The organism is Advenella sp. FME57 (genome assembly GCF_014897675.1).
GTDB lineage: Bacteria > Pseudomonadota > Gammaproteobacteria > Burkholderiales > Burkholderiaceae_B > Advenella.
In genome coordinates, this window is record NZ_JABUXU010000005.1 from 113,990 (window position 1) to 171,660 (window position 57,671).

General features: G+C 55.3%; 43 protein-coding genes (1 of these 43 cut by a window edge). 26 read left to right on the forward strand and 17 right to left on the reverse strand.

All coding sequences use genetic code 11. The annotated features are described in order from the left end of the window. Positions 1 to 30 precede the first annotated feature (30 nt). Both INT32_RS07765 and INT32_RS07770 read left to right on the forward strand, forming a co-directional pair. The gene (locus INT32_RS07765; RefSeq protein WP_370540196.1) at positions 31 to 996 is read left to right on the forward strand and encodes an ABC transporter ATP-binding protein; all 966 of its coding nucleotides are present in this window, start codon (positions 31 to 33) and stop codon (positions 994 to 996) included. Then, positions 993 to 1,754, forward strand: coding sequence for an ABC transporter permease (locus INT32_RS07770; protein WP_193088162.1), 762 nt, complete (start codon positions 993 to 995; stop codon positions 1,752 to 1,754). Before INT32_RS07765 ends, INT32_RS07770 begins: the two co-directional genes overlap by 4 nt. A 232-nt stretch (positions 1,755 to 1,986) precedes the next feature. Here the strand turns inward: INT32_RS07770 and INT32_RS07775 are convergent, their stop codons facing one another. Next, positions 1,987 to 2,916, reverse strand: coding sequence for a UDP-2,3-diacylglucosamine diphosphatase (locus INT32_RS07775; RefSeq protein ID WP_193088281.1), 930 nt, complete (start codon positions 2,914 to 2,916; stop codon positions 1,987 to 1,989). 167 nt (positions 2,917 to 3,083) lie between these two features. Here INT32_RS07775 and INT32_RS07780 point away from each other — a divergent pair, with 167 nt between their 5' ends. Next, positions 3,084 to 3,695 carry a LysE/ArgO family amino acid transporter gene (locus tag INT32_RS07780; protein ID WP_193088163.1) on the forward strand — a complete coding sequence of 204 codons (612 nt, stop codon included), beginning with the start codon at positions 3,084 to 3,086 and terminating at the stop codon, positions 3,693 to 3,695. Positions 3,696 to 3,899: 204 nt separating this feature from the next. Here the strand turns inward: INT32_RS07780 and INT32_RS07785 are convergent, their stop codons facing one another. From INT32_RS07785 to INT32_RS07800, 4 genes are all read right to left on the reverse strand, one after another. Beyond that, positions 3,900 to 5,249: a glycine betaine/L-proline ABC transporter ATP-binding protein gene (locus INT32_RS07785; RefSeq protein WP_193088164.1), complete on the reverse strand. Its 1,350-nt coding sequence runs from the start codon at positions 5,247 to 5,249 to the stop codon at positions 3,900 to 3,902. Continuing rightward, on the reverse strand, positions 5,246 to 6,103 hold the full coding sequence (locus INT32_RS07790; protein WP_193088165.1) for a proline/glycine betaine ABC transporter permease: 858 nt from the start codon (positions 6,101 to 6,103) through the stop codon (positions 5,246 to 5,248). Before INT32_RS07790 ends, INT32_RS07785 begins: the two co-directional genes overlap by 4 nt. Positions 6,104 to 6,213: 110 nt before the next feature. After that, positions 6,214 to 7,230 (reverse strand): ABC transporter substrate-binding protein, encoded by a 1,017-nt coding sequence (locus INT32_RS07795; RefSeq protein WP_193088166.1) that lies wholly within the window; start codon positions 7,228 to 7,230, stop codon positions 6,214 to 6,216. 93 nt (positions 7,231 to 7,323) lie between these two features. Continuing rightward, positions 7,324 to 8,328: an ABC transporter substrate-binding protein gene (locus INT32_RS07800; RefSeq protein ID WP_193088167.1), complete on the reverse strand. Its 1,005-nt coding sequence runs from the start codon at positions 8,326 to 8,328 to the stop codon at positions 7,324 to 7,326. Between the two features lie 389 nt (positions 8,329 to 8,717). Here INT32_RS07800 and INT32_RS07805 point away from each other — a divergent pair, with 389 nt between their 5' ends. The 4 genes from INT32_RS07805 to INT32_RS07820 all read left to right on the forward strand — a co-directional run bounded on the left by INT32_RS07805 (position 8,718) and on the right by INT32_RS07820 (position 12,750). Further along, complete coding sequence (locus INT32_RS07805; protein WP_193088168.1) at positions 8,718 to 9,146, forward strand: cupin domain-containing protein; 429 nt, start codon at positions 8,718 to 8,720, stop codon at positions 9,144 to 9,146. Positions 9,147 to 9,237: 91 nt separating this feature from the next. Further along, a complete protein-coding gene (locus tag INT32_RS07810; RefSeq protein WP_193088169.1) occupies positions 9,238 to 10,200 on the forward strand; it encodes a tripartite tricarboxylate transporter substrate binding protein in 963 nt (320 codons plus the stop codon). Between the two features lie 2 nt (positions 10,201 to 10,202). Further along, entirely contained in the window at positions 10,203 to 11,426 is a 1,224-nt protein-coding gene (locus INT32_RS07815) for a CaiB/BaiF CoA-transferase family protein (protein ID WP_193088170.1), read from the forward strand. A 157-nt stretch (positions 11,427 to 11,583) separates the two neighbouring features. After that, positions 11,584 to 12,750 (forward strand): acyl-CoA dehydrogenase family protein, encoded by a 1,167-nt coding sequence (locus tag INT32_RS07820; RefSeq protein ID WP_193088171.1) that lies wholly within the window; start codon positions 11,584 to 11,586, stop codon positions 12,748 to 12,750. 101 nt (positions 12,751 to 12,851) lie between these two features. Here the strand turns inward: INT32_RS07820 and INT32_RS07825 are convergent, their stop codons facing one another. After that, a complete protein-coding gene (locus INT32_RS07825) occupies positions 12,852 to 13,616 on the reverse strand; it encodes an IclR family transcriptional regulator (protein WP_193088172.1) in 765 nt (254 codons plus the stop codon). A 184-nt stretch (positions 13,617 to 13,800) separates the two neighbouring features. On the opposite strand from INT32_RS07825, the gene INT32_RS07830 reads away from it, so the two are divergent. The 3 genes from INT32_RS07830 to INT32_RS07840 all read left to right on the forward strand — a co-directional run bounded on the left by INT32_RS07830 (position 13,801) and on the right by INT32_RS07840 (position 17,523). Next, a complete protein-coding gene (locus INT32_RS07830; protein WP_193088173.1) occupies positions 13,801 to 16,302 on the forward strand; it encodes a penicillin acylase family protein in 2,502 nt (833 codons plus the stop codon). Between the two features lie 186 nt (positions 16,303 to 16,488). Then, the gene (locus tag INT32_RS07835) at positions 16,489 to 17,253 is read left to right on the forward strand and encodes a metallophosphoesterase (RefSeq protein WP_193088174.1); all 765 of its coding nucleotides are present in this window, start codon (positions 16,489 to 16,491) and stop codon (positions 17,251 to 17,253) included. A 57-nt stretch (positions 17,254 to 17,310) separates the two neighbouring features. Next, positions 17,311 to 17,523: a cation transporter gene (locus INT32_RS07840; protein ID WP_193088175.1), complete on the forward strand. Its 213-nt coding sequence runs from the start codon at positions 17,311 to 17,313 to the stop codon at positions 17,521 to 17,523. A gap of 150 nt (positions 17,524 to 17,673) precedes the next feature. Here the strand turns inward: INT32_RS07840 and INT32_RS07845 are convergent, their stop codons facing one another. Beyond that, complete coding sequence (locus INT32_RS07845; protein WP_226816717.1) at positions 17,674 to 17,988, reverse strand: glycine zipper 2TM domain-containing protein; 315 nt, start codon at positions 17,986 to 17,988, stop codon at positions 17,674 to 17,676. A gap of 262 nt (positions 17,989 to 18,250) precedes the next feature. Here INT32_RS07845 and INT32_RS07850 point away from each other — a divergent pair, with 262 nt between their 5' ends. After that, positions 18,251 to 18,961: a glutathione S-transferase family protein gene (locus tag INT32_RS07850; protein ID WP_193088176.1), complete on the forward strand. Its 711-nt coding sequence runs from the start codon at positions 18,251 to 18,253 to the stop codon at positions 18,959 to 18,961. Positions 18,962 to 19,127: 166 nt separating this feature from the next. On the opposite strand, the gene INT32_RS07855 is transcribed toward INT32_RS07850, so the two are convergent. From INT32_RS07855 to INT32_RS07880, 6 genes are all read right to left on the reverse strand, one after another. Beyond that, positions 19,128 to 19,616: a GNAT family N-acetyltransferase gene (locus INT32_RS07855; protein ID WP_193088177.1), complete on the reverse strand. Its 489-nt coding sequence runs from the start codon at positions 19,614 to 19,616 to the stop codon at positions 19,128 to 19,130. Positions 19,617 to 19,634: 18 nt separating this feature from the next. After that, a complete protein-coding gene (locus tag INT32_RS07860) occupies positions 19,635 to 21,218 on the reverse strand; it encodes a peptide ABC transporter substrate-binding protein (protein WP_193088178.1) in 1,584 nt (527 codons plus the stop codon). 103 nt (positions 21,219 to 21,321) lie between these two features. Then, a complete protein-coding gene (locus INT32_RS07865; protein WP_304519041.1) occupies positions 21,322 to 22,389 on the reverse strand; it encodes an ABC transporter ATP-binding protein in 1,068 nt (355 codons plus the stop codon). Further along, positions 22,386 to 23,339 (reverse strand): ABC transporter permease, encoded by a 954-nt coding sequence (locus tag INT32_RS07870; RefSeq protein WP_193088179.1) that lies wholly within the window; start codon positions 23,337 to 23,339, stop codon positions 22,386 to 22,388. Before INT32_RS07870 ends, INT32_RS07865 begins: the two co-directional genes overlap by 4 nt. Then, the gene (locus tag INT32_RS07875; protein ID WP_193088180.1) at positions 23,336 to 24,268 is read right to left on the reverse strand and encodes an ABC transporter permease; all 933 of its coding nucleotides are present in this window, start codon (positions 24,266 to 24,268) and stop codon (positions 23,336 to 23,338) included. Before INT32_RS07875 ends, INT32_RS07870 begins: the two co-directional genes overlap by 4 nt. Further along, complete coding sequence (locus INT32_RS07880) at positions 24,265 to 25,281, reverse strand: ABC transporter ATP-binding protein (protein WP_193088181.1); 1,017 nt, start codon at positions 25,279 to 25,281, stop codon at positions 24,265 to 24,267. Before INT32_RS07880 ends, INT32_RS07875 begins: the two co-directional genes overlap by 4 nt. A gap of 159 nt (positions 25,282 to 25,440) precedes the next feature. On the opposite strand from INT32_RS07880, the gene INT32_RS07885 reads away from it, so the two are divergent. The 3 genes from INT32_RS07885 to INT32_RS07895 all read left to right on the forward strand — a co-directional run bounded on the left by INT32_RS07885 (position 25,441) and on the right by INT32_RS07895 (position 31,058). After that, positions 25,441 to 26,220, forward strand: a complete 780-nt coding sequence (locus INT32_RS07885) for a TlpA disulfide reductase family protein (RefSeq protein ID WP_193088182.1) — start codon at positions 25,441 to 25,443, stop codon at positions 26,218 to 26,220. 1,161 nt (positions 26,221 to 27,381) lie between these two features. Beyond that, the gene (locus tag INT32_RS07890; protein WP_193088183.1) at positions 27,382 to 27,648 is read left to right on the forward strand and encodes a hypothetical protein; all 267 of its coding nucleotides are present in this window, start codon (positions 27,382 to 27,384) and stop codon (positions 27,646 to 27,648) included. Between the two features lie 113 nt (positions 27,649 to 27,761). After that, positions 27,762 to 31,058 (forward strand): autotransporter domain-containing protein, encoded by a 3,297-nt coding sequence (locus INT32_RS07895; RefSeq protein ID WP_226816720.1) that lies wholly within the window; start codon positions 27,762 to 27,764, stop codon positions 31,056 to 31,058. Positions 31,059 to 31,363: 305 nt separating this feature from the next. On the opposite strand, the gene INT32_RS07900 is transcribed toward INT32_RS07895, so the two are convergent. Then, complete coding sequence (locus INT32_RS07900; protein WP_193088184.1) at positions 31,364 to 32,620, reverse strand: MFS transporter; 1,257 nt, start codon at positions 32,618 to 32,620, stop codon at positions 31,364 to 31,366. 167 nt (positions 32,621 to 32,787) lie between these two features. Here INT32_RS07900 and INT32_RS07905 point away from each other — a divergent pair, with 167 nt between their 5' ends. Next, on the forward strand, positions 32,788 to 33,561 hold the full coding sequence (locus INT32_RS07905) for a ferredoxin--NADP reductase (RefSeq protein WP_193088185.1): 774 nt from the start codon (positions 32,788 to 32,790) through the stop codon (positions 33,559 to 33,561). 194 nt (positions 33,562 to 33,755) lie between these two features. Here the strand turns inward: INT32_RS07905 and INT32_RS07910 are convergent, their stop codons facing one another. Further along, positions 33,756 to 35,606, reverse strand: a complete 1,851-nt coding sequence (locus INT32_RS07910; protein ID WP_193088186.1) for a UvrD-helicase domain-containing protein — start codon at positions 35,604 to 35,606, stop codon at positions 33,756 to 33,758. A 180-nt stretch (positions 35,607 to 35,786) separates the two neighbouring features. Here INT32_RS07910 and INT32_RS07915 point away from each other — a divergent pair, with 180 nt between their 5' ends. The 11 genes from INT32_RS07915 to INT32_RS07965 all read left to right on the forward strand — a co-directional run bounded on the left by INT32_RS07915 (position 35,787) and on the right by INT32_RS07965 (position 56,196). Then, positions 35,787 to 37,961, forward strand: coding sequence for a malate synthase G (locus INT32_RS07915; protein WP_193088187.1), 2,175 nt, complete (start codon positions 35,787 to 35,789; stop codon positions 37,959 to 37,961). Between the two features lie 217 nt (positions 37,962 to 38,178). Beyond that, entirely contained in the window at positions 38,179 to 38,430 is a 252-nt protein-coding gene (yefM, locus tag INT32_RS07920) for a YoeB-YefM toxin-antitoxin system antitoxin YefM (protein WP_128393681.1), read from the forward strand. Further along, on the forward strand, positions 38,427 to 38,681 hold the full coding sequence (locus INT32_RS07925) for a Txe/YoeB family addiction module toxin (RefSeq protein WP_128393682.1): 255 nt from the start codon (positions 38,427 to 38,429) through the stop codon (positions 38,679 to 38,681). The genes yefM and INT32_RS07925 overlap by 4 nt, the downstream gene beginning before the upstream one ends. Positions 38,682 to 39,091: 410 nt before the next feature. Next, positions 39,092 to 41,446: a type VI secretion system Vgr family protein gene (locus INT32_RS07930; RefSeq protein ID WP_193088188.1), complete on the forward strand. Its 2,355-nt coding sequence runs from the start codon at positions 39,092 to 39,094 to the stop codon at positions 41,444 to 41,446. Positions 41,447 to 41,470: 24 nt separating this feature from the next. Next, on the forward strand, positions 41,471 to 41,863 hold the full coding sequence (locus INT32_RS07935; protein ID WP_014749107.1) for a DUF4150 domain-containing protein: 393 nt from the start codon (positions 41,471 to 41,473) through the stop codon (positions 41,861 to 41,863). 16 nt (positions 41,864 to 41,879) lie between these two features. After that, positions 41,880 to 44,246 carry a type VI secretion system Vgr family protein gene (locus tag INT32_RS07940; RefSeq protein WP_193088189.1) on the forward strand — a complete coding sequence of 789 codons (2,367 nt, stop codon included), beginning with the start codon at positions 41,880 to 41,882 and terminating at the stop codon, positions 44,244 to 44,246. Between the two features lie 22 nt (positions 44,247 to 44,268). Then, complete coding sequence (locus INT32_RS07945; protein WP_193088190.1) at positions 44,269 to 46,887, forward strand: DUF2169 domain-containing protein; 2,619 nt, start codon at positions 44,269 to 44,271, stop codon at positions 46,885 to 46,887. Next, positions 46,884 to 47,957 (forward strand): pentapeptide repeat-containing protein, encoded by a 1,074-nt coding sequence (locus tag INT32_RS07950; RefSeq protein ID WP_193088191.1) that lies wholly within the window; start codon positions 46,884 to 46,886, stop codon positions 47,955 to 47,957. Before INT32_RS07945 ends, INT32_RS07950 begins: the two co-directional genes overlap by 4 nt. A 36-nt stretch (positions 47,958 to 47,993) precedes the next feature. After that, positions 47,994 to 54,110, forward strand: coding sequence for a type VI secretion system tip protein TssI/VgrG (tssI, locus tag INT32_RS07955; RefSeq protein WP_193088192.1), 6,117 nt, complete (start codon positions 47,994 to 47,996; stop codon positions 54,108 to 54,110). A 175-nt stretch (positions 54,111 to 54,285) separates the two neighbouring features. Next, entirely contained in the window at positions 54,286 to 54,603 is a 318-nt protein-coding gene (locus INT32_RS07960; RefSeq protein WP_193088193.1) for a hypothetical protein, read from the forward strand. A gap of 741 nt (positions 54,604 to 55,344) precedes the next feature. Next, the gene (locus INT32_RS07965) at positions 55,345 to 56,196 is read left to right on the forward strand and encodes a sulfurtransferase (RefSeq protein ID WP_193088194.1); all 852 of its coding nucleotides are present in this window, start codon (positions 55,345 to 55,347) and stop codon (positions 56,194 to 56,196) included. A gap of 19 nt (positions 56,197 to 56,215) precedes the next feature. Here the strand turns inward: INT32_RS07965 and INT32_RS07970 are convergent, their stop codons facing one another. Together INT32_RS07970 and INT32_RS07975 are read right to left on the reverse strand one after the other, a co-directional pair. Further along, on the reverse strand, positions 56,216 to 56,638 hold the full coding sequence (locus INT32_RS07970; RefSeq protein ID WP_193088195.1) for a VOC family protein: 423 nt from the start codon (positions 56,636 to 56,638) through the stop codon (positions 56,216 to 56,218). Between the two features lie 324 nt (positions 56,639 to 56,962). Beyond that, positions 56,963 to 57,671: the 3' portion of an SDR family NAD(P)-dependent oxidoreductase gene (locus INT32_RS07975; protein ID WP_193088196.1), read on the reverse strand. 53 nt of this gene lie beyond the right edge of the window; only the last 709 of its 762 coding nucleotides appear in the window; its start codon lies off the right edge, out of view; its stop codon occupies positions 56,963 to 56,965.

Genomic DNA, 57,671 nt, shown 5'->3' on the forward strand with positions numbered 1-57,671 from the left:
AAATTCTGCATATTTCAAATAGGTTATTGCGTGAATAACTCTCACAACAGTAGTGATGGTGGCGATATCGTCGTTTCCATCCAGGGGGTGGGTAAAACCTACAAAAGCGGTTTTACAGCCCTCAAAGGCGTCAATCTGGATATCCGCCGGGGTGAAATTCTGGCCCTGCTGGGACCCAACGGCGCAGGCAAAACGACCCTGATCGGCATCGTGACCGGCCTGGTCAACGCATCCGAAGGCACGATTCTGGTTGACGGCGACGACGTGCAACGCGATTATCGACGCGTGCGCCCGAAAATCGGCCTGGTTCCGCAGGAGCTTTTTACCGACTCGTTCGAGACGGTATGGGACACGGTTACATTCAGTCGCGGCCTGTTTGGCAAGCCGGCAAACCCGGCGCATATAGAGCGGGTGCTCAGGGCGTTGTCCCTGTGGAACAAGAAAGATAGCAAGATCCTGAGCCTGTCCGGCGGCATGAAGCGTCGCGTCCTGATCGCCAAGGCTCTGTCGCATGAACCCTCGATTTTGTTTCTGGATGAACCGACTGCCGGCGTGGATGTAGAACTGCGTCACGATATGTGGAATCTGGTGCGCAAGTTGCGCGAGCAGGGCGTGACCGTGATCCTGACCACGCACTATATCGAAGAGGCCGAAGATATGGCCGACCGGATTGCCGTGATCAATAACGGCGAAATTATCCTGGTGCAGAACAAGGAACAGCTGATGGGGCAACTGGGCAAGAAAGAGCTGCACCTGCAACTGACCCAGCCGCTGGATGCGCTGCCACCAGCCATGTCTGCTCATCCCCTGACCTTGTCGGCAGACGGGGGTACGCTGGTGTACACCTATAACAAGGAATCGGAAGACAGTACGGGTAAAAGCCTGTCCGAAATGTTGCGCCAGCTGGGCGACGTCGGCATTGAGCTCAAGGACCTGCAATCGCGAGAAAGCTCACTGGAAGATATTTTCGTGAGCCTGGTAAGGAAAGATTCATGAATCTGTACGGCGTAAAAGCAATTTACAAATTTGAGATGGCGCGGGCGTTCCGCACACTCATGCAAAGCATCGCATCGCCGGTGCTGTCCACGGCACTGTACTTCATTGTGTTTGGCGCTGCTATCGGTTCGCGCATGGGCGACATTGACGGCGTATCCTATGGCGCATTCATTGTGCCCGGGCTGCTGATGATGGCCCTGCTGGGGCAGAGCGTCTCGAATGCGTCCTTTGGCATTTATATGCCCAAGTGGTCCGGCACCATTTATGAAATCATGTCGGCCCCGGTTTCATACTTCGAGGTGATTCTGGGTTATGTCGGAGCGGCGGCAACCAAGACGCTGATATTGTCGGTGCTGATCCTGATCACGGCCCGTTTCTTTGTTGAATACCAGATCCAGCATCCATTCTGGATGGTGCTGTTTCTGGTTCTGACTGCGGTCACCTTCAGCATGTTCGGTTTCATTATCGGGCTGTGGGCCGATGGTTTCGAAAAACTGCAGATCATTCCGCTGATGGTGATTACGCCGCTGACCTTTCTGGGCGGCGCGTTTTATTCCATTCATATGCTGCCCGGCATCTGGTCCAAAGTGGCGCTATTTAACCCGGTGGTGTATCTGATCAGCGGCTTTCGCTGGAGTTTTTACGGCGTGGCCGATGTGAACCATTACGTCAGTCTGTTCACCATTCTGTTCATTCTGCTGGTGTGTGCCCTGGTGGTCTCGTGGATGTTCCGTACCGGCTACAAGCTGCGGCCCTGATGGCGGCCTGATACGCGCCCGGATGCGAGCGGCAGGGCGTGTCAGGGTGTCTGGGGTATGCCTGGAATGCGTCTCTGGTGGGCGATCAGGACAGGTTTTGCAAAGTATCTGCCCGTATGATGGCGGTGCCTGCCTGTTACTAATGAGGGCTGGGGTTTGGCGGTGAAGTCGGATGCCGTCAGTTCCTGTGTGTACAGAGGCTGCTGCGATGAGCCTGCCCGGAATGACTTTTTCAGGCCTGGATGACGCTGCGGGCCTCTTCCTTGTCGGACTCGTCCGTATGCGCCGGCACATTTTCTTCTCTGTCCTTAGCGGCGCGTGAAACCGGCTCGGCGGCAGGCGTGTTGACCGATGGGGTGGTCACGGCGGCATCTCGCAGGCGGCTGCGTTTTGGTTTTTTTTCACGCACCACGGCCGGCGGCGTCCAGGTCACGATATGCAATGAACCGTCTGCATGTTCCACCAGGGCGGTCATGCTTTCGACCCAGTCGCCATCATTGCAGTACAGAATGCCATCCACTTCGCGGATTTCCGCCTTATGGATATGGCCGCAAACCACGCCATCATAATTGTTCTTGCGTGCTTCCTGCATGACGGCATCTTCGAACGCGGAGATATAGCTGACCGCATTCTTGACTTTCTGCTTCAGGTATTGGGACAGTGACCAGTATCCCAGCCCCATGCGCGCGCGGGCGCTGTTGAGCCACATATTGGAGGTGAGGGCAACGGTGTACAGGTGATCGCCCACGTAGGCCAGCCACGGCGCAAACTGCACTACACCGTCGAAACGATCGCCGTGCAGGATCCACAGGCGTTTGCCATCGGCGGTGGTGTGCTCGGTTTCCTCGACTACTTCGATACCACCGAAGTTCTGCTGCACATAATGCCGGGCAAATGAGTCATGGTTGCCGGGAACGAAGACGACCCGGGTGCCTTGCCGGCATTTGCGCAGTATTTTCTGTATGACGTCATTATGCGACTGCGGCCAGAACCACTTGCCTTTGAGCTGCCAGCCATCGATAATGTCACCGACCAGATACAGGGTATCGGATTCTGTGTGCTTCAGAAAATCCAGTAACGCGCTCGCCTGGCAGCCTTTGGTGCCCAGGTGGACATCGGAGATCCAGATCGTGCGATAGTGGGTAGTAGGATGTTCAGACAAAGTAATGTCAGGCCAAAAGTACAGGTCGGGAATGACTCTTATTACACCAATCCGTTGTGACGCATGTGTGACAATACCCGGTATATTATCTGTCACCTGTTTGTCATCTGAGCGACTGTTTCCTTTTTAACACATTGGCGGTCGTATTCCAAATGAGTCGTAGCTGAATGAATGCGTATCTTGCCGGTCTGTTTCTAAGTGGTTCCCTGATTCTTGCGATCGGTTCGCAAAATGCCTTTGTCCTCAAACAGGGGTTGCGCAAAAGCCACGTCTTCTGGGTCTGTCTGGTATGCAGCCTGTCAGATGCGGCGTTGATCCTGACCGGTGTGCTGGGGTTTTCCGTTGTCGCCCGCTATGCTACGCATGTGGTGCCACTCATCAAGTACGCCGGCGCGCTTTTTCTGTTCGTCTATGGTCTGCTTCACTTTCATGCGGCCATCACCAAAACTGCCAGCATGGGCGATAGCCATATCGAGGCGCCTTCGCTGAAACGGACCCTGCTGGTATGCCTGGCGCTGACCTGGCTCAATCCCCATGTCTACCTTGATACCCTGCTGCTGATCGGCTCGGTATCTACCCGGTTTCCGGGGGAGCACTGGCTGTTCGCAGCGGGCGGCATTACCGCATCGCTGGTCTTTTTCTTTTCCCTTGGCTACGGTGCGCGGCTTTTGTTGCCGTTATTCAAAAAGCCCGTGGCATGGAAAGTGCTGGACCTGATCGTGGGCGTCACCATGTGGACCATTGCCTGGCAATTGGTCTGGGGTCAATCCCTGGGGTAACAAACCGGGGCAAGGCGGGGCAAGGCGGGATCAATCGGGCGTGGGGCAGGTTGGCCCGGACGTGGCGGGCCGGGCACAAAAAAGCGTCCGAACACTGTCTATGTTCGGACGCGGGGGTTGCATTTGGCGCAGCACCTGGCCGGCATTCATGTAGAGTCAATGCAGGGCCGGCCAGGAGGGGCCCACGAGCACGCCGGTCAGTGACTAATGGCCGGGCGCTTTTTCCGGCTTGTTTTTCAATGACTCATCCAGTTCTATGGCCCCTTCTGGCGGTTCGGGTGTGTCGTCCCGTTCCGTTGTTGCGCTTGCCGGCGCTGCGGGTGTCTGTGTTGCCGTGGCATTGCCGTCCACATCCCTGCTGCCATCACCATTGCCGCCTTCGATGGCGGGGCTGACCAGCTCCACAACCCTGGCACGCGACATCAGGCCGACAAATTCGTCGTTGTCGCCGGTTACCACGACCGGAGCGGTCGATTGAAGCATATGAGTCAGCACTGCGTCCAGATTGGTGTCTGCCGAAACGGTGCGGGCTTCTTCCACTTTCGAGGAAATGTCCCGCAAGCCGGCCCGGACCGCATCTTCGGCCGCGGACAGGCGCAGCAGACCGGCAAAGGCCTTGCCATCGAGCACAGGGGCGAACTTGTAGTCGTATTGTTTCATGCGTTCGATGGCATGTGCGGGGCGTGCGCGCATGGTCAGGGTCAGGCGTGGCGCATTGACCGCGTGACTGGCGTTAAGCGCCTTGCCGCGGTTCACATCCTGCAGGAACGCGGCAACGTATTCATTGTCAGGAGACAGCAGAATATCTTCGGGCGTGCCTTCCTGGATCAATTCGCCGTCCTTCAGAATAGCAATGCGATTGCCCAGGCGCAGCGCTTCGTCCAGGTCATGGGTAATGAACACAATGGTTTTATTGAGTTTGGCCTGCAGTTCGAGCAACTGGTTCTGCATTTCGCGGCGAATCAGCGGGTCCAGGGCCGAGAATGCCTCGTCCATCAGCAAAATGTCTGCGTCGGTAGCCAGTGCACGCGCCAAGCCCACGCGCTGCTGCATGCCGCCCGAGAGCTGGTGAGGGTACTGGTTCTCAAAACCGGCCAGACCGACCTGGTCAAGCCAGTAGCGGCCCTTGTCGTGTGCGTCGGTTTTGCTCATGCCCTGAATGGACAAGCCGTAGGCGGCATTGTCCAGCACGGTTTTATGTGGCAGCAGACCAAAGCGCTGAAACACCATGCTCATGGTTTTCTGGCGGAATTTTTCCAGGTCCTTGCGGCCCAGGGTCACGACATCGGTGTCATCGACCAGTATGTGGCCCGCAGTGGGTTCAATCAAGCGGTTAAAGTGACGGATCAGCGTGGATTTACCTGAGCCGGACAGCCCCATGATGACATGGATGCTGCCTTCTTCGATACTCAGGCTGATGTCTTTGAGGCCCAGCGTATGGCCGCTTTTGGCCAGCAATTCTTCCTTGGAGATGCCCTGTTTGACGGCATCAATCCATTTTCCCGGATTTTTGCCGAAGATTTTGTAGATGTTTTTGACTTCGATTTTACTCATAGCGCACCACCTGTGTTTTTCCGTTTCCCATAAGACTGGGTGATGCGATCAAAAAGCACCGCAAGAATGACAATGCCCAGCCCGGCCAGCAGGCCGCGGCCAACTTCAAGGCGGTTGATGCCAAGCAGTACTTCGTAGCCCAGGCCGCGCGCACCAATCATGGATGCAATAACAACCATGGACAGCGCCATCATCGTGGTCTGATTGATACCTGCCATGATGTTTGGCAGCGCCAGTGGCAGTTGCACGCCAAACAGTTGTTGCGAGGAGGAGGCGCCGAAGGCTCGCGAGGCCTCTAGTACTTCGCGGTCAACCAGCCGGATTCCCAGGTCGGTCAGCCGGATCAGCGGGGGCACAGCATAAATTACGGTTGCGATAATGGCCGGGATCTTGCCAAGACCGAACAGCATGACAACTGGAATAAGGTACACAAAGCTGGGCAGCGTCTGCATGATATCCAGAACCGGCAGCATGATCGATCGCACCGGATTGGATTTGGCGGTGATGACGCCCAGCGGAATGCCGATAACGATTGAAATTGCAGTTGCCATAATCATGAGCGACAGGGTTTGCATGCCTGCATCCCAAAGGCCCAGGACGCCCAGCAGGGCCAGCAGCACGCCCATCATCAGGGAGAATACCGGGCGGCGACTGGCGGCAAAGGCAATCAGTACGGCCACGATAATGACGCTCCACCATGGCGCGCCGCGCAGAACTTTTTCGATCCAGACCAGCAGGTGCAGGAAAGGCTCCGACATGGCGTTGAGCCCATCGGCGTAATTGGTGACCAGATGGTCCACAAACCCGTCGATGCTTTTGCGCACATCGCGCGCAGAGATAATTTCAGGAAACATAATTGTATTTTTTCATTTAAAAATAGGGAAAAACAGGACCGGGCCAGGGCCGCAGGACACGGATGTGTCCGGCAGGCAGTACTGTTGCCCGGTTTTGACTGGCGCAGCGGTCAGAGCGAGGATTTAACACGAGCGGCCACCTCGGCGGGTACCCACTTGGACCAGATGTCCTGTTGGTTTTTCAGAAACCATTGTGCAGCTTCGCTTGTGTCGGCGCCGGATTCTTCCATATGGGCCAGTGTCTTGTTGACGACATCAAACGGGACCGACACCTTGCTAAAAAATGCTGTCAGTGTGGGCGCATCTTGGGTGAACTTGGTACTGAGCGCGGTAAACACCGGATTGTCCGGGTAGCCGACGGCTTGGGGATTGGCGCAGTCTTCACGGGTCAGGCACAATTGCTTTTCTTTGTCGTAGGCTGGCATGTCAAGTTTGACCAGTTCCAGCGCGCTGACCAAGGGTGTGGGCTCCCAATAGTAAAAGACGATATCCTTCTTGCGCTTGTAGGCTGACATCAGGGCCGCTTTCTGGGCAGCGCCGGTACCGGGGGCATAAACCTCGAAGTCCTTGTCCAGCTTCAGGCCCTTGGCCAGGTTGGTGGCTACCAGCTGGCAGTTCCAGCCTGCCGGGCAACCGTAAATCCGGCCTTTGTCGGGATTTTCCGGATCGGCAAACGCGTCCTTGTATTTGACCAGATCAGCGGCTGACTTCAGATCGGGAAATTTGCTGGCAGTATATTTGGGTATATACCAGGCTTCCCTGCCTGTATACAGTTCGCCGACGCGTTTGACCTTGCCGCTTTTCTCGGCACGGATCCAGGCGTCACTGACGCTGTTGAGCCAGATTTCCGTATTGACTTGCAGATCGCCGCGTTCCAATGCGGCCAAAGCGGTGAGTGTTTCGGTGGGGAGCATCTCGGTCTGACATCCATACCCTTTTTCAAGGATATGCCGTTCGACGTCGGCCAGAATCAGGTTCGATTCCCAGTTCATGCCACCGAACTTGATTGTATCGCTGACTTCGCAGGCCGGGGCTTGGGCCGCGGCTTGGGCCGCGGCCGCAGAGCCGGCAAGCCCGAACGTGGCCGAAGCAATGAATACAGCAGATAGAACTTTAGTCTTTATCATGGCGATGTGCCTCTTATGGCTAAAAGTTAAGCTAAACGCTAGGATTGGCATCGGCCCGTCCGAAAACGGGCGTTTCAATTGACGTGTAAGCGATTAGAGCGATTCCTTCACTTTGGTGGCCACTTCGGGGGAAACCCATTTTTCCCAGACTTCGCCCTGATTTTTCAGGAACCAGTCTGCGACATCACGCGAGTCGTCGCCGCTCTCTTCCATGTGGGCCAGTGTTTTGTCCATGACCGGCAGGGGGACCGATACCTTGGAAAAGAATTCGGTCAGTTTTGGCGCCTGCTTGGAAAATTCGGTATTCAGCGCAGTAAATACCGGGTTGTCCGGATACGCGCTAGGCTGTGGATCGGCGCATTCAGGATTGGTCAGGCATTTCTGTTTTTCCGCGTCGTAGGCCGGCAATTCCAGTTTGACCAGGTCAAGCGAACCCACCAGGGGGGTCGGATACCAATAGTAGAACACAATGTTCTTCTTGCGTTTGTAAGCCGAGGTCAGGGCCGCTTTCTGTGCTGCGCCAGTGCCGGGTGAGTACAGGGTGAAATCTTTCTCCAGTTTCAGGGCTTTGTACAGATTGCTGCTGACCACTTCACACCCCCAGCCAGCCGGGCAACCGTAGAAGCGCCCCTTGCTTGGGTCTTCAGGATCGGCAAATTCTTTTTTGTATTTGGGCAGATCGGATGCGGATTTGAGGTCAGGGAATTTTTCGGCTACGTATTTCGGAATGAACCAGGCTTCGCCGCCCGTGTACAGATCGGCTACTCTTTTGACTTTACCGGTTTTCTCGGCTTTGGCCCAGGGATCGCCTACGCTGTTGAGCCAGATTTCAGTGTTGATATCCAGATCGCCGCGCTCCAACGCTGCCAGGGCGGGTAGAGTCTCGGTGGGCAGCGTTTCAGTCTTGCAGCCGTAGCCTTTTTCAAGAATGGTGCGCTGAACGTCGACCAGTACCAGGTTCGATTCCCAGTTCATGCCGCCGAAGTTGACGGTGCGATCTACTTCGCATTGGGCGTCTGCAGCTTGTGCCGTGGCGGACAAGCCCAGGCCAAACGCAGCCAGTAGCGTCGAGCAGAGAATTTTGTGTTTTAAGAACATGGCCGTAGCCTCCTTAAGTCTTACAGGGTTATAAAAATAACTGTGTATGCCAAAGAGTGTGCGGAAAACGACGTAGCGCCGTCGATACAAACAAAAATTGATGGGCGGCGGGGCGCCCGATTGACAGGTAAAACACTTTTACCAGAAGGGGCAAAAGGTGTACACAATTGAAACGATGAATTAATAAAACCCCACCATTGTAACAAATCGAGAGGGTCCGGGCAAACCAGCCCCCTTGGTAAAATCCCTAGCAGCTTTTTATGTTCATGTATGAGAAAATTAATTCACATACAGAAATTAAATGGGTTAAATTAAACGGCTTAAAATGAATGGGCTAAATTGAATTTGGCTAAATTCGGCTATTTACCCGACCCAAAGGAAACCAAGTAATGACAGACAGTACAGCGCAAACCGCAAGCACCACCAGCAAAAAAACTGGCGCCTGTTCCTGGATCGTCCGGGAAGCGGATGTCCCTGGCTACAGCCCCGCCAACCACCATGGCACCGTCAACCGGCGCCTGATCGGCCCCGAGACGGTCGGCGCGCGTCACCTGGAGGTGTTGGTGGGTACAATTGAGCAGAATCGGGGCGCCTTGCCGCATGCCCATCCTGGCATTGAGCAGGTGGTGTATTTGCTGTCTGGCACGGCAGACGTGGAAATGGACGGGGAAAAGGGTTCTCTGCAGGCCGGAGACTGCTGTTTTTTTCCTGCAGACAAAAAGCATATCTTTACTGTGACCAGTGCCGAGCCGGCGCGCCTTCTGGTCATTTATTCTCCTCCCTATGAAGAAAATCCGGCCAGGGTGGTACGGGATTGATCGCCGGATAACCCGATTTTTAGCATAAACCCAAGCGTGCCTTTTCATGGTACCGCCGCTCAAAGAAGCCTTGTCCTTTACTGGAGACATTATGAATATCAAACCCCTACGTTGTTTGCTGGGTGCCGCCGCCCTTATCGCCGCGGGCACCGCCGCAGCTGCATGGCCGGAAAAACCCATTACCATGGTCGTCCCGTTCCCGGCCGGTTCGGGGACCGACTCTGTCGGGCGCATCTTTGCCCGTGAAATGACCAGCCGTCTTGGTCAGCAGGTGATTGTGGAAAACAAGCCCGGTGGCAACGGTACGATTGCGGCGCAGCAGGTTGCCCGCTCCAAGCCCGATGGCTATACCATTCTGATTTCAACCAATACACCGCTGTCGGCTGCGCCGTGGCTGCAAAAAAGCGTGCCTTATGATGTGCTCAAGGATTTCACGCCGATTGCGCGCGGCGGTAACCTGCCGTTCATTTTGGTCGCCAACATGAAGCAAACCTTCAATTCGGTGGAGGAACTGGTTAAGCAAGCCAAGGCCAGCCCAGGCAAACTGACCTACGCCTCAGGCAACAGTACCGGTATTGTTGCCGGCGCTACGCTGTCGCATGCTGCCGGTATCGAGACCCTGCATGTGCCCTACAAGGGCACGCCACAGGCGCTGACCGATCTGATCGGCGGGCAGGTGGACTATATGTTTACCGATCTGACTTCGGGCATGCCATTTGTGCAATCCAAGAAGATCAAGGCGCTCGCAGTATCTACCGCCAAGCCCAGCACGCTGTTGCCCGAGTTGCCTTCCATGGAGGCGGCCGGTATCGATAATTTCGACATCAATTCATGGAATGGTTTTCTGGGCCCGGCCGAGATGTCCGATGAGGCGGTGGCGGCGTTGAACAAAACCATCAATGAAATCGTGAGCGATGCGAAGGTCAAGCAGGAGCTGGCGCGCCTGGGATTTGATGCCTTCAGCGGCACCCAGCAGGAATTTGCGACATTTGTCCGCGAGCAGTACGCGTTATGGGGCAAGCTCATCAAGGACGCCGGGATCCAGGTTCAATAATAATGACAGACAGCAATCGAAGCGGGCCGCTGGCCGGAGTACGGGTCCTGGATCTGACTTCCATTATTCTGGGGCCGTTTGCCACGCAGATGATGGCAGATCTGGGCGCGGACGTGATCAAGGTGGAATCGCCGGTGGGCGATACGATACGGCAGGTCGGACCCATGCGCAATCCAGGCATGGGTGCGATCTATCTGCATCTGAATCGCAACAAGCGATCGGTGGTGCTTGACCTGAAAACCGAGCAAGGCAGGGAAGCCTGCCTGCATCTGGTGCGCGAGGTCGATGTGCTGCTCTACAACGTAAGGCCGCAGTCCATGGAACGCATGGGCCTGTCGTACGAAGCGGTCAGCGCCGTGAATCCGAAAATCGTCTACGTGGGCGCCTATGGCTTTGGCAACGAAGGCCCGTACGCCGGCAAGCCGGCTTACGATGATTTGATACAGGGAATGACCGGTGTGGCCCGGCTTTACGAACGCAACAGCGGGCACGAACCGCGGTATGCACCGCTGACGCTGGCCGATCGCACCATCGGGCTGCAGGCGGCCATTGCCTGTCTGGCAGGCGTCATCCATAGCCGGGCAACCGGTACGGGCCAATCCATTGAGGTGCCGATGTTTGAGGGGATGGCGCAAATGATATTGGGCGATCACCTGGGCCAGCGCACATTCGATGAGGACGCGCCGGCAGGCACCATGGGCTATTCCCGGTTGCTGGCCGAACATCGCAAGCCCTATCAGACACAGGATGGATATGTTAGCGCCCTGATCTACAACGATCGGCACTGGCAGCAGTTCCTGGCGGCCATCGATCGTGCCGATCTGATCATCGATTCGATCTTTTCCACCCATTCACGTCGAGCCGAAAACATTGATGAAGTATACCGGTTTGTGGACGGGGTCCTGCGGACCCGCAGCACGGCAGACTGGCTTGCGCTGTTTGATGCGAACGATATCCCGTGCGCCCCGCTGTACGCCATCGAAGATCTTCCCGCAGATCCGCACCTGAAGGCAACGGGTCATCTGGTGCGAACTGATCATCCCAGCGAAGGGGTGGTCCACACGATCGCGCCGCTGGGGCGATATTCGGCCACGCCGCTGAGCGTCTATCGCCATGCGCCCGCGCTGGGTGAACATACTGAAGAATTGCTTGACGGGCTGCCCATGGACAACGAGAAAAAACAGGCCATATTGAAGGCGGCAAAGCGTAGCGCGAACAGGCACTAAGCCAATGCGCGGTCATCCAGTGGGGGCGATGACCGATGCGAGGGCGCTCGCGCTGCCGATTGCAGGCATGGCCCATGACCGGCGGTAAACCGCCGCGCCTGCCATGGGGGCATTGCGCCTTTGAAGTGACACAACATACCTAAACGACGGAGTAATGATGGATTTCTCGCTTTCTCAGGATCAGCAAATGCTTGTGGCTGCCATTGAACAGCTATGCAACGGTTTTGACGACGAATACTGGCTCACCTGCGATAGAACGGGCGAGTATCCAGAGGCGTTTTATCAGCGCCTGGCCAAGGCCGGCTGGCTGGGCGTGGCCATGCCGCAGGAATATGGTGGCGCAGGATTGGGTATTACCGAAGCCGCGCTGATGATGAAAGCCATTTCGCGCTCGGGTGCAGGCTTTACCGGCGCCTCGGCCGTTCATATGAATATCTTCGGGCTGAACCCGGTGGTCCGTTTTGGTTCGGAGGAACTCAAGCAACGCGCGTTGCCGCCTCTGATCGAAGGCAAGGACAAAGCCTGCTTTGCCGTCACCGAGCCCGATGCCGGGCTGGACACCACCCAGTTGACCACGCGTGCGCAAAAGCATGGCGACCACTATCGGATATACGGCCGCAAAATCTGGATTTCCACCGCCCAGGTGGCCAGCAAAATGCTCCTGCTTGCCCGCACCACGCCGAAAGACCAGGTATCGAAGGCCACCGAAGGCCTGAGCCTGTTCTACACCGATCTTGATCGCAGCCAGGTTGAAGTGCGCGAAATCGAAAAGCTGGGGCGCAAGGCCGTCGATTCCAATATGCTGTTTTTTGATGGCCTGGAAATCCCCGAATGCGATCGCGTGGGCGAAGAGGGCAAGGGTTTCGAATACATTCTTCATGGCCTCAATCCCGAGCGCATCCTGATTGCCGCAGAGGCGGTCGGCCTGGGTCAGGTGGCACTGGACAAGGCAGTTCAATACGCGAAAGAGCGTACCGTATTTAATCGGCCTATCGGTCAGAATCAAGGTATCCAGCATCCGCTGGCGCAATGCTGGATGCAGCTGGAAGCCGCCGATTTGATGGTGTCCCGTGCGGCCGCCGCCTATGACGCCAATGAGCCGGCGGGCGCATACGCCAATACGGCCAAATACCTGGCAGCTGAAGCGGCGTTTACATCGTGCCAGACAGCGATCCAGACCCTGGGCGGAATGGGCTATGCCAAGGAATATCACGTTGAACGCTATTTGCGTGAAAGCTTTATCCCGCGTATTGCACCGGTCAGTCCGCAACTGATCATGTGCTTCATTGCCGAAAAAGTGCTGGGCCTGCCCAAATCCTACTGAAGGCGCGCAAGCTTGCAGCGCCGATTCGGGCCGTGGCCGGCTTGCGCCGGTTGCGGCCGCTAGCGCTTCAGGTAACGGGTATCGTATATTGGCCCGGATGCTTAATGCTGTTCAATGAAGGTACACATCACTCGTAGTTTCTGGGCATGATTCTGCAGATTGGCCTCGATCCGGTACAACGGTCCTGCAATGGAGATCGCAAAATGGCCGCCCGAAACAGTCACCGGCCAGGCGATGGCGCCGACATCGACCATGGACTCGCCCAGATTGGTGAACAGCCCTTTTTCCTGCCCTGCCTTGATGTCCGCCAGAAACTGCTGGCGCGTGGTAATGGTGCGGTCATTGCGCCTGGCAAAACTCATCTTGTCCAGCAACGTGAGTTGCGCCGGTTCATCCAGCGCCGAAAATAGCGCCTTGCCCAGCGAATTGGCGTGGATTTCCTTTTGCTCTCCGGCCACGGCGACATAATGAATGGGGTTTTCAGAAGGAAGCACATCCAGGTACACCACTGTGTTCAACGAAGTGAGTTTACCCAGCACCACCGTCTCGCCTGTGATGGCGCACAATTCCCGCAAACTGGGATACAGCCGCTCGAGCACCGGATCGGCTTTGGTAATGCGCTGCGCCATGGCCAGCAGACGTCCCGTTGGGTAATATCCCTGACGACGCGACGTTTCGTACAGATAACCCAGGCTCAACAGCGTGCGTATTAGCGCCAGGCAACTGGAGGCCGGGGCATTGAGTTCGCGGGCCAGTTCCGAGAGCGCCAAAGGCTTTTGTTCGCGGGAAAAAATCTCGATGATCTCGATAACCCTGAGCGCGGTTTTGACGCGATGGTTTTCGGTGCCGGGGGCAGTGGTGTTCATGAATAGGGACACAGGGAGTGACAGGGTTACAGTTTAACCGATGCCATAATTTCTTACACTGTTTTGTTTGATTGCGGCGGGTACTCGTGCCATTCTCTGAGCAAAGAAGACGGTACATTTCAGTCCGCAATTTAGTTCATGTTTAAAATAATTAATTAACACAACTGAAATACAAGGAGAAGATATGAAACGCGCATTCATGGCCGTTGCAGTCGCTGCCGTTTTTACCGGCACGTCGTTCATCCCAGCCAGCGCCCGTACGGCAGACGCAGCCGCTGCCGATACCTTTGCGGTAAGCGGCCTGGAAAAGCCAGGATCAATCTCGATCGACAAATGGGGCATCCCGCATATCTACGCGCAGACGCTTTACGATGCCTTTTTCCTGCAGGGATTCAATGCGGCGCGGGATCGGCTGTTTCAGATCGATTTATGGCGCAAGCGCGGCCTGGGTGAAATGGCCAAGGATTTCGGTCCCGATTATGTCGAGGGCGATCGCATGGCGCGCGCCGTTCTGTTTCGCGGCGATATGTATCGTGAGTGGCTGGCTTACGGTTCGGATTCGAAACGCGTGGCGCAGGCATTTACTGCCGGCATCAACGAATACGTAAAAATGACGAAGGCCGATCCGGCACTGTTGCCCGAAGAGTTCAAAAAACTGGGCTATCAGCCGTCCATGTGGCAGGCCGAGGATGTGGTGCGGATTCGTCATCATGGCCTGACGCTGAACGCCAAGAACGAGCTGGATCGCGCGCAGGTTTTCTGCAAAGTAAAGGATGATCCGGTAAAGGCAGACTGGTTGCGGCGCGAATTGAGCCCGACCATTGATCCGAAACTGGTCGAGGGGCTTGATCCATGCTCGATTCCGGTGAAAAAAATCAAGGATGCTTATGATCTGGCCACGGCCACGCCGAAACTGAACAAACTGCCGCCAGGCGTCGACCAGGGCAAGACCGCAGGCGGGCAGCCGGAGCAGAAAACCGAAAAAACATCTGCAACAAATACAAAGGGCCCGCTGCCGGTATCGGCGCTGTATGAGATTGTCAGGAACGACAGTGATACCGAAAGGGGGCTTGGGTCGAATAACTGGGTTATTGGCGGCGAACGGACAACGACCGGCAGGCCGATCCTGGCTAATGACCCGCACCGCTCCCATGGTGCGCCGAGTTTGCGCTATATCAGTCACCTGAATGCGCCGGGACTGTCGGTCATTGGCGCTGGCGAACCGTTTCTGCCAGGCATTTCGATTGGTCATAACGAGCAGATCGGTTTTGGACTGACCCGTTTTTACATGGATCAGGAAGATATGTACCAGTATGAAATCAATCCCGAGAACAAGAACGAGTATAAATACCAGGGACGCTGGGAACCCATGCAGACCGTAGAGGAAGAAATTGAAGTCAAGGGCGGGCCGGCCCAGAAAGTGACGCTGCGCTTTACCCGCCATGGCCCGATCCTGTACCAGGATGAAGGCAACCACACCGCTTGGGCTTTGCGTGCCGCCTGGCTGGATCTGGGCATGGCCCCTTATTTCGGTTCCATGGATTACATGCGAGCGACCAACTGGGATGAGTTCAAGGCAGCCATGAATCGTTGGGGCGCGCCGGGCGAAAACCAGGTCTTTGCCGATGCTGACGGCAATATCGCATGGATGCCGGGCGGGCTCACCGTCAAGCGAGACTGGGATGGACTCACACCAGTGCCCGGCGACGGTCGCTATGAATGGAGCGGTTATCGGGACATGGACGAATTGCCCAGCCTGTACAACCCGAAAGCCGGCTATATCTTGACGGCCAACGAGAATAATATTCCGCCTGATCATCCGGCGTTCAAAAAAGGGGTTGGCTATGAATGGAGCAGCGATTTTCGTGCCAAACGCCTGAAGCGGATTATTGGCGCCAGCGACAAATCTTCGATTGCCGATTCCGAAGCCTGGCAGAACGACAAAACCTCGTTGCCTGCAATCAGAACCGTTACCGTGCTGCAACAAGTGAGCACCGAGGACGAGAAGCTCAAGCCCGTGGTGGACATGCTTAAAAAATGGGATGGCCAAGTGACGGCAGACAGCCCGGAAGCGGCTGTCTTCGAAGTGTGGTTCAGTCGCTATTTACGCAAGGCCGTAGTGGATCGTGCGTTTGATCCGGAAATTGCAAAAATGATCGGACTGGCCGACCCGGAACGGGTGTTGGACGTCATCGAAAAACCCGATGGCTGGTTTACCGAAGCCGAGCGTAACCAAATTATGCTCGACTCACTTGGAGAGGCTGTTGCCGAAGTCAGGGAAAAGCTGGGTGACGATCCGCAAGCGTGGAAATGGGGCACGCTGCACCAGGCGGTGTTCGTGCATCCCATGAATGCGCTGCTGTCGGATGAAGAGAAAAAGACATTCAATGTCGATGCTGGTCCGATTGGTGGTTCCGGCTATACACCCATGGCGACCAGCTACAGTGAAACAAGCTATAACTTGAGGTCGGGCGCCTCTTTTCGCATGGTGCTCGATGTCGGACAGTGGGATAGCTCCACGGTCATCAACACCCCGGGACAATCGGGCGATCCGCGCCTGCCTGGTTACCGCGACCTGGCACCCATCTGGGCGAAGGGCGAGTATATTCCGTTAACCTTCAGCAAGGAAAAGGTCAAGGAAAATACCGTCAAAGTCCTGAACTTCGAACCGGGGAAAAAGCAGTAAAGTCGCTTTTATGCTGACATGGCCACCGCTGCCTTGGGCAATGATGAGAACTTAAGGCGGCGGCCGCGGTCCAATCTGCATCTTGCGCAAGAGGTTTGCGCGTAAAATGAATCAATCCTGCCAGCCTCAACATGCGTTGAGGCACGGGCAGGAATCTCATTGGAAGTCAGATTCCCAGGTGCGGTCATGAATGCGAAAGCGCGCATTTTCTTTTTTGGCGATACGCATGGCGGTTTTGAGCACTGTCGGGAGATTGTCATGGCAGGCAAACCCGACGCTGTCATTTTTCTTGGCGATATCCAGGCCAGCCAGCCGCTGCATGAGATTCTTGGCGACATCCGTCAGATGACTGACGTTTGGTGGATTCCTGGCAATCATGATACCGATAGTGCGGCCATCTATCACAATCTTTTCAATTCCGAATTGGCTGGCCGTAATCTGCATGGCAGGGTCGTGGATATCCATGGCGTGCGCATTGCCGGTCTGGGCGGCGTGTTTCGGGGCACCATCTGGAACCCGGCCAGGCCTTACTGGCGGTTCTATTGTCCCCAGGATTACGAAGCGCACAGCCTGCTCAAGGCGGGAAAAAATGGCCAGGGTGACCGTCTGCGTCATCGCAGCTCCATCTTTCCCAGTGATTACGACGCCCTGATGCAGGAACAGGCCGATATTCTGGTGCTGCATGAAGCGCCGTCCTGCAATCGCTACGGTTTTACCGTGCTGGACCGTCTGGCGCTACGGCTGGGCGCCACCCGTGTGTTTCACGGACATCATCATGACTGTTATGATTATTCGGCGCATTTTGAACGTATGGGATTTGCCGCGCACGCAGTGGGGCTGCGCGGTGTGCTCGACAGCAATGGCGTGGTGATTCGCGCTGGCGACCTGGACGGCAGTGGCGAAGACCGGGTTGCTGCGTTGCCGGACGCGCGCACACAGCCGGCTCGGTGAACTGGGCTATGATATGGCTGAGTCCGGCTTGAAGATTGTTAACAGCAGGAGAGCGTAATGAGTACAAACGTGATTAAGGCCAGGGTAGAGGGCATGACTTGCGACAAATGTGTTGCGCATGTGACTCACGCACTGGAGTCGGTGCCCGGGGTAGTATCGGCGCAGGTCAGTCTGGCGGGGGCGTCGGCAGATATCGTTGCCAATGACAGTGTCACCGCGCAGCAACTGGCCGATACGGTCAAAAGTGCGGGTTACGTTCTGAGAGTCTGAACGCAGCAGGCCTGATATCGACATCGGAAATAGATCAGGCGGCCATGCACAGATCAGGCGGCAAATAAAAAGCCGCTACATCGCCGGTATGGCGTGTAGCGGCTTCGTTGCGGAATCCGGCTGCGCTGTTGATAGGCAGGCAGTCAGATATTAATCGTCCCAGCGGCGGCGGTCGTGGCGATGATAATGGCGATCACGGCGACGGTCATCGCGATAGTGGCGGCGGCCACGATCGTAACGGTCATCGCTGTCCTTGAACACCTGGTTACCGACCAGACCACCCAGTGCGGCACCGCCCAATGCAGCCAGCGGGTTGCCGTCAGTCAGTGCATAACCGGCACCACCGCCCAGTGCTGCACCGCCAACGGTTCCTAGATCCCGAGTTGGGTGACGGGTAGAGCAGCCTGCCAGAACGGCACCCATAAGTGCCACAAGACAGACTTTTTTTATCATTTGCGAGGTCATAGTAAACTCTCCTTATGGAATAACTATGGAGCTATCATAATCGCTTTGTTTGTACTGATGGCAAGCAAATGTATCGAAAGATAGCTGGCAAGCCTGTTTGGAAATGGATTGAAAGTTTAAGCATCGGGTCGTTGTTTTCAAGTAGCCACACGCTGCCCGAGATTGCCGCTCAATATCTCTCGATAGCGCCCGATTTTTACCTGCTCGGGTCATTATTGTGATTAAAAACCCGATTTACCGCCGTATGTCAAAGGAGACACGAATGATCCGGCTTTACGAACTCTGTGCCAGCGAGCCCGACCTGGTATTTTCACCTTACTGTTGGCGAGTGAGGCTTGCGCTTGCGCACAAGCGGCTGCCTTTCGAGGGGCTTCCTGTCGGCTTTATGGAGAAGGAAAAAATAGCATTTGCAGATTCGCGGTTGGTCCCCGTTCTTACCGATGGGGATACCGTGGTCAAGGAAAGCCTGGATATCCTGGAATATCTTGATCGTACGTATCCGCAGGCGCCGCTGGGACTCGATAGCGATGCCGGACGGGCCCGGGTCCGGTTTATTTCGGAACTGATTCTGCGCCATATTACGCCGGTCATTTTCAAACCTTCCCTGATGGCGATTTACGAAGCACAACCGGAATCGGCCAAAGGGTATTTTCGGGAAAGCCGGGAAAAGCGCTTTGGTTGTACGCTGGAGCAATTGCACGCGACGGCCGATGCGAGCGAGGCGCACAAGGCCCTGGGGGCGCTGGAATCACAATTGAAAAACATGCCGTATCTTGACGGCACCCAGCCAGGGGCCACCGATTTTGTCGTTGCGGCGCATCTGATCTTCAGTTGGGTATTCGGGTTTCAGTACTGGGAGGACGATTCGGCCGTGGGTCAATGGTTCACCCGCCTGCTTGAGGCCTATGCGGAAGTGGCCGGCCCGGTAAAGCGCCAGATCGATCCGGCGGCAGCCCAATATAGAGCAGCCTGATTTGCCGGCAGGCCCGGTACTTCACGGGTCACCCGGGCCAGGTGAAGGGCGTATGAAAAAGTATGGCGCCGGTTCGGCCCGGACATAGCAGTGGCGCGCTGCTCCTTGCCTATTGCCTGAGCCATGCTTTTTTTTGCTTATAACCGATGATGGCGGATAGCTCTGCTCAGGGGTTTCCGATTGGGCATTGCATCAACACGGCATGACCGGTCTGCGGACCCAGCGTATAGAGTGCAAAGCCCTGGCTGACGTACAGCGCTTTGGCCGGCGCATTGCCATCGAGCACTTCAAGCGTTATTTTGCAGCAGCCCAGATTGCGTGCCAGCTGTTTAACGCGTGCCAGCAATTGCGTGCCGACCCCCTGGCCGCGGTACTTCGGCACCACGGCAAAATCGTGGATATTGAGCAGCGGCTTGCAGGCGAAGGTGGAAAACCCTTCAAAGCATAGCGCAATGCCGATCGGCTCCTGGCTGTCAAAGGCAAGTATTGTGTAGATATTGCTGCGTTTTTTGAGTGACGCTATCAAGTTCTTCTGAGTGTGGGCCGATAGCGGTTCGCCGCCGCCCATCGGGTCGGATGCATAGGCGTTAAGCACAGCCAGAACGGCATTGGCGTGTTCTGGATTTTCAAGATCCGCCGTAACAACGTCATACATGAAATCCCCCGTTTGCTTTTATTGGATATCCGCTGTTTTCAGGTCAATATAACCAACCGGGTGCCGCAGAATGCCTGTGACACCGGTTTTCTGCATGAAGCCTTGATTGTAGAAGAACAATGGGAAAATAGGCATGTCTGCGAACAACACTTGTTGGGATTTTTGCAACAATTCCCATCTTCTGGCAGCGTCGGTTTCATTTCGGGCGGTCTTGATCAGCGTATCGTACTCGGCGTTGGACCAGCCGGTGCGGTTCATGCTTGAGCTGCTCACAAAACTTTCCAATGCATTGTAAGGATCGGCATAGTCGTTGGTAAATGAGCTGCGTGAAAACTGCAACTTGCCGCCGCGCTGCTGGGTATAAAACACCTTGCTTTCAATGGCCTGCAGACGCACGTCTACGCCCAGGTTTTCCTTGAACATGGCTTGCAGCGCCTGCGCAATTTTGCGGTCATCAGGATTATTGATGTGGCTGAGCGTGACCGCTGGCAATGTCGTATATTTTTCGGTTTTCATGCCCTTTTTCAGTAATGCCTTGGCCTGGGCCGCATCGGTTTGGACAAAGCCGTTGCTGGTTTGGTAGAAGTCTTTGCCATCGGGGCCGATGAACCCAGGGCTGACGAAGGCGTCGGCTGCCTTGCGGCCCTGTTTGACGACATAATCGACCATATCCTGCCGGTTGACGGCCAGGGCGAAAGCGCGCCGAATGTCGGCATTCTGAAACGGCGGCATCTTGGTATTGAAGCGATAGAAATACACGCCGGCCTGCGGCACAGTCATGTACTCGTCGCTGTCTTTTACTTTTTCGTAAAGGGCTGCCGGCAGTGGCGAGGGCGTGGCGTCCAGCTCACCGGTACGAAACATCTGGTAGCTGGTATTCAGGTCGTTGATCATGACCCAATCGACGGCATCCAGCTTGACGGCATCCTTGTCCCAGTAGTTCGGGTTCTTTTCAAACCGCATGCTGCTGGCATGCTCCCATTCCCTGAGCATGAAGGGTCCGTTGCTCACATAACTGGCCGCTTCGGTGTGCCATTTGGGATTGGCCTGTGCCACCTTCTGATTGACGGGGGCAAAACCCGGGTTGGTCAGAATGTTCAAAAACGACAGGCTGGGGGCATTGAGCGTGACCTGCAGGGTGTGCGGATCCAGTGCCCGAACGCCGAGCGCGTCAGATTGGGCTTTGCCTGCATTGAAGTCTTGTGCACCCACAATATCGTACAGCAAAAAGGCGGCTGGCGAGGCGGTCGCCGGCGTCAGCAATTGTGTCCAGCCGTAGACAAAGTCACCGGCTGTGACCGGCGAGCCGTCAGACCATTTGGCATTCTTGCGCAGATGAAATGTGTAGGTTTTCCCGTCTGCAGAGACATCCCATTTTTCTGCCGTGGCGGGGGCTGCATTATGTTTGGCGTCCAGGCGCACCAGGCCTTCCATCAAATTGTTCAGCGGTTCCCAGGAAATCAGATTCAGGCCAAGGGCTGGATTCAGCGAGGAGGGCTCTTCCACATTATTGAGGCGCAACACTTTTTCAGCGTGGGACAGGGTTGGCAGGGCGACGCCCAGCGCGGCGGTAAGCAGCGCCGCAGACAGCAGATTTTTCATGGCAATTTCCAAACAAGTGCTCCCTTGACGGGATCTAATGTATGCAAACATACCTGAAAATGCATGCGTCGTGGGCGCAAACGGGTTTGTCGAAACAACCGTATCATCGTTTTCCGGTCGCCAGGGCGGTCTGCGGCGCGCGGGCGTCGTGCAGCCAGCAGCATACCGAACCCTGCGCAGGCAGGGCCGTCGCAGGCGGTGCGATCTGGCGGCAGACGTGCATGGCATGCCGGCAGCGTGCGGCGAACGCGCAGCCTGCGGGCGGGGCAAACAGATCTGGCGGCTGGCCGGCAATGGCCTTCAGGCTGGCAGCCGGCATGTCCAGGCGCGGTACCGATGCCAGCAGCGCGCGGGTATACGGATGGGCAGGCTGGGCAAATAGCGCATGAACTTCTGCGGTTTCGACGCATTGGCCGGCATACATGACCGTGATCCTGTCGGCAATGCCGGCGACGACGCCCAGGTCATGCGTGATCAGGATGATGGCAATGCCGGTGCGCGCCTGGATATCCTTGAACAGGGCCAGAATCTGTGCCTGGATGGTGACATCCAGCGCCGTGGTGGGTTCGTCTGCAATCAGCAGGTCGGGATCGCACATCAATGCAATGGCAATCACGATACGCTGGCGCATGCCGCCGGAAAACGCATGCGGGAACTGTTTGAGCCGCTGCTGTGGGCTGGATATGCCCACCAGTTCAAGCATCTGGATGGCGCGCTCCCTGGCCTGAGCTGCCGTAAATTTCAAATGTCGTCGTACCCCTTCGGTTAGCTGCTCACCGATAGTGAGGGTGGGATTGAGCGCCGTCATTGGGTCCTGGAAAATAAGGGCAATCCGTCTGCCCTGGATCTCACGCCATTGTGCCGGTTTCAGTGTGGTCAGTTCGCGCCCGTCAAAGGTGATGGCGCCGCCGGTAATCTGTGCCGTCGTGGCCGGCAACAGCCCCATGATGGCCTGGCTGGTGACCGATTTGCCGCTGCCCGATTCACCAACAATGGCCAGGGTTTCGCCGCGTGCAACATGCAGGCAAACCTGGCGCAGCGCATGAACATGTCCGCCGTAGGTGCGAAAGCGTACCGAGAGATCGCGCACCGTCAGCAGCGGTTGCGCCTGGCCGGTGGCTGGCGGCACGGATGCATCCGTTCTGCCGATTGCAGTGTGTTCCATGCTCATTTGTTTTGCCCCAGTCGCGGATCCAGCGCATCCTGCAGCCCGTCGCCCACCACGTTGAAAGCGAACATGGTCAGGGATATGAAAAGGGCGGGGAAAAACAGTTGCCACCAGTCACCCGAGAGAATGACGCCCAGCGCATCGTTGGCCATGACACCCCAACTGGCATAGGGCGCTTGCACGCCCAGCCCCAGGAAACTGAGAAAGGCTTCGGCGAAAATGGCGGTGGGGACGGTTAACGTCATCTGCACCAGAATCGGCCCCATGGCATTGGGCAGCAGATGGCGACGAATGATATGCGCCGTGCCAGCGCCGAAAGAGCGGGCGGCGGTCACATACTCCTGGTTTTTCAACTGTAATACCTGGCCGCGCACCAGTCGCGCCATGCTGATCCAGCCGGTAATGGTAAGCGCGATAATGATGGTGAGCAGGCTGGGTCCCATGACCACCATCAGCAAAATCACCACCAGCAGATAGGGCAGTCCATAGAGCACTTCCAGTACGCGCATCATGAAGATATCTGTCTTGCCGCCTTTGTAGCCGCTATAGCCGCCGTAGGTTACCCCGATCACAAAATCGATCAGCGCTGCCATGAAGCCGACGAACAATGAAATACGTGCTCCGTACCAGGTTCGGACGAAAATATCGCGGCCCAGATCATCGGTGCCGAACCAGTGCAGCGATGACGGTGACATGTTCTGGCTTTTTAGGTCCTGCGCGATAACTGACCAGTCCGATAGCATGGGGGCGAGTGCCGCCATGATAATCAGCAAGATCAGAAATACCAGCCCGACAAGGGCGGCAGGATTGCTGCGCAGGCGCCACCACGCATTGCGCCAGTAGGAGACCGAAGGGCGCAAGACATGCGCCACCGCTTGTGGGTCGGGCGGGGCCGCCTCGAACATGTCGTCGGTAATGACCGGCGCCTCTTGCGATGTCGCGTGATTGTTCATGACTGCCCCTTGCGGTGAAGCGCAATGCGCGGGTCAAGCAGACCGTAGGCAATGTCGACCAGAAACAGCATGAAGACTAGAATGGCGCTGTAGAACACGGTTGTTCCCATGATGACCGGATAGTCGCGGGTGCTGATGGAATCGACGAAATACCGACCCATGCCGGGAATGGCAAAGATTTTTTCAATCACGAATGTGCCCGTCAGAATGGACGCTGCCAGCGTCCCGAGCAGTGTCACCACCGGCAGCAGGGCGTTGCGCAGGCCATGCCTGACCACGATGCGCCACGGTGAAAGGCCCTTTGCGCGTGCCATCGTCATATAATCCTGGGTTAGTACATCGAGCATGCTGGAGCGGGTGATGCGAGCCAGGATGGCCATGGGCGTGACGGCCAGGGCAATCACCGGCAGCACCTTGTGCCACGGGGTACGCCAGGTGGCCGCAGGAAACCAGCCCAGGCCCACCGAGAGCTCCTGTATGAGCAATGTCGCCAGCACAAAGTTGGGAATGGAAATGCCAACCACCGCCACGGCCATGACCGCACGGTCGATCAGCCGGTTATGCCGCAATGCCGCTACCGTACCAGCGCCTATGCCGGACAGGGTCGCAACCACAAGTGCAATCAGACCCAGCTCAAACGACACCGGAAACCCACGGCCCAATAGTGTATTGACTGAGGTATCCGGATTGGAAATGGAAGGGCCATAGTCGAATGTGATAATGGCTTTCAGGTAATGCAGGTATTGCACCGGCAGCGACTGGTCCAGCTTGTAGAAGGCTCGCAGGTTGTCCTGCACCGCCGCGCTGGTCTGTCGTTCCTGATCGAAGGGGGTGCCGGGAATCAAATGCATCAGCACGAAGGTGAGCGTGGCGATAATGAAAATGGTGCCCAGCATCAGCGCAAACCGCTGCAGAATATATTTTTTCATGGACGCGATCCTTCGGTATCCAGCGCATGGCAGGCGGCAAAGTGTCCCGCAGCGTGCTCGCGCCACACAGGAACCTCGCTCTGGCAGACCGCCATGGCCTTGGGGCAGCGTGACTTGAAAGCGCAGCCGGTGGTGGGCGCCAGCGGACTGGGCAATTCGCCATGAAGAACCTGGCCGGTTCGCTGGCGCTGTATTTGTGGATCGGGAACCGGAATTGCCGACAGCAAGGCCTGGGTATAGGGGTGTAGCGGGTTGTGATAGAGTTCGTGGCTGCCGGCCAGCTCGGCCATGTAGCCCATATACATGACGCCCACCCGGTCCGAGATGTATTGGACCATGGAAAGGTCATGGGCAATAAACAGAAAGGTCAGTTTGCGTTCCCGTTGCAGGCGCTGCAGCAACTGCACGATCTGCGCCTGGATGGAGACATCCAGTGCGGAAATGGGCTCGTCGGCAACAATAAATGCCGGTTCCAGCGCCAGAGCACGGGCGATGCCGATACGCTGGCGCTGGCCGCCGGAAAACTCATGCGGATAACGTCGGGCAAACGAGGCGTTCAATCCGACTTCTTCAAGTAGCATGCTGACCCGCTGCGCCTTTTCCCTGGGGTTCCGGTACAGCCCGTGGATATCCAGCGGTTCGGCAATCAGGTCAAACACGCTCGCACGGGGGTTCAGGCTGGCATAGGGGTCCTGGAATATCATCTGCATGTCGCGCAGCAGCTTGCGGCGCGCATGGCCCTTGACTTCATGAATGTTCTGGCCGCGAAAGGTAACGTGACCCTCTGTCGGATCGTAAAGACCCAGCACGCTGCGGCCTGTCGTGGATTTGCCGCAACCGGATTCGCCCACCAGCCCCAGCGTTTCGCCTTCGTGGATATCGAAGGACACGCCATTGACGGCGTATACACATTGCTGCCTGCCCAGATCGAAGTGTTTTTTCAGATTGTGCACCGACACCAGCACCGGACGGTCGGTGCTGATACAGGCAGGGTGGGTGGGCGCAGTAGTCATTCGCTAATAAAAGAGTGCCGGCACAGGCCGGCATCGTATTGGTTTGTATTGGTGTCAGTGTCGATATTATATGCAAAGCGTTGGCGGGGATATTGCAGTTAGCCCTGATGCTATGATGTGAGCGGTATTTTTAGGGTTTTCTACAATGGTTTTTCTGCAATGGCAATAGGTCCTTTTTTCTTTGCACCCATGGTGCTTGCGGTTATGGCGGGTGTAATTGCGCTGCTGGCCGGCTGTGCGGTGCTCACCCGGCGAGTCAGCCCGCAATTTGATCGCTGGCCCTGGCTGGCGATGCTGATGGTGTTGGCCAGTGCCCGGCTGGGTTTTGTCATTCGCCATTGGGACAGTTTTCTGAGCGAGCCCTGGCGCATCTTTTATTTCTGGCAGGGTGGCTTTGACATTGGTTGGGCGATCGCTGCTGCGGCGGTATCGCTGCTGCTGTTGCAGGGCTGGCGCCTGCGTGCGCTTGGCGGCGCGCTGCTTGGCCTGGTGGCGGCTTTGATGGCCTCGCTGGCGCTGCTGGTGCCCGGCCCGCTTGCCCAGCCCTTGCCGGCCATGGCGCTGCCGGACATGAACGGCCAAATGCACCAACTGAAGGATCTGAGCGACAAGAAAGTGGTCATCAACCTTTGGGCGACCTGGTGTGGCCCTTGCCGTCGCGAAATGCCCATGCTTGAGCAGGCGGCTCGGCAGAACCCCGATGTGCGGTTTTTGTTCGTGAATCAGGGAGAGTCGGCTGCCACGATTGAGAATTATTTGCGGCAGGAGGGACTGGATCTGAGCCAATGGATTCGACTGGATCCCAACTCCACCATGTCGGCGCAGTTTCAGACGCGAGGTTTGCCAACAACGCTGTTCTTTAATGGCAATGCATTGCGGCGCACCCAGGTGGGCGAGATCAGTCGCGAAATGCTGAGCGAGAAACTGGACGGTCTGTAGTGTCAGATGTCTGGCGTATTGCGGCCGTCTCGCGTATGTGACCGATTAATTCTGGTGGCCGGTTGGCGTCCTGCTTAAGCTATTGCCGGTTTCCGTGTCCTTCCCGATGATATCGCTTCGGTCTAGCGGTTATCAGCACATTTGTATAGATATCAATTCCAAGGTCGTTCACATCAAGCTTTACACGACCAAAATTCCCACGTCTTCTGCTGACATGCGCAATGACAAGGTATTACCGTTCTATAAACAGTACGGCCCGCTGGTATTAGTACGGCCTACTGGTATTGCATATTCCGACTGCGTGGCGCCCGCAGTTCTGCGAATGAGTCGATGACCATGATCATCAGCTGTCTATGAAGGCAATGGCATTCATCATACTAAAACCAAAGCCATATCTCCACAGACAAAGGGCCTTTGTGCATGCTTGTACAAAACCATTTTTCTGGAGTTTTATTAGATCGTGTGTAGAAAGACGCTATACAGTAATCTGGCGTCCTGGCAGAAAGATCTGGACGTTTGGCTGGATTTTTATAACAATGAGCGGACTCATCAAGACAAAATGTGCTGCGGCAGAACGCCGATGCAGACTTTGCTTGAGCGTTTAGCGGTTTGGGAACCGAAGGATGTGAACCAAATCTAATCCGACTGACGCCGTGTGGAAAGCGGGCATCTGTCAGATCATGTTTTAGCCAATACAATTATTACATAACGGAGATCATATGAAAATATTCCTGTCGCTTTTTGTTGCGCCCATTTTCCTCGCAGGGTGCGTTTCATCCGAGGAAATACGTGTACGCGAATTGACCGCCGATAGAATAGGCTGCGAAAAAGCAGGATATGTACCAGATACCGCGGGGATGATCGAATGCATACGAGGGAGCAACATTCGGCGGCAAATAGAAAAGGATAAATCCGATAGGGACCATCGTGAATTCATGAATAGGCATCATAGAACATCAAACCAGCACAGTGCTCGCTCTATGAACCCAGGAAACTTGCCCTCCAGCGATCGGCGAGCATCAGATAGGCAGATGCGTCCTGCTCGTCCGATGAAGTGTGAGTCTGTAGTGACAAAATCCACTCAGGCTGATGGAACCCAAGTGACCCGCACTCGACAAAATTGTGCCTCTTCATAATCCTGACTGACAACAGCATACATGGATGCATGTAGTTCCGTTGGAATCGCTCAACGGAACCGACATTACCCGTGCCCTGAACGATAGCCTGAAACGCTGGGTTGCCCTGACACGTTATCTGGGGGGCGCGCCGCCATTGATGACAATCGTAATGATGCCTGTCCGACCCATTGTGCCGGACCGGAAAAACGGGCTCTTCTATACGCGCCGGAATCTGAGCCGCCGCCGTTTTGGGCTGATTGAATCGGCTAGCGAGACGCGGGCTACTGCTGTGAAAATGAAACCTGAATGATACCATTTGTTGCAAATGCGTTGGGATGTTACTTATGTGTACGTGGTACGGTGGGCGTCAGATATCCGTCGTCCGGGCTCAATTTCCTTTCTTGGTCGGAGATTATAAAAAACATGAAGATATTTGCTCCTGTTGCATTAATACTGCTATTTGTGGCCTCTCCATCTTGGGCTATTGAATACCGAACTATTGAGAATTCGGCAGGAAGACCGGTATTTGAGGCGCGGTTCTTTGATGTGGGCGACGGGCCCTTCGTGGAGGATGAGGAGGAATCGCATGAGTCGGTATGGGCATGGCGTGCGCCACTGAAGGAGCTGATTGTCACCGGTCTGGAATACTGGGCGGAAGTCATACAGCCCGTCGGTGACGCCGCGCAGCCTGCCATAATAAATATCGGCACGGACGAAGAGGAGGAAAATGCCTTCGGGGCCTCACCCCTGGCGAACGACGGCTTGGGGCCGAAGACGCTTTTGCAACACATCTTTCAAGGGCTCCCCGTAGACGAGAGCGATCTTGAGACCGGGGCGCATGGCATATTCGGGCTTGGTGACGCAGACTATCAAAATACTACGCTTACACAGATTCCACTATCCGAAAACGATGATCTGTTCTCCACGACCATTCATGAGACCGCACATGGGCTGGGTTTTACCAGCGAGGCTGACGACGTGGACGGCGAATTTACTCCGCACTTTGGCAAGGTGCTAGCCGGCTGGGCGCCTTTGATGATCGATGATAATGGCAATCGTGCCCGGCCGAATCAGGCTGTGCTGTGTGACGGCTGCAACAACGTTTATGATCCAGCCGGATTCGACGTGCGTCGTGATCAGGGTCTGCTTGTCGGCCCGAACATCTTAGAGGCGCTCGACGGCGGGCTGCCGGGAGTGCCTATCAGGATGTTGGACGAAACGGGTTCGGATGTGGATGACAACAATATGAGCCACATCGAACTCAAGAACAGTCTTATGAGCCACCAGAATTACCGAAATTACAAAGTATTCATGGAGGCCGAGCTCGCCGTTTTGCAAGACCTGGGCTACACGATAGATCGCCGAAACTTTTTCGGGCGTTCGGTGTATGGAAGTGGGCTGGACATCGTTAACCACCAAGGTTTTTTCGCGCGTGACGCAGCAGGTACACAATACCTGAGAGGTCAGTACAACCAAGCAACGCTGGGGCTTGGCCTGCACGTTTATGGCAGCCATAACCGGGTTCGTCAGGTCGGTGATTTATTGGCCGCGGGTGCTGGCGGAGCGGGAATACGGGTTGATGGCGAGCGTAACACCATTATCATCGATCCTGGGGTGCGCGTATACGCGAACGGCATTGATGGCCAGGGCGTCATGTTTACCTACGGTAAGGATCACGTGCTGGTGCAGCGGGGCGATGTGCAAGCGCAAGGTACAAGAGGCGTAGGGTTGCGTTTCGACTTCGGTTCCAACGCAATCGGAAATGAGCAGGAGCATCGTGGTTCGTACATTCGTACGATTGACGGCGAGCCAGCCGATTTGCTGCCAGAGCTGCGTGGCTCGCTTGTACGCCGGGCAGATATTACCGGCCGTGTGGCCGGGCGTAAGGCGGCCATCTACATATCTGCGAACGCCCACGTGGGCAGCATTAACTTGATGCAAAACGCCCGGGTAGAGGGCGATATTGTTTCTCACTATGCAGAGCGCGACGCGTCCGGTAAGTTGCGCCTGACAACGGTTTCTTTTGGTCAGCGCGCTGATGCCCGAGGTCGGGCAACCGGTGTTGCGGATCCTGACTTTCGATTTGCCTACACGGGCAATATTCGTGGGAAAAACAATCTGGCTCTATCTTTCGAGGGCGGTCAAACAAGCCTGAATGGCACGCAGGAGGTGCATGGCGCGACGGTACAGAAGGCGGCAACGCTGTCGGGCACGTCCATTTTTAAAATGAGCCCTGGATCCTTGTTTGTGAACCACGGCACGCTTGCTCCCGGAAACTCCTTCGGACGCATGACCATTGATGGAGACTACCAGCAGACGTCTTCCGGACGCGTGATGGCGCAGTTCGATGCGAGCGGGGCGCATGATGTGTTGGCCGTTAGTGGTACAGCGGATCTTGCGGGTACGCTCGAGTTCGTCCCAATGGCTGACTGGTACAACAGCGATTGGAGTATACAAACAGGCAGTGTCATTGATGCAGCCGCCCAGTCCGGTGATTTCGAGACGATCAAGTTGACATCTGAGTCGCCTACCCTGGATTTCAACGCAAGCGCGCTGAGCGGTCAACGCTACATGTTGAGTGCCAGCCGTGCTGACGATGCATACAGTCAATATGGGCAGAACGACAATGAACGGGCAGCAGGTCGGGCGCTGCAGCGCCTGGCTGGATCTGCATCCGCCGGTACGCAGTCGTTTTTCCGCACTCTTGATTTCTCTGCGGCAAACGGCAGTCAAGTGAGCCGCATGCTGCCTCTCGTGTCGCCGGCTGGTTATAGCGTCAGTCTTTCCTCATCATTGCAGCACGAACGAGATGTGCTCAATACCGCCCTGGATGGTTTTTCTCAGGGTCTGCACAAGCGTGATTCAGAGTGGAGAGGGTTTGCCATTGCCTTTGGTGGTGAGAGCAGGCTAGACACCCGCGACACAGTCGTGGGCTACGATGCGAGCACTTATGGCCTCGTTATCGGTGGAGGCCGGCGTTTGAATTCACAATCGGATATTTCCTTGGCTGTGCACCTTGATATTGCAGACCAGTCGGTAAAGCTCAAGTCCCCGCAATGGGGCAAGGTGAAAAACAATAGCTTCGGTATGGGTGCACAAGTGCAATACCGGCCGGATGCCTTGGCGGGCCCGTATGCTTCTGGTGGCTTTCGGTTCGGCATTGAACGCGGCTCCATGGATCGCACGGTGGTGGTCGGTGATTATCGCGCTGCCCATTTTGCTGACTGGACAGGCCATAGTGTCTCCGCGCAAATTGGCGGAGGATATCGCTGGCGTCTTAGCCCGACTGTGTCGGCAGGGCCCGTCGCATCGCTCAACTACGCCAGGGTGTCACGCCCTGGTGTGGATGAGTCGGGTGCGGACGCTACGCGTTTGCTCCTTGATAGCCAACGTGTCGACGCACTACGCTCCAGTATCGGGGTAGGTGCCAGCATGGTACTACCCCTGCAGAACGGGGGCGAAGTAACCGCGCAGGCGCGAGTGAGCTGGGATCATGAGTGGCTGAATCGGGACGTGGTGCAAACAGCACGCTTCGCGGCAGGGCCGGCGACTTCTTTTGAAAGTAAGAATGCAGTGTCGTCGCGCAATAGTATGGGTCTGCGTGCAGGGCTGGCCTGGCGGCTCAGCGATAGCTTTTCCGTGGGCACTGCCCTGGCGGGACGGTTGGGCAGTGGCTACAAGGCGTTGGAAGGCCAGTTGTCGATGCGGTGGTCATTCTGACTCAGGCAAACATGGGATAAGCCTCACGAGTCGTTGGTGTACTAAGGCGTTTTGGGTCAGAGGCTTATTTACAGTTGGCTACTATTTACCTAAGGCAAGCGTTCTTCCATAAACGCACATTGACATGGCCGTGTAAGTGGCAATTTAGATACGGCGTTTCACCCACCAGCGGGAATTCGGGTCATTTGATTTATGAGCGAAAGTTCATCGTCCTTTTGAACATAACGTGCGCGCCGCTTTCGGCGCGTGCCGCCCGGCCTGCAGTGAGCGATTGCCGTGGTATCCGAGATTGTCGTGGTAGTCGATCAGGCCGCCGGAATGATCGGGCCGGGCGTGACCACGCGCATGGTTCTGCGCATCAGCGGCGGCGTCAATGCAGCAAATGTCAGCATCAGCAGGCCGTTCATGATGCACAGGGCCGCCAGGCCCCAATGCACGTAGACCAGCTTGAACAGTTCAATGCCCACTGCCTGTATCAGCATCATGATCAGGCTCATGACCGCGGCCACGACCCCTTTGGGCTGATCGGACGCCATCAGGGTAAAGCGATACAGGACCGCAAAGCTAATGCCTTGGGCAAACGCCGAGAGCGCCAGCCCGGCGACCAGCCCCAGGTATGCAAAGGACGGAATAAAGCCGGCCAGAATCAGCAGAACGCCGCCGGCGATCATCAGGGGCATGGAAAAATACACCGATTGCCCTACCGGAAAGCGCGGCGCATATTTGGCCAGCGCCAGATTGCCGACAATCAGGCTGATAAAAATGGGTAACTGGGACAGCCCGTAGCCCATGTTGGTCATGCCCATGTCCTTGATCAGAAATACCGGCGACAGGCCGATCCAGACCAGCATGGGCAGCACAATCAACGGAAAATAAAGCGTCAGTTGCATGAACAGGTTGTTCTTGAGCACCAGCCGGTACTGCTGCCAGATCTGCGCCGGCGGTTTTTTGGGCAGGGCCAGATTGACTGTTTCGGGCATGTGCAGGAACAGCCCCACCAGCGAGACACAGGCTATCGTGGCGATGATGACAAAGCCCCAGTGCCATGACACCACGCTAATCAGGGCAGCGCCGGCCAGCGGGCCCAGCAGGGGAGCGACCATGGAAATATTGGCCATCAGCGCCATCACGCGAATGGCCGTCAGCTCTTCAAACGCTTCCTGTATGCTCACATAGCCGACCGCCGCAATGAAGCACAGCCCCATTCCCTGCAGGAAACGCAGCAGCATGAACCATTCGATGGTGGGGGCCAGCAGAATCAGAAAATTGGTCGCAATGAAATACATCACGCCCGCCAGCATAATGGGGCGCCTTCCGTAGCGGTCGGACAAAGGCCCGATCAGCCAGGTCAGACAGGCGCCACCCAGAATATACAGCGACATGGACGAGGCCACCCAGGCGTCGTCTACGCCATATTCGGCGGTGATGGTGAGCATGGCGGGCTGAACCATGTCGTTGCCGATATAGGCGGACAGCTCATACAGCACCATGGCCAGGGGAAACAGCAGCATGGACAGGCTGATAAACCGTTTGTCAGAGGGCTTGCGCGAAGAGGGAGGCATGGGGAAACAACCAGGAAGATGTGCCGAATTATACCAAGGCGGCAGTGCAGCTGTGATTTAACCACTAAAATAAAGGCTTCTTTGATCAGCGACAAGTATTGCGCCTAGTACAATTGCAATAATTGTCCATTCTGTGTTTTTTATTCCCCCTGAAGGTACGTTTTACAATGGCCGCATTTCTGGAAGGCAAAGTCCTCAGCATCCACCACTGGACAGACAGACTGTTCAGTTTTACCACCACCCGCGATCAGGCATTGCGTTTTTCCAACGGGCATTTCACCATGATCGGTCTGCCTGTCAATGGCAAACCGTTGCTGCGTGCGTATAGTATTGCCAGCGCCAATTATGAAGAGCACCTGGAGTTTCTCAGCATCAAGGTGCCCGACGGCCCGCTCACTTCGCGCCTGCAGCATATCCAGGTGGGCGACAGCATCATTGTGGGTCGCAAGCCCACGGGAACACTGCTGGTGGACTATCTGCTTCCCGGCAAACGCCTGTATATGCTGGCCACCGGAACCGGGCTGGCCCCCTTCATGAGCCTGATTCGCGATCCGGAAACCTACGAGCGTTTTGACGAGGTCATCCTGGTGCACGGAGTACGTTTTGCCAACGAACTGTGCTATCACGACTACATTACGAATGAATTGCCCAAGCACGAGTTCCTGGGGGAAATGGTCTCGGAAAAGTTCAAGTACTACCCGGCGGTCACGCGCGAGCCATTCCGCAACGAAGGCCGGATCACCGCGCTGCTGGAGTCCGGCAAGCTGTTCACGGACCTGGGCGTACCCGCGCTGAACCCCGAGACCGACCGCGCCATGATTTGCGGCAGCCCCGAGATGCTGCGCGACCTGAAAACGGCGCTGGAGCGTCGTGGTTTCAGCGAAGGCAACACCTCGCGCCCCGGTGCGTTTGTGATTGAACGGGCGTTTGCCGAGCAGTAATCCTGCTTATCGGCCAAGCGCCACTCTGGTGTTTCCAGGGCATGTCGGCAGTGCAGCAACCGGTCACGGCGGCCTTACCGCCACCGGCGCTGGCATGCAGTTTTTGACGCTCTACAGAGATCCAAACTGACGCAAAACATGCTGCCAGCACGTCACGGCACCTTATACGTCACGGCATGCAGGCTGCGCTGTGCCTATGCCGGCTCCCTGGCTGGCCGCAACAGTGTCAGCGATTTGCGTGCCCGGGTGCAGGCGACGTAATACCGGTTGCGTTCCACATCGGGAGCGTCGGTCTGGCTGCGGAATGTCGTGTCTGCTGTGTCATAGACCAGTACATGATCATATTCATGACCTTTGGCTTCGGTGACCGTAAGCAGGGGCACGCCGCCGCGTGTACTGCAACGGGCCGCCACGGCGGCCAGTACTGCGGGCCACGCCTGTATTGGCATCGGCTGTTGCTGCAAATACATCAATAATCCCTCCCAGCCCTGTAGCAGCGATTCGTCCAGCAGTCGCTGGGGCGTGGTCAGGTTCCGGAACAGATCGGCCTGCCGTGCAAACGTCTGCAGCGCATCGGCGGCGCCGGCGTCCGGCGCTTGCGGCGTGGTCAGCCACAGCTGCAGCGCATGCTTCAGGCTGGGGCCGAACACCGCTTCGCGTGCGGCGAGCCAGTTTTCCATGTACATGCGCAGATTGCCGGGCGTTAGCCCCGTTTGCGCCAATTCACGCACCGTGTCGGGCGCCAGGCAGCCGGGCAGCGAAGCAAATTGTCGCAAGGCCAGCGGCAGCGTACGCAACTGGGCGGTGGCTTGCGGAAAACGCAAGGCATACAGGATGGTCGCAATGCCGATTGCCGGTGTGCTTGCCAGCGGCCAGGCCAGTTTGATCGAGGCAGGGGCGTGACACAACAGGGAAAATGCGGCGCGAATCCGGTCCGGGCCATGACGGCAGACGATAGTTTGTTTGCCCAGGGGGGCCAGTGCGCCGGCGTCCTCCCAGTTGCCACTGCAGTATGTCACCGGCGTATCGGAGAGGATGCCCGAGGTAATGGTCCGCTGTGTGAGCTCTCCTGCCAGTGTGGCCAGTTCCGGGCCGAAGCGATAGCTGGTCAGGCTGTTTACCCGCCTGGCGGAAAAATCCCGGACAAAAGCGTCGAAAACCAGCTCCGTATTGGCGCCGCGCCAGGCAAAGATGGTCTGGTAACGGTCGCCTACCGCCATCAGCCTGTGAGCGTGCCGGCCAATGCGCGACAGCAGCATCAACTGCAGGGGCGTGGTGTCATGAAACTCGTCGATCAGCACAAACCGGTAGGCAGCGGCGCTGCCAGGCAGTTCGGCGCCATTGTCCAGCGCTTCAAGCAAGTCATAGGAGGCCTCGGATACCAGGCGAAAGCCATACATGCCTTTGCTGCGCTCCGGCTTATAGGCCGGATCCAGCAGGGTGTCGTCCGGATCACTCGCTTCGGGTTTCCAGTGGGAGCGCAGGGCGTCATAGCGGCGGAAAACGGCGCGCACCAACTCGGGCGGATGGTGCAGGCCATCGCCGAAAGCGGCCTGTTCGTCCTCTGTCGATTCAGCCTGCCAGGCCAGGGATGCCCGGTAGTAATCCAGATCGGACATCAGTTTTTCCATGGCGTCTGTGGACAGGGCGGGCGCCTGCAGCGTCACGGCGTCGTCCTGTTCGGACCTGTCCTGCAGGTCTTGGCAGACATCGCTCACCAGATCGGGCAGCAGGTCGGTCACAATGGCATGGCGATCCAGTACATAGCGTTCATCGCCCAGGCGCCGCAATAAAAAGTGTGCCAGGCCGTCAATGGTAAAGATGTGCAGATTCGTATTGGATCCCGGTTCCAGGTTGTGCGCGCGCATATAGTTCTGCAGGACGTCACGGCCGGCACGGCTGAAGGTGACCAGCAGCGTGCGGCCCTGTGTCACGCATTGCTCCGCTTCCCGGGCAATCAGCGTCGTTTTGCCGCTGCCGGCCACCCCTTCGATCAGCAAGGCGCGATCGGGGTATTGGTCAAACAGAAGCGGAGAACTTATCATATTGAATTTAAATAAAAAATTAACTGCATTAATGTGTACCGAAAGTAAATTCTCAAATAACTGTTACTGTCTTGAGGCTGTCTGCCGGAGTCGTCATAATAGCAATAATCAGGGTAAAGAGCGGCCCAAATACCAGGACCGCGCCACCCGACATCAACAAATCATCAATCAGGAGCCAATATGACCGACCGTACCCAGGTTCACAGCCTTCAGATCGCCACCGTGCTGAAAAATTTCGTTGATCAGGAAGCCCTGCCGGGCACTGGCGTTGACGCCGACGCATTCTGGAAGGGACTGGACGCGCTCATCAACGACCTGGCGCCGGAAAACAAGGCGTTGCTGGCCGAACGCGATCGCATCCAGGCCAAAATGGATGAGTGGTACCGCCAACATCCGGGCAATATTGCCGATATGCAGGTTTACAAGGCCTTCCTTAAGGAAATCGGCTACCTGAAAGACGCGCCCGAGACCGTGCAGGTCAATACCAGCAATGTTGATTATGAAATTACCAACCAGGCCGGCCCGCAGCTGGTGGTGCCCATCACCAATGCCCGTTATGCGTTGAACGCTGCCAATGCCCGTTGGGGTAGCCTGTATGATGCCCTGTACGGCACCGATGCGCTCAGCGAAGAGGATGGCGCAACGCGCGATGGCGGCTATAACCCCAAGCGCGGCGAAAAAGTCATTGCCTTTGCCCGTGACTTCCTGGATCAGACCATTCCGCTGGAAAACGGCTCGCACAAGGATGCAACAGCCTATACCGCAGAAAACGGCGCGCTGTCGGTGACCCTGGCCGATGGCAGCAAAACCACGCTGGCTGATGTGGACCTATATCTGGGTCACCGGGGCGATGCGGCAGCCCCCGAGGCGCTGATTTTCCGCCAGAACGGCTTGCATTTTGAAGTGCAGATCGACAAATCCAATCCGATCGGCAAACAGGACAAGGCGGGCGTCAAGGACGTCCTGCTTGAAGCCGCCCTTTCTACTATCATGGACTGCGAAGACTCGATCGCTGCAGTGGACGCTGAAGACAAAGTGCTGGTGTATCGCAACTGGCTGGGCCTGATGAACGGCACACTGGCCGAAGAAGTGTCCAAAGGCGGCAAAACCTTCACCCGTAAACTCAATCCCGATCGCCAGTACACCGGCAAGGACGGCAAACCGGCTACGCTGGCCGGTCGCTCGCTCATGTTCATTCGCAACGTGGGCCACCTGATGACCAATCCCGCCATTCTGGACAAGGACGGCAATGAAACGCCCGAAGGCATCCTGGATGCCGTGTTTACCAGCCTGGTAGCCATGCATGACTTGAAGCGCGACGGCGGCAACTCGCGCAAGGGTTCTATCTATATCGTGAAACCCAAGATGCACGGGCCTGATGAAGTGGCGTTCGCCAGCAAGCTGTTTGGTCGAACCGAGCAACTACTTGGATTGGCGCCCAATACCATCAAAATGGGCGTGATGGACGAAGAGCGTCGCACCAGCGCCAATCTGAAAGCGTGTATCGCGGCTGCGGCCGATCGCGTGGCGTTCATTAACACCGGGTTCCTGGATCGTACCGGTGATGAAATGCACACGTCCATGGAAGCGGGCCCCATGATTCGAAAAGGAGACATGAAAAAATCATCCTGGATCGATGCCTACGAAAAACGCAACGTGCTGTTCGGCCTGGCTTGCGGGCTGCAGGGCAAGTCGCAGATTGGCAAAGGCATGTGGGCCATGCCCGACCTGATGGCCGATATGCTGGCACAAAAGGGCGCGCAACTGAAGGCCGGCGCCAATACGGCATGGGTTCCTTCGCCAACGGCGGCTACCCTGCATGCGCTTCACTATCACCAAACTGACGTTGTGCAAGTGCAGAACAGTCTGAAAAATGATACCGACGAGCGTCTTGACGCCTTGCTGACCATCCCGGTTGCCGACAACACCAACTGGTCCGACGCTGAGAAACAGCAGGAACTGGACAACAATGCCCAGGGCATACTGGGTTACGTGGTGCGTTGGGTCGACCAGGGTGTTGGTTGCTCGAAAGTGCCCGATATCCATAACGTTGGCTTGATGGAAGACCGCGCTACGCTGCGCATTTCCAGCCAGCATATGGCCAACTGGCTGCGCCACGGCATCGTAACCGAAGAACAGGTTATGGAAACCATGAAACGCATGGCCGGCGTCGTTGACAAACAGAACGAAGGCGATGCCCTGTATCGTCCCATGACAGGCAACTTTGAGACATCTCCAGCGTTCCTTGCTGCATGCGATCTGGTCTTCAAAGGTGTGCAGCAGCCCAATGGCTACACCGAGCCTCTGTTGCATCAGTGGCGTCAGAAAGCCAAGCAGCAGTACGGCATTAAATAAGGTACTGCTTATTGCTTCGCGCTCGTTTTAAGCGCAGGCATGGCAGTGTCAAACCGGTAGTCTTAGAATGCACCTTAACAGATGGATGATGAATCCGCTGTTGAGGTGCATTTTTTTACGCATCGGGGTATAGAAAACAAGTGTGGCCTGACGCTGTCGGATCTTGAGTGGGCAGACAGTTCATTGTACAATGAGCGCTTGTAACTCGGAGTTGGCAATGAGAACCGTAAGCTATAGTCAAGCCAGACAGAACCTGTCGGCAACAATGATTCAGGCGGTAGAGGATAAGGCCCCTGTTCTGATCACGCGCCAGAATGGCGAGGCCTGTGTCTTGATGTCGCTTGAAGAATACAACTCACTGCAAGAAACCGCTTATTTGCTCCAGTCTCCCGCCAATGCCAGACGATTAATGGATTCCATCGAGAATCTGAAAAGTGGCAATGCCAAGGAAAGAGGGTTGATTGAGTGAAGCTGACGTGGTCGGAAGAAGCGTGGGAAGACTATTTGTACTGGCAGGACGCTGATAAACGGATGGTAAAAAAAATAAATGAACTATTGAAAGATACCTGTCGCACTCCGTTTGAAGGCATCGGCAAGCCTGAGCCGCTAAGGCATCATCTTGCCGGTTATTGGTCAAGGCGTATTACATTGGAACACAGGTTGATCTATGCCGTTGCCGATGATGCTTTGTTGATTGCTGCTTGTCGCTATCACTATTGATATTGCTCCGCGATCAGTTCAAGCGCGGGCATGATCATCGGACCGGCCCTTTAGGGGGCCGGTTTTTTTCTGGCAACGATCTAATCGTCACGCGGGGCCGCGCTATCGATCGTTGCAAGTGACAATGCGCACAAGTAACGTTAGGTTACGTTTCGGTAAGCTACGCGCAACACCCGGTAAACACTGACTTTACCGGGTGTTGGCCGAGGACGGACACGTACTGTTGCACCTGAAGCGATGACACGACACACGCCTGACATCATCCCTGCCTACACTCTGCCGGATAACTCGGAAGCCAAGCAGCAATGGCGTTCATTATTCTTATAAGCGATTGAAACGGTCGCTATCGGGTCTCACGGTTGTGTCAAGCCTGTTACTGACAGGCCAGGGCAGCGGTGAAAAACAGGCGTATGGGAAAAATAATTCAAGCCATCACGGTCAAAAGCGAAGGTCATTTTCTGTTCCGTGAGTTAAAGGGTCATGAAGCCGTATCCACACTATTTGAGTATCACGTGGATCTGGTGTCAAAAAGCCAAGCAGAGAATCTGGAGCAACTGCTGGCGACGCCGCTGACGGTAACGGTGGCGCATGCCGGACGGCAACGCTTCTTCAGCGGCCTGATCACAGAAGCCCAGTTCGTGGGGCGCGAGAGCCAGACGTCCGAATACTACATCTATCGATTCACGGTCAGGCCATGGCTGTGGTATCTGACGCAAACGTCTGATAGCCGGATTTTTCAGAACCAGAGCGCATTGGCGGTGATCAGGCAGATTTTCCAGAAATATCCGTTCGAAGTCGAGTACCGGCTTGCCGAAAGCTATCGAGATTGGGTGTATTGCGTGCAATTTGATGAAACCGATTTCAATTTCATCAACCGACTGATGCAGCACGAGGGAATCTATTACTGGTTTCGTCACGAGCAGGGCAAACATGTGCTGGTTGTGGGGGATGCGGATTCGGCGCATGGTGCCATCGCGAGTGATGCGCGCATTCCCTATTATGCGCCTGACCGGCACAGCCGCCCCGATACACAACATATTGATCGCTGGATGCCGCGAAAAGAGGTGCATCCGGCTACCTACTGCACGGTGGACTTTGATTTCAATAAGCCGCTGGCCGGGCTGGACGTCAAGCGCAAGGCTGTCGGGCTCGTGCAGCAAAAAATGGAAATCTACGATCCCATGGGCGGGTATATCGAGCCCGAAGACGGCGAGCGTTATGCACGAGTGCGGCTCGAGAGTCTGACGGCAGAAAACGAAACCGTGGGTGCGCAGGCCAATCATCCCGACCTTGCCGCCGGCCATACCTTCACTCTGAAAAACCATCCTGATCAGTCTCAGAATACGTCGTGGCTAGTGCTGCGCACGAATTATCACCTGAAGGAAGCGCCCGGCACGTCAACGGGCGGTGCAACGTCATGGGAGCACCTGATCCGCCTGCGTTTTACTGCCATTCCGACGCACGTTCAGTATCGTGCGCCGCGCGTGACACCAATCCCACGCGCCACCGGCCCGCATACCGCACTGGTGGTCGGGCCGGCAGGAGAAAAAATATGGACAGACAAATACGGTCGGATCAAGGTGCAATTTCACTGGGATCGACAGGGGCAGCGCAACGATGAGAGCTCGTGCTGGATTCGCGTCTCCAGCCCCTGGGCCGGTGGCGGCTTCGGGGGCGTGCAGATTCCGCGGGTCAACGACGAAGTCATTGTCAATTTTGTAGGCGGGTTTCTTGACCGGCCAATTGTCGTCGGACGGGTTTACAACGCCAGCAACATGCCGGCCATGAATCTGCCGGCAGATGCCACCCAAAGCGGGATCAAGACCCGCAGCAAGGATGGCACGCCTGAGAACGCCAACTCCATGCTTTTCGAAGATCGTCCCGGCGCCGAACAACTGTCGTTCGGCGCCGAGCGCGACATGGATACGCATGTCAAAAACAATGAAAACCTGAGCGTGGCCGGCGCGCAGGCAGGTACGCACGGTGGCGCCACTACGATGAACGTGGGTGGAATCGACGACAATATCTTTCGCGGCCCGTCGACGGAAACAAATGCGGCCAACCACGAGCGAAATATCATCGGTATGTCAAATGACATTGTCACCGGTCCCCGCACTCACAGCGTAGGGGCGACGGCGGTAACTGTGATGGGGCGTGGTTTTGTCCAGAATGTCAATGCCGGTCTGGCGAACTTCACCTATAGCGGTGGTCGCAGCCGCAAGGTTGAAACCGATTTTTCCCACACGGTTTCCGGCCCGGTCAGGCGCATCGTCAATGGCACGGAAAGCAGCACGATCACCTCGGGCGGCTATTTCAAGCAAGTGATGGGTGGCCCCCTATCCATGAAGGCAGGATCGGTGGATATGAAATCCACAAGCGGGCTGTCGCAGTTCAATGCCAAATCGAAACTCAATCTGGCCTCTGGTGGTCCGCAGAGCCTGAGCAATCTTGCAACGCTGAGTCATACCTCGACGCAGCATAGTGAGACGCATGATTTTTCATTCAAGCTCAAAGGCTTGAAAAACACCACCGAAGATGTGTATCAATCCGCCGGCGTCGTTTCGGCCAGTCTGTTTGGCATCTCCTCCAGCATGGCGGCCACGTCGTTGCGCATGAGCGCCGTTGGCCTGGTGGCTACGCCGTTGCAGGGAGACATGAACGCAGCAAAGATCGAGATCTCTGGCTTCAAACTGAAAAAATACGGATCGGGCGAAGAGAACTTCGTGATGGCGGTGTTGATTTCAGGTCTGATTACCAGAAACTGAGTACAGGAAAAGAGGAACACGCATATGCTGGCAACCACGCAACTGATGGGACTGGATCTGGGATTTCCAGACGTCTGTCTGACGCCTCCGGCGCTGCTGCCGATTCCCTATCCGGACATGGGATTTCCGATGATGGCCATACCGATTGCGGTCACCATCCTGTTCATGGGAGGATTTGCCCACAACATGATGACCACCATCCCGCTCACACTGGGTGACTTTCCCGGCGTGGGGACGGGCATCCTGTCGCATACCGTTGTCGGCCAGTCGCGCCGCCTTTTCCTCAATTCATACACAACCTTCCTGTTTGGTACGCCGGCCAACCGCCTGTGTTCTTTCGGACTGCAGAACATGTTCAATATTATCGGTTTCACATTGGTGCCAGGCAATTTCATTGTCAGCATCCTGGCGCCATGAGCAGCAGGGGCGAACAATGAAAAGGATCTTCCGGCTGCACGGCGATTTTCCCGACGGTCAGTTGCTGCTGCGTTCACTCAAAGGACAGGAGCAGGTATCGGGTCTGTTTGAGTTCACACTTGAAATACTCAGCGAGACCCCTGCGCTGGACATCAAAAGCCTGCTGGGTGGGGCGCTTGCAGTGGAGGTAGAACAACAATCATCTTCACGCTTTATCAACGGGATTGTGACGCGCCTTCGGCGCACAGGCAGGGATTCGTATCCGCCGAAATATTACGTTTATGAGGCCACGCTCAGCCCATGGCTATGGTATGCCACGCAGACCAGTGATTATCGAATTTTCCAGGACAAAAGCATCAGGGATATCCTGAGCGAAGTGCTGGGTGAATATGGTTTTGCGTTGGATCTGCGGCTTGTTGAGCATTATCGCAAGTGGACGTACTGCGTGCAGTATGACGAAACCGATTTTGATTTCGTCAGCCGCCTGATGGAACACGAAGGTATCTATTACTGGTTCGAACATGACCAGGGCAGGCACACCCTTGTGCTGGCCGACGACATGGGTGCTCATCGTGCGGTGCCAGGTTTGTCACGGCTGCCATATTACAGCCGACATCATCTGGTTAACCCGCTGCAGGAGTATGTAGAAGTATGGCAGCCGCGGGTTTGTCTGACCCCCACCGCTTATGCCGCGACCGATTATGACCTGAACAAGCCGCAGGCGCGCCTGGATGTGCGTCAGTTGGCCCAGGGCAAGGCAGGCCACAGCCTGAATCTTGAGCAGTACGATCCGATGGGTAGTTATACCGAGCCGGAAGAAGGCGCTCATTATGCCCGCGTGCGCATGCAGGCCCTGGAAATGAAACGACAGACTATCGCGGCCACCAGTAACGCAAGGGCCTTGTGCGCTGGCCATACCTTTGTACTGAAAAACCATCCAGACAAGGCGCAGAACCGCGAGTACCTGATTGTCCGCAGCCATTACGAGTTCATTGAAGCGCCGTACCACAGCGCAGCCAGCACCGGTCAGGCGCCGGTGAACCAGCATGCCACGCTGTTGACGACGATAGAAGCGATCCCGGCAAACGTCCAGTATCGCCATCCGGCGCGCACGCCCGAGCCGAGAACCAGCGGGCCACAAACGGCCCGGGTCGTCGGACCGGCAGGCGAGTCGATCTGGACTGACAAATATGGCCGTATCAAGGTTCAGTTCCACTGGGACAGATATGGGAGCAAAAACGAACGCAGTTCCTGCTGGATCCGGGTTTCCAGCCCCTGGGCCGGCGGCGGTTTCGGCGGGTTGCAGATCCCTCGCGTGAACGAAGAGGTGATTGTCGATTTTGTCGGTGGTCATCCTGACCGGCCCCTTGTGGTCGGCCGGGTCTATAACGCAGAGAACATGCCGCCGGTGACGCTACCGGAGCAGGCAACGCAAAGTGGTTTTCATACGCGCACCAAGGACGGTAGTCCGGATGCGGCCAATACGGTCATGTTCGACGATAGTCAGGGCAGTGAAATGCTCAAAATGGTGGCCCAGAAAGATATGCAGAGCCGCGTAAAGAATAATGCCAATCATCGGGTGGGCGGCATGTCGGCTACCAATATTGCCGGTGCACATACCTGGAGTTATGGCGGACTGTTCAACAAATTGGTGGCACAGGCAGCCACCTACCAGCATGAGAGCGGGCATCGGTTCTCGGTAGCGGCCGACGCCACAGACTCTGTGGCGCAGCGACAGAAACGCGAATACACCGGCGCCAACACGCTTTCCGTTGGGGGGGCCGAAACGCTGACCGTTGCGGGCGAACCGGCGCTGCATGCATTCAATCAGGGAGTGCAAAGCACATTGAACGCGCATCGGACCGATAACATTACCGGCGCGGTGGTCCGCAATTTTGACAGTGGCGAAGCTGTGACGGTGAGCGGGCTGTTCAGTAAAAGCGTGGGGGCCGGTGATGCCATTATGAAAGCGGACAGTTTCAAAGTGGATGCGGGCGGTCCATTCAAGCTCAATTGTGCTGCCACATGGGAAGCCTATGCGCAGTCCGACATTCTGATGAAATCGGGCAGCCTGATCAGAGAGTCCACGCTGATGCAGTCGGTCAATCCGTCGACGTTGCATGAACAGAATATCAAGGTGGCGATCGGGGTCAATGGCATTAATTCGCGCGCCAGCAAGAGTGCCGATACCAGTGTTGCCGTCAAGCTGGCTGCTGGCGGCATGTACGATGCCATGCAACTGAGCACGGTATCGCTGGTGGGAGCGCAGGTAAAGCTTGTTGGCAACAGCAATTCTATCGATCTGGTTTCCATCGGTCTTATCGGCGCCAATATGTCGCTTGGCAAGACCGACAGAAAATATGTATTCAGGATTGAGATATGAATATGACAAGTGGCATTGGCGCATGAAAATTTCCAAGCCATTCTGCCTGAGTATCCAGATCAGGCCGTATCGCTGGCGCGGCCAGGCCCATATCGGCCTGTCTGCCGCCATTCTGGTGGATAACAGCAAGGGATATCCGGTGCTGCAAAATGAAGCGGGGCTTTGGTCGTTTGTTGCCGAGCATCTGAACGCCGAGGGCATTCTGGACCTGGGTATGCCCAAGCCACAAGCAGAGTTTCTGGTGTCGGGCAATGCCTATACTGCGCACTCGGAAGACAAAACGCAGTGCCGCGTTCAAGTGCAGGTCAATGATCGTGTCAAGCAAGTGCAGGTATACGGAGACCGTTACTTTTTGGACAATCGCATTACTCCGGCGCAGCCTTTTGAACAACTCCACATCGGCTGGCAAAATGCCTATGGCGGGCCTGGCTTTGCGAATAACCCGATGGGCAAGGGGACTGTAGAGGAAACCATTCATGGGGTGCGTGCCAGACGGATGCCCAATGTGGAGTGGCCCGATTATCCGATTCGTGATTTCCGGGAAACCATTCACCCGGCCGGGTTGGGGGCACAGAGTATTACCTGGCCGGTTCGCTTTGGCAAAGTGGGGACGTATTCAGAACAATGGCACAAAACTGATGCGCCCGGCTTCTTTCCCGATATGGATCCTAGCCTGTTCAATGCCGCCATGCCCGACCAGATCTTTGAAGGGCAGGCACAACTGCCGCCCAACACCGAATATCGCGTATGGAATATGCATCCAGATAAGCTGTGCTGGCAGGGCACGGTGCCGGCGTGGCAGGCCAGATGCCTGGTGCAACTGCAGAAGGATGCCGGCACTGCGCCCGAGACCCACGATGTCGAGCTGGTGCCGACCACGCTCTGGCTGGTGCCGCATCTGGAAAGCTATATTGTGCTGTTTCACGCAACGCTGCCGGGCTGGCATGACGACGGCGAGGAAATCAAACATATCCTGGGCGCCCTTGAATGGAAGTACTCTCCTAAAACGCATGACCATTATCTTCGCTACATGCAAACGCGGCTGGATCATGATGAATCGGCGTTGCTGGCCTATGAAGACGCGCAACTGCTGCCTGAAAACCTGCAAACGGCAGGGTTCGATCTCAAGCCTGACTTAAATGGCGCCATGTGGGAAAAGCAGCATCGCCTGCAACGTTACCTGCTGCTGCACGCGCGTTCCGATCTGGCCGGCATGGGACTGGATGCCGAACACTATTTGCCGGAATTTGTCGGCCCCCGGCCACAGCCGGGCATGGAGCAGTTGCTGGAAAAACAAAGGCAGCGCAATCTGGCGGTCCGCGAACATCGGGCCGAACTGGTCCAGGCCAAAGCGGCGGCAAAACGCTTCAAACAATCGGGCGGCAAGGACAAGACGTTACCGGCCCTGCTCGGTGAACCGGATTTTCTTAAAACCATCGAAGATATCAATGCCAGGACCAGAGTGCCGGATCCGGGCAATAAACAGCCCAATCGCGCGCTGGATGAACTGCTGGCGCAAATTAGCCAGGCGCAAGCCAGTGAAGACAATAGCCCTATTGTCCAGCGGCAGCGCCATCGCGGCTTGCTGTTTTCCGCGCAATACCAATCTGGCACCTACGTGCTGGATCAGACCATAGCCAGAGAGCGGCGGGAAAAGGCCATCCAGGCGGCACAGACTGATCGAGACCTGAGTGGCATGGATCTGACCGGTGCCGATTTGACGGGCCTGGTCTTTGACAATTGTGATTTCAGTCAGGCGGTGCTGATGCGCGCCGACATGACTGACGCCAAATTCATTCAGTGCAATTTAAGCGAAGCCGTGCTGTTCAGTGGCACATATAGCAAAACTCAGTTTGAGCACTGCCGGTTTCACACTGCCAATATGTCGCGTACGCGCTTTGATGCCGTTTCGTATTCCAGTTGTGATTTTCATCAGGCGATTATCGATGAGTCCACGTTCAGTCGCTGTGATTTTTCCGAAGCGACATTCAGTGAATCCGTATTTCGGAACGTGCGTTTTGAGAATACGACCCTGAATGCATTGGCGCTGGATGCAACCGTGATGCTCTCATGCTCACTGGATCATGTGGCGGCAAAGGAGGCAAGGCTGAACAAGTGTGCATTTTATGAGTGCATTTTTACCGCCAGCGCCTTTGCCGACTCCTGGCTGATCCGCTGCGCCTTTGCCTTATGTGAGCTGTCTGGCATGTCGTTTGCCGGATCCGTCATGAGCGCCTTCACCCTGATTGCAGAAAAGCCGGTGGTCGATTGCGATTTCAGCCATGCCCGGATCAGCGATGGCAGTATGCGTGGTGTTCATTTTCAGCGGCCGCGCTTTGTGCAGGCGGTTATTCGCAATACCGATTGTTCCAAATCGGTTTTTGAACAGGCAGACTGTCGTGGCTTGGAAACCCCCGATGGCGTTTTCATGCGGACTGAGTTTCGGCACAGCGATTTTACGGCAGCCAACCTGATGACAGGCCTGTTCAGGAAATCGACGTTTGTTCGTACTAATTTTAGCAAGGTCAATTTTTTCCGGGCCGATTTTGCCCAGAGCAATATTGACGCGGGCAGCCTGCAGCATGACAACTATACGCAGCAGATTCAGCTGGAACCCACGCAGAAAAAGGAATCAGCATGAGCCTGACTGATGCGCAGCTGCGGGAATTGGTGGATAACGGCGTACCGATTCTGAAAATATCGCTCAAAGAGCGGAATTTGCGCGACTGGAACCTGTCGGGTGCGCTTTTCGAAGGTGTTGACTTCACGGGTGCCCAACTCGATGGCGCCAGGCTGGACGAAAGCGTATTTTCCAACTGCTGCTTTGACCGTGCCAGCCTGAACGAATGCTACGGTAATACCGTATTTTTCAACACCTGTGTGATGGCCGGAACACATTGGCGCCAGTCCCTGCTGTTTCAGGCCAAATGGCATGATTGTGATGTACGCGACGCCGATTTTGATCATGCGATGATGGACGAAACAGTATTCATCGGCTGTCGTCTGGCAGGCGTGCGCTACACCGGCGTTCAGGGTAGAGAGATGACGTTCATGAAGTCGGATATGGAGCGGGTCGATTTCTCACAGGCTCAATTGTTCAAATCCACACTGTTTGGGCTGGATTTGAAATCCGCTATTTTTCACAAAGCAAGCCTGGTCAACGTGATCTGGCTGCAGTCGGATCTGAGCGGTCAGAATCTGCAGGGACAGGACCTGGAGCGTGGCGTGTTTACCGAGGCAATCCTTGACGGCGTGTGCCTGGCCTCGGCCAATCTGGTGCAGGCCGCTTTCAAGAGTGCGAGCGTCAAAGGCGCGGATCTGCGCAGCAGCAAAGGCCAGTTCATTGTTTTTGCCGATGCGGATCTGAGTGGTGCACGCTGCGATGCTGCGCAATTTGCGCAAAGTGTATTCGTAGATGCCATCACGGACGATGCCAGCTTTGTGAATGCCAACCTGTCCATGTCTGTATGGCATCACGCCAGTGCGCGTCAATGCCGCTTTGATCTGGCTCAGCTGGATCACACCGATTTTTCGTATGCAGACCTGTATCGGGCGAGTTTTGATGATGCCAGGCTGAATCGCACCCGCTTTCACCGCGCGCTCAGTGATGACCTGAACCTGAAGCGGCGTGCAGGCGCCCTGGAAATAGACCCGGAACTGTATGAGGCCGAGTTATGGAGCGAAACGCAGCGCGCCAGGGCTTTCCCGTAGCACTATTGACCCAACCACGATAGACAGAGCAGAGTCATGAACCGTATAGTCAATGCCATCACGCCGCTGGGCGACGCGCTTAAATTCAAGTCCCTGCAGGGCCATGAAGGGCTATCCTGCCTGTCCGAATGGACGGTGCGGTTTGTTTCAGAACACGCGAAGCTGGATCTGCAATCCATGCTGGGGCAATCTGTGACATTCGAAATAGAGACGGGCGCATCACCCCGTTTTCTGAACGGCGTTGTGACTGGCTTCGAATTACTGCATCGCGAGACCGGGACACCGCGTTATTACATTTATCAGGCGACGGTCAGATCATGGTTGTGGTACGCGACGCAGAACAGCGACAACCGCATCTTCCAGAATGAAACAGCAGTCGACATTATCACAAAGGTGCTTGGAAAATACGACTTCGATGTTGAAGTCCGGCTGATGAACAGTTATCGCAAGTGGGGCTATTGCGTCCAGTTCCAGGAAACCGATTTCAGTTTTGTCAGCAGGCTCATGGAGCACGAGGGCATCTATTACTGGTTCCGCCATGAAGCATCACGTCATGTCCTGGTGTTGACAGACGAGGCCCAGTCGCACGATCCGTTGCCGGTTTTGCCTGTGATTCCCTTTTATCCGGACGATCGGCTTTCCGTCGCCATGCAGGAATGTATTGCCGACTGGCAGGTGTCGGGCGAGTTGACGTCCACGGGCTATGCCACCATGGATTACGACTTTCAGAAGCCGCTGGCAGACATGAGCGCCAAGCGCAGGACGAGTCTGCGGGCAACCCAGAGCCTGGATCTGGAAATGTATGAACCCATGGGTGGGTACGTAGACTCATCCGATTCTGAACATTATGTCAAAGTGCATCTGCAGTCCCTGCAATGTTTGCAGGAGCAGGCTGTGGCTCGTTCAAATGTACGGACGATGGCGCCTGGTTATATCTTCACGCTGAAAAACTACCCTCATCAGGCGGAAAATAAGGCATATCTGGTTGTTCATACTGACTATGACATACAGAATCCGGCCTATGCCAGCCATGATCAGCCCGATGACGAAGCACGGTATGTTGTGGCCTCCCGGCATATTCCTGCCAATGTGCAGTATCGCGCTGCGCGTAGTACGCCCATCCCGAAAATGAATGGCCCGCAAACGGCAACCGTAGTGGGTCCGCAAGGCGAAGAGATCTGGACCGACAAGTACGGTCGTATCAAGGTACAGTTTCACTGGGACCGTGAAGGCGCAATGGACGAGAACAGCTCGTGCTGGATACGAGTGTCCAACCCCTGGGCCGGCGGTGGTTTCGGTGGGGTGCAAATCCCGCGGGTGCGCGAAGAAGTGGTGGTGGACTTCATCAACGGCAATGTCGATCGTCCAATCGCGGTGGGGCGAGTCTACAACGCCAGCAATATGCCACCTGTGAATTTGCCGGACGATGCCACGCAAAGCGGCTTTCTTACCCGCAGCAAAAACGGCACGCCCGCCAACGCGAACAAGCTGATGTTTGAAGACCGGCAGGGCAGCGAACTATTGGCCATGGTGGCTGAAAAAGATATGGATACGCATGTCAAGAACAACCAGACGCACGACGTGGCAGGCAATGTCGTGTCCGCTATCGGCGGGCTACGCTCTCACACCGCGCACAGCACCTCAGATATCACCATGGCCGCCGGCGCGGTCAAAAACTACCAGGCGGATCACAATCGGACCGTACAGGGCTCACTGGACGAACAGATAGGCGCCAATCTGCAGCAGTCGTTCAATGATGGTGTGGACGAAACCATTACGGGAGCGCTGACCAGCACCATTGGTGGGCAGGCCAGCCATACGTTGCAGGGATTGCATATCACGACCACCACCCATGATGAAGAGACGGTCAATGGCACCGTGTCGGAAACCGTCGGAACCGGGGAGACCAGCAATATCAAGTCGGGTTCGCAGTTGCGGGCTGGCGACATCACCATGGCGTCGCCCACGATCTATTCCGAATCCACCCAGGAAGAAATTGATATCAAGGCGGGTGGCTCGCTGGACATCAGCTCTGCCGGCCCTGGAATTGTGCAGACACCGGGCAAGATCATCAAGGAGAGTCCGGTCAATGTGGAAACGGCGCTGATGCTGGACAACAATACCGTCACCAGAAAAAAGAGCTACACGCTGGATTTGAGTGTGGATGGTATCAAGGATGTGATGGTCGCGGGACATAATCACAACCAGAATATTGCCGATATCAAGCTATACGGCATGGGTGACTCCATGCAGGCAGCCAACATCGGCCTGTATGGCGCCAACATTCAGCTGGGCGGGCAGGATCAGAAAATGGGTCTGCTCAACGTCAACATCACAGGCATTGAGCTGGACAAGGGCTTTAAGATCAAACGTCCCGGCGGCGGTGGCGGCGTCGGTACAAAAGGCAAGGGCAAGGACGGCAGCGGGGGTGATGGCGGCAAGGGCGGAAAAGGCGACAAGGATGGGAACGGGAACAGGGGGGATGCTGAAAAGCCGCCAGCAAACTGCAAGCGCTGTATAAACCTTGACACTTCAATTAATGTATTGAGCACTGCTGCCAGTATGGCGCCCATGGGAAGTGGTGCCGATGCTACCGCTCAGTCCGTCTGCTTTGCGATGGGTGACGAGACATTTTCGCATTTGGATTTTGAACTGCCTGGTGCCATTCCTATCATTTGGAAACGTACCTATCGATCCAACTGTACTGCCTTTGATGAAAGGGGGGCTTTGGGGCACCGGTGGCTTAATGATTACACGATCAGAATCGATGACAATGGAAAAAATTTGATTTATTTGTGTGGAGAAGGACGTCAAATCGACCGTCCATATCTGGATGTCGGTGAGTCATTTTACGACCGAAAGGAACAGTTTACGTGGAGCCGGCCCTCTGTCGACACGATTATGGTCAATCACAAGGACCGCCGCAGAGAACTCTATAAGCAATCAGAAAATGGATTTAAACTGCAAGTAATATACGATATAAACGATCTCGCGACGCACTTATTCTATACGCAGACAGGGCTGCTTTTACGACTTGAAACAGATATACACACAGTAAATTTCGAGCATGATGATAGTGGGCGTATTATCCGCATCGGGCAACAGCGCAATGACTCAGAAAGCGGAGGTTCTCTGGATGAAACGCTTGCCAGCTATCTCTATGACGAACAGGGGGATCTTGTCCAGGCGACTGATGAGTATGGCAATAAGTATCACTATACCTATTCGAACCATTTGATTACACGTTATACGGACAAAACCGATAGGGGAATAAATCTTGAATGGGACGGTAATGAACCTACGGCTCGCTGTCTGTTGGAATATGCAGATGACGGATCCCGTGAAACGAGGTTTTCATGGGATCGGAAAAACAATAGCAGTTATGTGACGGACGCGTTGGGGCAGACAACCCGCTATGTTTACAATTCGGAAAACTATATTAATGAAATACATTACAGCGACGGAACAAGGCTGGTCCGTACGCGGGATGAATTCAACAATATCACGTCGGTTACGTTCCCCGACAGTACGAGCAGACGCTTTATCTATGACTCTCGTGACAATATGGTTGAAATGGTTCGTCAGGACGGCTTAGCTGTCCGATGGGAGTATGACGAGTTCAACCGTCCTGTTCGCATCCACGAGCCGTCGGGCGCGCTCTGGCAGCGGGAGTATGATAAACAGCGTAATCTGTCCGCGCAGGTGGACCCACTTGGACATCGTACAGAATACGTATACAACAATCAGAGACTACCTATTCTTGTCGTAGATGGAAAGCAGAATACAAAGCGTATTACATATACTGCGAGCGGCCAGATAAAAACCTATTCTGACTGCTCAAATAAGACGACCACGTGGAGTTATGATGATCGCGACCGTGTTTGCATGGTCGTTAACGCAGAAGGTGAGGTCCTCTCCTATACATATGCAGAAAATGGCACGGTAGCGGGAATAGAGCATGACAGGAAATTGATTGTTCAATTGCAATACGATGCGGAGAACCGACTGCTTGAATATAAGGATGCATTGGGCCGAACTCGAACCTATGAATATGATGCTTCAGGAGATCTGATATTCCGTGTGGATCCTTTGCAGCAAATTTTTAAATATAACTACGACAGGAAGGGCAGACTCTCTGAGTTGGTGAACGAAAATGGAGATATGACAAAATTTAGTTATGACCCGCTTGGTAGACTGGTTATGCAAATTGGGTTCGATGGTAGGTCCACAGAGTACCATTACGATAAGTACACGGGTGTGCTGACCAACATGCGTGTGGAAAATAAGATCATATCATTTCAATACAATATTTTACGCCAGATGATTTCGCGTTCCAGCCCATCCGGAACGGAGCGCTTTGAATACGATGCTGCAGGACGGTTAATTCAAGCGAATAATCAGAATTGTCAACTGACATATTCATACGATCACATGGGTAACCTGCTGACCGAAGATCATAGATATATATTGGACGATATTGAACGCCGTTATTGCTGGAAGCATAGTTATGATGAGCTATCAAATCGTGTTTCGAGTAAACGACCAGATGGAACAGAGATCGATTTTCTGCGCTATGGATCTGGATATTTACATGGGATTCTTGTAAACCAAAATAGTGTCGTCGATTTTGAGCGCGATAACCTGCATCGAGAGGTCAAGCGCACTGGGGGCAACGAAGTTTTTCAGAATAAAAGTTATGATAAAACAGGACGATTAAGCCGACACGCGGTAACGATAGGTCAATACGTGCCGCAATCTGTTTTCAACCGAGAATATCACTATGACGGAGCAGGACGATTGAAAATAGTCGACGAATCCGCCGTCGGCATGATTCACTATCGCTATGATCCTCTGGACAGACTCATGTCGGTGCGAACACCCCAGTTGGACGAATTGTTTACTTTCGACCCGGCGGGAAATCTTTCGCGACATGAAGAGCATGTTGCCGTTGATCGAATGAATGGACAGCATGACAACCGCCATTTGTCGGACAATACTCTGCCAGAGCAAGTATCTCCTGTGCTGGGAAACCTGCTGAAAAATATTGCTGGCATACACTTTGAATACGACTCAAGGGGTAATGTGACCAGAAAGGTTTCACCTGAGGGAACGCAGCAATTTCATTGGGACGGATTTGATCGACTGGTACAAGTAGACCGTCGCAATAACGATAGGCCTGAATTCACGACTGTCCGCTATTTTTATGATCCCATCGGGCGTCGGATCGGCAAATGCATATATGCATCGGACTCAACATCCTTGGCCGGTCCCATTCTTTACGGTTGGGATGGCATGACAATGGCATTCGAAGAATCCGGAGACGATGTGGGATCTGTCACACATTATCTATATGAAGACGACGGGTTTGAGCCGTTGATGCAATATGTGACAACTAAGCATACTCAGTCTGCTGCTGGTACAGCACGAAATCATCGCCTGTATTATTACATCTGTGACCAAATTGGCACGCCGCAGTCCGTGTTGAATGATACAGGGGAAGTTGTGTGGCGAGCCCAATACAAAGCGCTTGGGCCAGCGACCATTGTAACGGACAGTGAGGACCAAGCCTTTGTCAACAACCTTCGATTTCAGGGACAGTACTGGGATGAAGAGTCGGAGCTGCATTACAATACTTTCCGGTATTACGATCCGCAAGTGGGTCGATTTATTCAGCAGGATCCCATCGGTTTGGTCGGTGGCGAAAATTTGTACTTGTATGCACCCAATCCCGTAGGTTGGAGCGATCCTTTGGGTCTTGCGAACCGGCCGAATAATGGGAAATATCATATTTTTTTCAATTACATACTCGGGGATGGCGACCGTTTTGCCAGTGATGCGGTGCAGTTCAGGCTGGCAGACAACAGACTTATGGAAAGAATGAATTCGGACCCGACGTTCAGAAGGGATATCCTGCGCAGACAGCCCGAGATGGCCGGTTGGCTAGATAATCAAAATGGGAAACGAACTCCCGGTTTTACCTGGCATCATCATGAAGACACTGGTCGACTCGTGCTGGTAGATCGTAACGACCATCGAAGTAATCATGCTCTATATCACCCGACAGGAAAAGGAGGCCGTGATATTTGGGGTGGCGGGGAGCAGGGAAGAAACGGTAAGCTGGATGGCCGTACGGGTGAGCCTAAAGCATGTTAATCGTTTTGCGTTATCCTGGTGCCATATCGGTCGAGACGTGTGAACTGGTTCGTGCGGGTATTCAGATCGCTGAATTGGGCTTTGGATATGTATAAATATACGTTATGTATTTTGAAGTTAAAAATTGGAGAAATTGACTGCCATGGAAAAATATGAAGCCGGAAAGCAGATACGTTTGAGTGAAATTGTTAGCGCAGTTGCCACGGGCGAGCTGGATGCTGACAATTACTGCCTGTATACAAAAGAGGATATGCCGTCAGCTGCTGAAGATCCGCTATGTTTTCTTGATGCATTTCCGGATGTGTCGCTCGATACTCATGAAGAAATTTATCCAGTATTTGTAGCCGAGAACAACTTGCACCTGTTCTATCATGGGGATTTGCTGGTCGATGTCATTGAAAATGCCAAGGCACAGAAAGAGCGCCCGACAGTCCAAGACTTTCTTGCAGGACTGGACTATTATTTGAAGAATGACACGTTTCGTGACCTGTGATTACACCTTCTTGGCGATGCGTTCCTGCCAAATTTTGACAGACAAAATGGGTGAAGATTATGCTTGCGGTTCTTTAAAAAGACAAGCGTGGCTAATTGGCTTAGCACATAGAAAAATCAGTCATGGCAATTGTTACTCACCGGGCTTTGAATGTACTCTTCTGGCATACGGAGAATAAAAACAAGCTGCGCCTGCATTCAAAGCAAAAGCGAAATCCAGGTCATCGCTTCGTCCCTTTTTTATGATCCCAGCCTTTACGGATGGCGTCAGCGTGAGCTGCGATGCAACTTACGCAATGGCAAGTCGCTGAAGGGCAAGCGGCTTCGATTTAGGGCATCCTGTGCCTCCTGCATGACATTCAGTGCCGTCAAAGACGGACAGTGTTTTCGCCGCTTTGTGCCTGCCGGGCATGTTATGCTGGAACCGGACCAGAGTGGCAGGATCGTGTGCGCCAGACGGACTACAGGCGCTACTTATGGTTGCAGATGTTTGCATAGGAAGCCTGCATGGGATGCATTGAGCCCACACCGGAGCTAAGTCCGACCATGCGCGGCCATCGCAACCTGCGTAAGCGTCTTGGAAAGCAAGATTGCAACCTGATTGGTGGCCAACTATCCTGGGCAATTGGGTGTGTGTGTTGCTCGGAAACCTGCAGCCAACATGTCCGCAATTGGATGCAGGCAGATTCGGCATCGATTGCCCTGGCCATGCAACCGCAACCTGAAACAGTGAAGAAAAAACATGAAAGCAAATCCTCTTATCAGTGCACAGGAACTGTCAAACCTGTTGGACACCGCCAGCAACCTGGTCGTGTGCGATTGTCGTTTCGAATTGACCAATCCGTCCCAGGGCCTGCAGCTCTATAATGACGGCCATATTCCTGGCGCCCGGCATGTTGATCTGGACCAGGTACTCAGTACCAAGGGGGCTGCCGAACAGGGGCGTCATCCCTTGCCGGCACGTGAACTGTTTGCCCAGAAGATGGCAGCCATCGGCATCAGCGACGATACCCAGGTGGTGTGCTATGACGCCAATGATTCCATGTTTGCGGCCCGGCTGTGGTGGATGTTGCGCTGGATCGGCCATGACAATGTATCGGTGCTGGATGGTGGCTTCAAGCTGTGGCAGCAAGGCGGATATGAAGTCACCACCGAGCCGCCGCAGCCGGCCAAGGAAGGGATGCTGACCCTGCGCGATTCACTGACCCAGACGGTGGACTATGACGAAGTGCTGGCTAACATCAGTGCCGCTGAAAGGCTGGTGCTGGACGCCCGCAGTCCTGATCGTTTCCGTGGTGAAAACGAAACCCTGGATCCGATTGGCGGGCACATTCCCGGCGCAGCCAACCGCTTTTTCAAAGACAACCTGCAAGCGGACGGGACATTCAAGGATGCCGAGACCTTGCGCAAGGAACTGACGGCCAGCCTGCAGGGGAAAAAGCCCGAGAGCGTGATCAGTCAGTGCGGGTCGGGTGTGACGGCTTGCCATAATCTGCTGGCCATGGAAGTGGCAGGTTTATCGGGCGCTGCGCTGTATCCCGGCTCATGGAGCCAGTGGTCCAATACCGGCGGCGCGCCGGTCGCAATGGAGTGACGCGGGTGCGTTCAGTTGGCTAACCCAGTGTTGCCAGCTCGGGATTCCAGACAACTTCCCAGAGATGACCGTCCGGGTCAGAAAAATAGCCGGCATAGCCACCGTAAAAGGTATCCTGTGCCGGCTTGACAATGGTGGCACCGGCCGCTTGTGCTTCCTGCATTACGCGATCCACTTCGTCCTTGCTGTCTACATTGTGGCCGATACTCAGTTCGAGCATTGAGCGCGGTGTCTCAGATAGACCGGTATCGACAGCCAGACTCTTTCTGGGCCACAGGGCCAGTTTCAGGCCATTGTGCAAGTCGAAAAAAGCCACGGCACCGTTTTCGAATTCAGTACCGATGATGCCCTTTGTGGCCAGGCCCAGCCCATCTCGATAAAAGGCCAGGGACTTTTCCAGGTCTTCCACGCCCAGCGTCAGAACGGTGATATGGGGTTTCATGCGATGCGCTCCTGAAAAAAACTGCGGGTAAATAAAACGATGTATGAGATAGCCTGCCAGATGAGACTGACGCAAGCAAAGCCAAGGCAGCGCGGGAGTGAAGGAAAGATATGGTCAGTTTTTGAACCTTGCCCTGAACGGTCGTCATGCCTGATATTGTTGTTCCTTTCGTTCCCGCTGTTCTTGTAATAAAAACACAGAAAGCCTGGTTATGACAAGTGCATTATCTTTTTCTATATGCATCGTATCGCCATTGCCCGGAAAACCAATAGCGTCAGCGGTTGCTCTTTTTATGAAAAAACGTACGGGTGCGGTGGTATGTTTTCAAGGCATGAAACTTCCGCCGTTCACATCGAGAATTGCGCCGACGCAGTAGCCGGAATGTTCAGATGTGAAATAGGCTACAGCCTCGGCGACTTCTGACGGTGCACCCATCCGGGCTGCCGGAATTGCGCTGGCCAGACTAGTATTTGTCGTTGTATCGACAGCGGCAGTCATATTCGATTCGATCCGGCCGGGTGCGACACAGTTCACGGTTATGCCGTATTGTGCAACCTCTGCTGCCAGCACGCGCGCAAATCCCACTGTCGCAGCCTTGCTTGCCTGGTAGTGGGCGCCGGGAACGATGGTGCGGGTACGTGCTGCCTGGCTGGCAATCATGACGATGCGACCCCATCCCCTGTTATGCATACTTTGTAGGCACGTGCGCGTAACCAGAAACATTCCGTTCAGGTTGACCGCCATGACTGAATTCCATTCTTCCAATGACATGTTCATGACGGGACTCTTTTGCCCGTTTGCCTTTGGGGAAATGCCTGCGTTATTGATGAGAATGGATAAGTCTGCCCACCAATCTCCCAGCTGTTCTGGAAGCGTCTGGACTGCCTGGGGATCAGTGATATCGATCTGAACTGCACGCGCGTCGATAGCGCGATCACGCAGTTCCTGCGCCACAACGTGTACAGATGCTGAAATATCAACCAGGACAATTCGGTGTCCATCTTGCGCAAGACGCTCACCAATAGCCAGACCG

Excerpts from the sequence above, each read along its gene's own strand:
- INT32_RS07770 (WP_193088162.1), top strand. The coding sequence starts at position 993 with ATGAATCTGTACGGCGTAAAAGCAATTTACAAATTTGAGATGGCGCGG.
- INT32_RS07780 (WP_193088163.1), top strand. The coding sequence starts at position 3,084 with ATGAATGCGTATCTTGCCGGTCTGTTTCTAAGTGGTTCCCTGATTCTT.
- INT32_RS07785 (WP_193088164.1), bottom strand. The coding sequence starts at position 5,249 with ATGAGTAAAATCGAAGTCAAAAACATCTACAAAATCTTCGGCAAAAAT.
- INT32_RS07790 (WP_193088165.1), bottom strand. The coding sequence starts at position 6,103 with ATGTTTCCTGAAATTATCTCTGCGCGCGATGTGCGCAAAAGCATCGAC.
- INT32_RS07795 (WP_193088166.1), bottom strand. The coding sequence starts at position 7,230 with ATGATAAAGACTAAAGTTCTATCTGCTGTATTCATTGCTTCGGCCACG.
- INT32_RS07800 (WP_193088167.1), bottom strand. The coding sequence starts at position 8,328 with ATGTTCTTAAAACACAAAATTCTCTGCTCGACGCTACTGGCTGCGTTT.
- INT32_RS07805 (WP_193088168.1), top strand. The coding sequence starts at position 8,718 with ATGACAGACAGTACAGCGCAAACCGCAAGCACCACCAGCAAAAAAACT.
- INT32_RS07810 (WP_193088169.1), top strand. The coding sequence starts at position 9,238 with ATGAATATCAAACCCCTACGTTGTTTGCTGGGTGCCGCCGCCCTTATC.
- INT32_RS07815 (WP_193088170.1), top strand. The coding sequence starts at position 10,203 with ATGACAGACAGCAATCGAAGCGGGCCGCTGGCCGGAGTACGGGTCCTG.
- INT32_RS07820 (WP_193088171.1), top strand. The coding sequence starts at position 11,584 with ATGGATTTCTCGCTTTCTCAGGATCAGCAAATGCTTGTGGCTGCCATT.
- INT32_RS07825 (WP_193088172.1), bottom strand. The coding sequence starts at position 13,616 with ATGAACACCACTGCCCCCGGCACCGAAAACCATCGCGTCAAAACCGCG.
- INT32_RS07830 (WP_193088173.1), top strand. The coding sequence starts at position 13,801 with ATGAAACGCGCATTCATGGCCGTTGCAGTCGCTGCCGTTTTTACCGGC.
- INT32_RS07835 (WP_193088174.1), top strand. The coding sequence starts at position 16,489 with ATGAATGCGAAAGCGCGCATTTTCTTTTTTGGCGATACGCATGGCGGT.
- INT32_RS07840 (WP_193088175.1), top strand. The coding sequence starts at position 17,311 with ATGAGTACAAACGTGATTAAGGCCAGGGTAGAGGGCATGACTTGCGAC.
- INT32_RS07845 (WP_226816717.1), bottom strand. The coding sequence starts at position 17,988 with ATGACCTCGCAAATGATAAAAAAAGTCTGTCTTGTGGCACTTATGGGT.
- INT32_RS07850 (WP_193088176.1), top strand. The coding sequence starts at position 18,251 with ATGATCCGGCTTTACGAACTCTGTGCCAGCGAGCCCGACCTGGTATTT.
- INT32_RS07855 (WP_193088177.1), bottom strand. The coding sequence starts at position 19,616 with ATGTATGACGTTGTTACGGCGGATCTTGAAAATCCAGAACACGCCAAT.
- INT32_RS07860 (WP_193088178.1), bottom strand. The coding sequence starts at position 21,218 with ATGAAAAATCTGCTGTCTGCGGCGCTGCTTACCGCCGCGCTGGGCGTC.
- INT32_RS07865 (WP_304519041.1), bottom strand. The coding sequence starts at position 22,389 with ATGAGCATGGAACACACTGCAATCGGCAGAACGGATGCATCCGTGCCG.
- INT32_RS07870 (WP_193088179.1), bottom strand. The coding sequence starts at position 23,339 with ATGAACAATCACGCGACATCGCAAGAGGCGCCGGTCATTACCGACGAC.
- INT32_RS07875 (WP_193088180.1), bottom strand. The coding sequence starts at position 24,268 with ATGAAAAAATATATTCTGCAGCGGTTTGCGCTGATGCTGGGCACCATT.
- INT32_RS07880 (WP_193088181.1), bottom strand. The coding sequence starts at position 25,281 with ATGACTACTGCGCCCACCCACCCTGCCTGTATCAGCACCGACCGTCCG.
- INT32_RS07885 (WP_193088182.1), top strand. The coding sequence starts at position 25,441 with ATGGCAATAGGTCCTTTTTTCTTTGCACCCATGGTGCTTGCGGTTATG.
- INT32_RS07890 (WP_193088183.1), top strand. The coding sequence starts at position 27,382 with ATGCATGTAGTTCCGTTGGAATCGCTCAACGGAACCGACATTACCCGT.
- INT32_RS07895 (WP_226816720.1), top strand. The coding sequence starts at position 27,762 with ATGAAGATATTTGCTCCTGTTGCATTAATACTGCTATTTGTGGCCTCT.
- INT32_RS07900 (WP_193088184.1), bottom strand. The coding sequence starts at position 32,620 with ATGCCTCCCTCTTCGCGCAAGCCCTCTGACAAACGGTTTATCAGCCTG.
- INT32_RS07905 (WP_193088185.1), top strand. The coding sequence starts at position 32,788 with ATGGCCGCATTTCTGGAAGGCAAAGTCCTCAGCATCCACCACTGGACA.
- INT32_RS07910 (WP_193088186.1), bottom strand. The coding sequence starts at position 35,606 with ATGATAAGTTCTCCGCTTCTGTTTGACCAATACCCCGATCGCGCCTTG.
- INT32_RS07915 (WP_193088187.1), top strand. The coding sequence starts at position 35,787 with ATGACCGACCGTACCCAGGTTCACAGCCTTCAGATCGCCACCGTGCTG.
- yefM (WP_128393681.1), top strand. The coding sequence starts at position 38,179 with ATGAGAACCGTAAGCTATAGTCAAGCCAGACAGAACCTGTCGGCAACA.
- INT32_RS07930 (WP_193088188.1), top strand. The coding sequence starts at position 39,092 with ATGGGAAAAATAATTCAAGCCATCACGGTCAAAAGCGAAGGTCATTTT.
- INT32_RS07935 (WP_014749107.1), top strand. The coding sequence starts at position 41,471 with ATGCTGGCAACCACGCAACTGATGGGACTGGATCTGGGATTTCCAGAC.
- INT32_RS07940 (WP_193088189.1), top strand. The coding sequence starts at position 41,880 with ATGAAAAGGATCTTCCGGCTGCACGGCGATTTTCCCGACGGTCAGTTG.
- INT32_RS07945 (WP_193088190.1), top strand. The coding sequence starts at position 44,269 with ATGAAAATTTCCAAGCCATTCTGCCTGAGTATCCAGATCAGGCCGTAT.
- INT32_RS07950 (WP_193088191.1), top strand. The coding sequence starts at position 46,884 with ATGAGCCTGACTGATGCGCAGCTGCGGGAATTGGTGGATAACGGCGTA.
- tssI (WP_193088192.1), top strand. The coding sequence starts at position 47,994 with ATGAACCGTATAGTCAATGCCATCACGCCGCTGGGCGACGCGCTTAAA.
- INT32_RS07965 (WP_193088194.1), top strand. The coding sequence starts at position 55,345 with ATGAAAGCAAATCCTCTTATCAGTGCACAGGAACTGTCAAACCTGTTG.
- INT32_RS07970 (WP_193088195.1), bottom strand. The coding sequence starts at position 56,638 with ATGAAACCCCATATCACCGTTCTGACGCTGGGCGTGGAAGACCTGGAA.